General features: G+C 61.7%; 49 protein-coding genes, 2 tRNA genes and 3 pseudogenes (2 of these 54 cut by a window edge). 27 read left to right on the forward strand and 27 right to left on the reverse strand.

What is annotated here, in order from left to right; all coding sequences use genetic code 11:
- Both J4P02_RS10035 and gltX read right to left on the reverse strand, forming a co-directional pair.
- A tRNA-Ala gene (locus J4P02_RS10035) sits at positions 1–14 on the reverse strand (it extends 62 nt beyond the left edge of the window).
- Positions 15–289: 275 nt separating this feature from the next.
- Entirely contained in the window at positions 290–1,771 is a 1,482-nt protein-coding gene (gene gltX / locus J4P02_RS10040) for a glutamate--tRNA ligase (RefSeq protein ID WP_426189635.1), read from the reverse strand.
- Between the two features lie 229 nt (positions 1,772–2,000).
- Between gltX and J4P02_RS10045 the strand changes: the two genes are divergently transcribed.
- Positions 2,001–3,047, forward strand: a complete 1,047-nt coding sequence (locus tag J4P02_RS10045) for an HlyD family secretion protein (RefSeq protein ID WP_426189637.1) — start codon at positions 2,001–2,003, stop codon at positions 3,045–3,047.
- 49 nt (positions 3,048–3,096) lie between these two features.
- Positions 3,097–4,587 carry an MDR family MFS transporter gene (locus tag J4P02_RS10050; protein ID WP_426189982.1) on the forward strand — a complete coding sequence of 497 codons (1,491 nt, stop codon included), beginning with the start codon at positions 3,097–3,099 and terminating at the stop codon, positions 4,585–4,587.
- A gap of 124 nt (positions 4,588–4,711) precedes the next feature.
- Here J4P02_RS10050 and uvrB read toward each other — a convergent pair whose 3' ends face one another.
- On the reverse strand, positions 4,712–6,727 hold the full coding sequence (gene uvrB, locus J4P02_RS10055; protein ID WP_426189639.1) for an excinuclease ABC subunit UvrB: 2,016 nt from the start codon (positions 6,725–6,727) through the stop codon (positions 4,712–4,714).
- Between the two features lie 336 nt (positions 6,728–7,063).
- On the opposite strand from uvrB, the gene J4P02_RS10060 reads away from it, so the two are divergent.
- The 5 genes from J4P02_RS10060 to J4P02_RS10080 all read left to right on the forward strand — a co-directional run bounded on the left by J4P02_RS10060 (position 7,064) and on the right by J4P02_RS10080 (position 11,128).
- Positions 7,064–8,260, forward strand: coding sequence for an amino acid aminotransferase (locus tag J4P02_RS10060; RefSeq protein ID WP_426189641.1), 1,197 nt, complete (start codon positions 7,064–7,066; stop codon positions 8,258–8,260).
- A gap of 123 nt (positions 8,261–8,383) precedes the next feature.
- The gene (locus J4P02_RS10065; RefSeq protein ID WP_426189643.1) at positions 8,384–8,578 is read left to right on the forward strand and encodes a hypothetical protein; all 195 of its coding nucleotides are present in this window, start codon (positions 8,384–8,386) and stop codon (positions 8,576–8,578) included.
- Between the two features lie 87 nt (positions 8,579–8,665).
- Positions 8,666–8,741 (forward strand) — tRNA-Asn (locus J4P02_RS10070).
- A 554-nt stretch (positions 8,742–9,295) separates the two neighbouring features.
- Positions 9,296–10,456 (forward strand): MFS transporter, encoded by a 1,161-nt coding sequence (locus tag J4P02_RS10075; RefSeq protein WP_426189984.1) that lies wholly within the window; start codon positions 9,296–9,298, stop codon positions 10,454–10,456.
- Between the two features lie 93 nt (positions 10,457–10,549).
- Positions 10,550–11,128, forward strand: coding sequence for an SH3 domain-containing protein (locus J4P02_RS10080; protein ID WP_426189645.1), 579 nt, complete (start codon positions 10,550–10,552; stop codon positions 11,126–11,128).
- A gap of 61 nt (positions 11,129–11,189) precedes the next feature.
- On the opposite strand, the gene J4P02_RS10085 is transcribed toward J4P02_RS10080, so the two are convergent.
- The 3 genes from J4P02_RS10085 to J4P02_RS10095 form a co-directional block, all read right to left on the reverse strand.
- Complete coding sequence (locus J4P02_RS10085) at positions 11,190–12,728, reverse strand: nucleobase:cation symporter-2 family protein (RefSeq protein WP_426189647.1); 1,539 nt, start codon at positions 12,726–12,728, stop codon at positions 11,190–11,192.
- Positions 12,729–13,036: 308 nt separating this feature from the next.
- On the reverse strand, positions 13,037–13,858 hold the full coding sequence (locus J4P02_RS10090) for a hypothetical protein (RefSeq protein ID WP_426189649.1): 822 nt from the start codon (positions 13,856–13,858) through the stop codon (positions 13,037–13,039).
- A gap of 99 nt (positions 13,859–13,957) precedes the next feature.
- Positions 13,958–14,782, reverse strand: a complete 825-nt coding sequence (locus J4P02_RS10095; RefSeq protein ID WP_426189651.1) for an arylamine N-acetyltransferase family protein — start codon at positions 14,780–14,782, stop codon at positions 13,958–13,960.
- Positions 14,783–15,040: 258 nt separating this feature from the next.
- Between J4P02_RS10095 and J4P02_RS10100 the strand changes: the two are divergent.
- A pseudogene (locus J4P02_RS10100) lies at positions 15,041–15,202 on the forward strand (GNAT family N-acetyltransferase); the annotation flags it as partial.
- A 30-nt stretch (positions 15,203–15,232) separates the two neighbouring features.
- Complete coding sequence (locus J4P02_RS10105; protein ID WP_426189653.1) at positions 15,233–15,754, forward strand: GNAT family N-acetyltransferase; 522 nt, start codon at positions 15,233–15,235, stop codon at positions 15,752–15,754.
- A gap of 3 nt (positions 15,755–15,757) precedes the next feature.
- Here the strand turns inward: J4P02_RS10105 and J4P02_RS10110 are convergent, their stop codons facing one another.
- The gene (locus J4P02_RS10110; protein ID WP_426189655.1) at positions 15,758–17,323 is read right to left on the reverse strand and encodes a sensor domain-containing diguanylate cyclase; all 1,566 of its coding nucleotides are present in this window, start codon (positions 17,321–17,323) and stop codon (positions 15,758–15,760) included.
- A 180-nt stretch (positions 17,324–17,503) separates the two neighbouring features.
- Positions 17,504–18,364: a LysR substrate-binding domain-containing protein gene (locus J4P02_RS10115; protein ID WP_426189657.1), complete on the reverse strand. Its 861-nt coding sequence runs from the start codon at positions 18,362–18,364 to the stop codon at positions 17,504–17,506.
- Positions 18,365–18,463: 99 nt separating this feature from the next.
- Here J4P02_RS10115 and J4P02_RS10120 point away from each other — a divergent pair, with 99 nt between their 5' ends.
- From J4P02_RS10120 to J4P02_RS10130, 3 genes are all read left to right on the forward strand, one after another.
- Positions 18,464–19,108: an FMN-dependent NADH-azoreductase gene (locus tag J4P02_RS10120; protein ID WP_426189659.1), complete on the forward strand. Its 645-nt coding sequence runs from the start codon at positions 18,464–18,466 to the stop codon at positions 19,106–19,108.
- A 194-nt stretch (positions 19,109–19,302) separates the two neighbouring features.
- On the forward strand, positions 19,303–19,890 hold the full coding sequence (locus J4P02_RS10125) for an SPOR domain-containing protein (RefSeq protein ID WP_426189661.1): 588 nt from the start codon (positions 19,303–19,305) through the stop codon (positions 19,888–19,890).
- Between the two features lie 1,477 nt (positions 19,891–21,367).
- Positions 21,368–22,174, forward strand: a complete 807-nt coding sequence (locus J4P02_RS10130) for a S1 family peptidase (protein WP_426189663.1) — start codon at positions 21,368–21,370, stop codon at positions 22,172–22,174.
- A 458-nt stretch (positions 22,175–22,632) separates the two neighbouring features.
- Here J4P02_RS10130 and J4P02_RS10135 read toward each other — a convergent pair.
- Together J4P02_RS10135 and J4P02_RS10140 are read right to left on the reverse strand one after the other, a co-directional pair.
- Positions 22,633–22,938 (reverse strand): annotated as a pseudogene (locus J4P02_RS10135) (phage portal protein); the annotation flags it as partial.
- Positions 22,937–23,062, reverse strand: a pseudogene (locus tag J4P02_RS10140) (site-specific integrase); the annotation flags it as partial. The pseudogenes J4P02_RS10135 and J4P02_RS10140, both read right to left, overlap by 2 nt.
- A gap of 103 nt (positions 23,063–23,165) precedes the next feature.
- On the opposite strand from J4P02_RS10140, the gene dusA reads away from it, so the two are divergent.
- Both dusA and tal read left to right on the forward strand, forming a co-directional pair.
- Complete coding sequence (gene dusA, locus J4P02_RS10145) at positions 23,166–24,176, forward strand: tRNA dihydrouridine(20/20a) synthase DusA (RefSeq protein WP_426189665.1); 1,011 nt, start codon at positions 23,166–23,168, stop codon at positions 24,174–24,176.
- 177 nt (positions 24,177–24,353) lie between these two features.
- The gene (gene tal, locus J4P02_RS10150) at positions 24,354–25,280 is read left to right on the forward strand and encodes a transaldolase (protein ID WP_426189667.1); all 927 of its coding nucleotides are present in this window, start codon (positions 24,354–24,356) and stop codon (positions 25,278–25,280) included.
- Between the two features lie 71 nt (positions 25,281–25,351).
- Here tal and rssC read toward each other — a convergent pair whose 3' ends face one another.
- Together rssC and rssB are read right to left on the reverse strand one after the other, a co-directional pair.
- Positions 25,352–25,834, reverse strand: a complete 483-nt coding sequence (rssC, locus tag J4P02_RS10155) for an anti-sigma factor antagonist RssC (RefSeq protein WP_426189669.1) — start codon at positions 25,832–25,834, stop codon at positions 25,352–25,354.
- Entirely contained in the window at positions 25,831–27,015 is a 1,185-nt protein-coding gene (gene rssB / locus J4P02_RS10160; RefSeq protein WP_426189986.1) for a two-component system response regulator RssB, read from the reverse strand. The genes rssC and rssB overlap by 4 nt, the downstream gene beginning before the upstream one ends.
- 276 nt (positions 27,016–27,291) lie before the next feature.
- On the opposite strand from rssB, the gene J4P02_RS10165 reads away from it, so the two are divergent.
- On the forward strand, positions 27,292–27,591 hold the full coding sequence (locus tag J4P02_RS10165) for a PilZ domain-containing protein (RefSeq protein WP_426189671.1): 300 nt from the start codon (positions 27,292–27,294) through the stop codon (positions 27,589–27,591).
- Positions 27,592–27,657: 66 nt separating this feature from the next.
- Here J4P02_RS10165 and J4P02_RS10170 read toward each other — a convergent pair whose 3' ends face one another.
- The gene (locus tag J4P02_RS10170) at positions 27,658–28,311 is read right to left on the reverse strand and encodes an MlaA family lipoprotein (protein WP_426189673.1); all 654 of its coding nucleotides are present in this window, start codon (positions 28,309–28,311) and stop codon (positions 27,658–27,660) included.
- A gap of 237 nt (positions 28,312–28,548) precedes the next feature.
- Here J4P02_RS10170 and J4P02_RS10175 point away from each other — a divergent pair, with 237 nt between their 5' ends.
- Both J4P02_RS10175 and J4P02_RS10180 read left to right on the forward strand, forming a co-directional pair.
- Positions 28,549–29,169 carry an HAD family phosphatase gene (locus tag J4P02_RS10175; protein ID WP_426189675.1) on the forward strand — a complete coding sequence of 207 codons (621 nt, stop codon included), beginning with the start codon at positions 28,549–28,551 and terminating at the stop codon, positions 29,167–29,169.
- A gap of 122 nt (positions 29,170–29,291) precedes the next feature.
- Positions 29,292–29,555, forward strand: coding sequence for a DUF4404 family protein (locus J4P02_RS10180; RefSeq protein ID WP_426189677.1), 264 nt, complete (start codon positions 29,292–29,294; stop codon positions 29,553–29,555).
- A gap of 60 nt (positions 29,556–29,615) precedes the next feature.
- On the opposite strand, the gene queF is transcribed toward J4P02_RS10180, so the two are convergent.
- Together queF and J4P02_RS10190 are read right to left on the reverse strand one after the other, a co-directional pair.
- Entirely contained in the window at positions 29,616–30,446 is an 831-nt protein-coding gene (gene queF / locus J4P02_RS10185) for an NADPH-dependent 7-cyano-7-deazaguanine reductase QueF (protein WP_426189679.1), read from the reverse strand.
- Between the two features lie 67 nt (positions 30,447–30,513).
- Entirely contained in the window at positions 30,514–31,080 is a 567-nt protein-coding gene (locus tag J4P02_RS10190) for a cupredoxin domain-containing protein (RefSeq protein ID WP_426189681.1), read from the reverse strand.
- Between the two features lie 157 nt (positions 31,081–31,237).
- On the opposite strand from J4P02_RS10190, the gene J4P02_RS10195 reads away from it, so the two are divergent.
- Positions 31,238–31,918, forward strand: a complete 681-nt coding sequence (locus J4P02_RS10195) for a heavy metal response regulator transcription factor (RefSeq protein WP_426189683.1) — start codon at positions 31,238–31,240, stop codon at positions 31,916–31,918.
- The gene (locus J4P02_RS10200) at positions 31,918–33,279 is read left to right on the forward strand and encodes a heavy metal sensor histidine kinase (protein ID WP_426189685.1); all 1,362 of its coding nucleotides are present in this window, start codon (positions 31,918–31,920) and stop codon (positions 33,277–33,279) included. The genes J4P02_RS10195 and J4P02_RS10200 overlap by 1 nt, the downstream gene beginning before the upstream one ends.
- Before the next feature lie 70 nt (positions 33,280–33,349).
- Here J4P02_RS10200 and J4P02_RS10205 read toward each other — a convergent pair whose 3' ends face one another.
- The 3 genes from J4P02_RS10205 to J4P02_RS10215 form a co-directional block, all read right to left on the reverse strand.
- Positions 33,350–34,594 (reverse strand): lipoprotein-releasing ABC transporter permease subunit, encoded by a 1,245-nt coding sequence (locus J4P02_RS10205; protein ID WP_426189687.1) that lies wholly within the window; start codon positions 34,592–34,594, stop codon positions 33,350–33,352.
- Between the two features lie 70 nt (positions 34,595–34,664).
- Positions 34,665–35,348: a lipoprotein-releasing ABC transporter ATP-binding protein LolD gene (lolD, locus tag J4P02_RS10210; RefSeq protein WP_426189689.1), complete on the reverse strand. Its 684-nt coding sequence runs from the start codon at positions 35,346–35,348 to the stop codon at positions 34,665–34,667.
- A 7-nt stretch (positions 35,349–35,355) separates the two neighbouring features.
- Complete coding sequence (locus J4P02_RS10215; RefSeq protein ID WP_426189691.1) at positions 35,356–36,606, reverse strand: lipoprotein-releasing ABC transporter permease subunit; 1,251 nt, start codon at positions 36,604–36,606, stop codon at positions 35,356–35,358.
- Between the two features lie 94 nt (positions 36,607–36,700).
- Here J4P02_RS10215 and J4P02_RS10220 point away from each other — a divergent pair, with 94 nt between their 5' ends.
- Both J4P02_RS10220 and J4P02_RS10225 read left to right on the forward strand, forming a co-directional pair.
- Positions 36,701–37,288 carry a PilZ domain-containing protein gene (locus tag J4P02_RS10220; protein WP_426189693.1) on the forward strand — a complete coding sequence of 196 codons (588 nt, stop codon included), beginning with the start codon at positions 36,701–36,703 and terminating at the stop codon, positions 37,286–37,288.
- A gap of 50 nt (positions 37,289–37,338) precedes the next feature.
- Positions 37,339–38,061, forward strand: a complete 723-nt coding sequence (locus J4P02_RS10225; protein ID WP_426189695.1) for a glycerophosphodiester phosphodiesterase — start codon at positions 37,339–37,341, stop codon at positions 38,059–38,061.
- A 42-nt stretch (positions 38,062–38,103) separates the two neighbouring features.
- On the opposite strand, the gene sthA is transcribed toward J4P02_RS10225, so the two are convergent.
- On the reverse strand, positions 38,104–39,498 hold the full coding sequence (gene sthA, locus J4P02_RS10230) for a Si-specific NAD(P)(+) transhydrogenase (protein WP_426189697.1): 1,395 nt from the start codon (positions 39,496–39,498) through the stop codon (positions 38,104–38,106).
- 199 nt (positions 39,499–39,697) lie between these two features.
- The gene (locus J4P02_RS10235; RefSeq protein WP_426189988.1) at positions 39,698–40,618 is read right to left on the reverse strand and encodes an FAD:protein FMN transferase; all 921 of its coding nucleotides are present in this window, start codon (positions 40,616–40,618) and stop codon (positions 39,698–39,700) included.
- 382 nt (positions 40,619–41,000) lie between these two features.
- Between J4P02_RS10235 and J4P02_RS10240 the strand changes: the two genes are divergently transcribed.
- On the forward strand, positions 41,001–42,293 hold the full coding sequence (locus J4P02_RS10240; protein ID WP_426189699.1) for an MFS transporter: 1,293 nt from the start codon (positions 41,001–41,003) through the stop codon (positions 42,291–42,293).
- Positions 42,294–42,381: 88 nt separating this feature from the next.
- On the opposite strand, the gene J4P02_RS10245 is transcribed toward J4P02_RS10240, so the two are convergent.
- Positions 42,382–43,845, reverse strand: coding sequence for a glyceraldehyde-3-phosphate dehydrogenase (locus J4P02_RS10245; RefSeq protein ID WP_426189701.1), 1,464 nt, complete (start codon positions 43,843–43,845; stop codon positions 42,382–42,384).
- A 353-nt stretch (positions 43,846–44,198) separates the two neighbouring features.
- Between J4P02_RS10245 and mfd the strand changes: the two genes are divergently transcribed.
- The 3 genes from mfd to J4P02_RS10260 are packed head-to-tail and all read left to right on the forward strand — an operon-like array spanning position 44,199 to position 50,927.
- Positions 44,199–47,648, forward strand: coding sequence for a transcription-repair coupling factor (mfd, locus tag J4P02_RS10250; RefSeq protein WP_426189703.1), 3,450 nt, complete (start codon positions 44,199–44,201; stop codon positions 47,646–47,648).
- Between the two features lie 10 nt (positions 47,649–47,658).
- The gene (locus tag J4P02_RS10255) at positions 47,659–48,225 is read left to right on the forward strand and encodes a CsiV family protein (protein WP_426189705.1); all 567 of its coding nucleotides are present in this window, start codon (positions 47,659–47,661) and stop codon (positions 48,223–48,225) included.
- Positions 48,226–48,236: 11 nt separating this feature from the next.
- Positions 48,237–50,927, forward strand: coding sequence for an SNF2-related protein (locus J4P02_RS10260; RefSeq protein ID WP_426189707.1), 2,691 nt, complete (start codon positions 48,237–48,239; stop codon positions 50,925–50,927).
- Positions 50,928–50,960: 33 nt separating this feature from the next.
- Here the strand turns inward: J4P02_RS10260 and nagZ are convergent, their stop codons facing one another.
- Together nagZ and J4P02_RS10270 are read right to left on the reverse strand one after the other, a co-directional pair.
- A complete protein-coding gene (gene nagZ, locus J4P02_RS10265) occupies positions 50,961–51,959 on the reverse strand; it encodes a beta-N-acetylhexosaminidase (protein ID WP_426189990.1) in 999 nt (332 codons plus the stop codon).
- A gap of 198 nt (positions 51,960–52,157) precedes the next feature.
- Complete coding sequence (locus tag J4P02_RS10270; protein WP_426189709.1) at positions 52,158–52,865, reverse strand: TetR/AcrR family transcriptional regulator; 708 nt, start codon at positions 52,863–52,865, stop codon at positions 52,158–52,160.
- A 250-nt stretch (positions 52,866–53,115) separates the two neighbouring features.
- On the opposite strand from J4P02_RS10270, the gene lexA reads away from it, so the two are divergent.
- Positions 53,116–53,721 (forward strand): transcriptional repressor LexA, encoded by a 606-nt coding sequence (gene lexA / locus J4P02_RS10275; RefSeq protein WP_426189711.1) that lies wholly within the window; start codon positions 53,116–53,118, stop codon positions 53,719–53,721.
- A 10-nt stretch (positions 53,722–53,731) separates the two neighbouring features.
- A complete protein-coding gene (gene sulA / locus J4P02_RS10280; RefSeq protein ID WP_426189713.1) occupies positions 53,732–54,205 on the forward strand; it encodes an SOS-induced cell division inhibitor SulA in 474 nt (157 codons plus the stop codon).
- A 107-nt stretch (positions 54,206–54,312) separates the two neighbouring features.
- On the opposite strand, the gene J4P02_RS10285 is transcribed toward sulA, so the two are convergent.
- The 4 genes from J4P02_RS10285 to topA form a co-directional block, all read right to left on the reverse strand.
- On the reverse strand, positions 54,313–54,546 hold the full coding sequence (locus J4P02_RS10285; RefSeq protein ID WP_426189715.1) for a hypothetical protein: 234 nt from the start codon (positions 54,544–54,546) through the stop codon (positions 54,313–54,315).
- 139 nt (positions 54,547–54,685) lie between these two features.
- Positions 54,686–55,699, reverse strand: coding sequence for a hypothetical protein (locus J4P02_RS10290; protein WP_426189717.1), 1,014 nt, complete (start codon positions 55,697–55,699; stop codon positions 54,686–54,688).
- Positions 55,700–55,748: 49 nt separating this feature from the next.
- Positions 55,749–56,273, reverse strand: a complete 525-nt coding sequence (locus J4P02_RS10295; protein WP_426189719.1) for a DUF6586 family protein — start codon at positions 56,271–56,273, stop codon at positions 55,749–55,751.
- 164 nt (positions 56,274–56,437) lie between these two features.
- Positions 56,438–56,792, reverse strand: the 3' end of a protein-coding gene (gene topA / locus J4P02_RS10300; protein ID WP_426189721.1) for a type I DNA topoisomerase. It continues 2,258 nt past the right edge of the window; only the last 355 of its 2,613 coding nucleotides appear in the window; its start codon lies beyond the right edge, outside the window — the gene reads right to left on this strand; it ends in the stop codon at positions 56,438–56,440.

The following is a 56,792-nucleotide window of genomic DNA, read 5'->3' on the forward strand; positions in this document are numbered from 1 at the left end:
TGAGCTATAGCCCCTCGTCGGTGAGGACGGGGCGAATCTTAAGGAAGGTTCTGAAGGCTGTCAATTTTTTTTCCGCATTTTGGAAAAAAATTTGCCGGGATAACAATCACTTACCGCCCCACCCCGGAAAACCGTGGCTTTGCGCCCTTCCCGGCCCGTGTCGAACCTCGCAAAAAGCTCGCTGCGGGCCGTGAACAAGCGCCTCGGCCAGAGAAAAAACACCCAGTGCCGAAGCTCAAGCCTAGTCGAAAAGCTCAAGCTGACGGCGCTAGAAATACCAAACCGCCTGTTAGGCGATGGCACCCAGGAGTTTCTCCCACTCCTTGTTCTCTTTCTTCGACACACCGCCCAGCAGGTCGATGGCCTGGCGCAGACGGAAACGGGTCAGGTCCGGACCGAGGATCTCCATGGCATCGAGCACCGATACCGAACTGGCCTGGCCAGTGATGGCGGCGAACATCAGCGGCATGGCGTCACGCAGCTTCAGCTCCAGGGACTCGACCACCGCCTGGATGGTCGCGGTGATGCTGTCCTTCTCCCACTGGCGCAGGCTCTCGAGCTTCCACAGGATCAATTGCATCAGCTGACGCACCTGATCAGCGGACAGCTTCTTCGACTCGAACAACTTGGCATCCGGGTTCACCCCGCCGGCGAAGAAGAAGCCGGCCAGCGGCGCGATCTGGCTGAAGGTCTCGACCCGGCCTTGCACGTGCGGCGCGATCCGCATCAGGTACTCGGGGTTCAGCGCCCAGGTCTGCACTCGGCTGGCGAACTCTGCCACCGGCAGGTCCCGCAGCCACTGGCCGTTGAGCCAGGAAAGCTTCTCGATATCGAAGATCGGCCCGCCCAGGGAGACCCGCGACAGGTCGAAGTTATCGACCATTTCCTGCAGCGAGAACTTCTCGCGCTCGTCCGGCATCGACCAGCCCATGCGCCCCAGGTAGTTGAGCATGGCTTCCGGCATAAAGCCCATACGCTCGTAGAAGGTCACCGAGGTGGGGTTCTTGCGCTTGGACAGTTTGCTCTTGTCGGGGTTGCGCAGCAGCGGCATGTAGCACAGCTGCGGCTGCTCCCAGCCGAAGTACTCGTACAGCAGGATCAGCTTCGGCGCCGATGGCAGCCACTCTTCGCCGCGCAGCACATGGGTGATACCCATCAGGTGGTCATCCACCACGTTGGCCAGGAAGTAGGTCGGCAGGCCGTCGGTCTTCATCAGCACCTGCATGTCCATGCGGTCCCACGGAATCTCGACATCGCCACGCAGCATGTCCGGCACCACGCAGACGCCCTCGGTGGGCACCTTCATGCGGATCACGTGGGGCTCGCCGGCCGCCAGGCGCTGGGCCACTTCTTCCTTGGACAGCAGCAAGGCGCGACCGTCGTAGCGTGGAGTTTCGCCGCGCGCCATCTGCTCGGCGCGCATCTGGTCCAGTTCCTCGGCAGTGCAGAAGCACGGGAAGGCATGGCCCAGGTCGACCAGTTGCTGGGCGTATTTCTGGTAGATGTCGCCACGCTCGCTCTGGCGATACGGGCCATGAGGGCCGCCGACATCCGGGCCTTCGCTCCAGTTGATGCCCAGCCAGCGCAGGGCATCGAAGATCTGCTGCTCGGATTCGCGCGTGGAACGCAGTTGGTCGGTGTCCTCGATACGCAGGATGAACTCACCGCCATGCTGCTTGGCGAAGCAGTAGTTGAACAAAGCGATATAAGCGGTACCTACGTGGGGGTCCCCGGTAGGCGATGGCGCGATGCGCGTGCGGACGGTGGTCATGGCATGTCTCGAAAAATAAAAAAGCGAAGAACAAACAGGGGGCGAATGGTAGCAGGCGACACTGGCCCGGCTCCAGTCAGCAGGGCATTTAAGCCAAGGTTGCGACTCCAGGCCGCTGTCGGCCCCATGAATGGCCAATAATCAACAAGCGGCATTTACCCTCCGCTGGCTATATGCCAGATTCGCCCACTGATAAATTTCCTTACACTTTTTCGACTACAGCCTGCCCATGCCTGCCCAACTCAAGCGTCGCCTGTTCATCTTCCTGTCCCTGGTCCTGCTGGTGGCCCTCGGTTTCCTGGCCCATTGGTGGTTCCACGGACGCTTCTACGAGACCACCGACAACGCTTATGTCCAGGGCGAAATCACCCGGGTCTCCAGCCAGTTGAGTGCGCGCATCGAAGAGGTGCTGGTGCAGGACAACCAGCACGTGGAACAGGGCCAGTTGCTGGTGCGCCTGGAGGGCGCCGACTTCCAGCTGGCGGTGGAACGGGCCCAGGCCGCCCTGGCCACTCGCGAGGCCGAGCGCCTGCAAGCCCAGAGCAAGCTGACCCAGCAAGCCAGCCTGATTGCTGCCGGCCAGGCCCAGGTGGCGTCGAGCCAGGCCAGCCTCGGCCGCACGCAGATCGACCTGTCCCGAGCCCAGACCCTGCGCAAGCCCGGCTATGTCTCCGAGGAGCGGGTCACCACCCTCTCCGCCGACAACCATATCGCCCGCTCCCAGGTGGCCAAGGCCGAAGCCGACCTGCAGGGCCAGCGCCAGCAGGTCAATGCCCTGAGCGCCGAGATCAAGCGCCTGGATGCGCAAATCGCCAATGCCCGGGCCGACCTGGCCCAGGCCCAGCTGAACCTGACCCGCAGCGAAATCCATGCCCCCATCAGCGGCATCATCGGCCAGCGCGCCGCACGCAACGGCCAGGTGGTGCAGGCCGGCGCCTACCTGCTGTCGATAGTTCCGGACCAGGACATCTGGGTCCAGGCCAACTTCAAGGAAACCCAGATCGGCCATATGCAACCCGGGCAAAAGGCCGAACTGACCTTCGATGCCTACGGCGACACGCCGATCCAGGCCCGGGTCGACAGCCTGTTCGCCGCCTCGGGCGCTCAGTTCAGCCTGCTGCCGCCGGATAACGCCACCGGCAACTTCACCAAGGTGGTACAGCGGATTCCGGTCAAACTGACCTTCGCCGCCGATAACCCCTTACAGGGCAAGATCCGCCCGGGCATGTCGGTCACTGTCAAAGTCAATGTCAAAGACCCTGTCGATGGCCGGTGATCAACTGCTGCGTCCAGCGGGCGAACCCACTCGACGCGACTGGATCGCAGTGATGAGCGCCATGCTCGGCGCCTTTATGGCGGTGCTCGACATCCAGATCACCAACTCCTCGCTGAAGGATATCCAGGGCGCGCTGTCCGCCACCCTGGAGGAAGGCTCGTGGATCTCCACCTCCTACCTGGTGGCGGAAATCATCATGATCCCCCTCACCGCCTGGCTGGTGCAGTTGCTCTCCGCACGGCGGCTGGCGGTCTGGGTATCGGCGGGCTTCCTGGTTGCCTCGCTGCTCTGCTCCATGGCCTGGAGCCTGGAGAGCATGATCCTGTTCCGCGCCCTGCAAGGCTTTACCGGCGGCGCGCTGATTCCCCTGGCCTTCACCCTGACCCTGATCAAGCTCCCCGAACATCACCGGGCCAAGGGCATGGCGATGTTCGCCATGACCGCCACCTTCGCCCCCTCCATCGGCCCGACCCTGGGCGGCTGGCTGACGGAAAACTGGGGCTGGGAATACATCTTCTATATCAACGTGCCGCCAGGCCTGCTGATGATCGCCGGCCTGCTCTACGGCCTGGAGAAGAAAGAGGCCCACTGGGAGCTGCTGAAAAGCACCGACTACCTGGGCATCTTCACCCTGGGCCTGGGCCTGGGCTGCCTGCAGGTGTTCCTCGAGGAAGGCCATCGCAAGGACTGGCTGGAATCGAGCCTGATCGTCACCCTGGGCAGCATTGCCCTGGTCAGCCTGATCAGTTTTGTCATCGTGCAGTTCTCCCGCCCCAACCCGTTGATCAACCTGGGCATCCTGGGCAATCGCAACTTCGGCCTGGCGAGCATCTCCAGCCTGGGCATGGGGGTCGGGCTCTACGGTTCGATCTACCTGCTGCCGCTGTACCTGGCGCAGATCCAGAACTACAACGCCCTGCAGATCGGCGAGGTGATCATGTGGATGGGGGTGCCACAGCTGTTCCTGATTCCCCTGGTGCCGCGGCTGATGCGCTATGTCTCGCCGAAATGGCTGTGCACCCTGGGCTTCGGCCTGTTCGGCCTGGCGAGTTTCTCTTCGGGGGTGCTCAACCCGGATTTCGCCGGACCGCAGTTCAACCAGATCCAGATCATCCGCGCCCTCGGCCAGCCGCTGATCATGGTCACCATCTCGCTGATTGCCACGGCTTATATACAGCCTCAGGACGCGGGCTCGGCCTCCAGCCTGTTCAACATCCTGCGCAACCTCGGCGGCGCCATTGGCATCGCCCTGCTGGCGACCCTGCTGGACGCCCGCACCAAGACCTATTTCGACTACCTGCGCGAAGCCCTGGTGCCGAGCAACCCCCAGGTGGCGGAGCGCCTGGCCCTGCTTGCCGAGAAATTCGGCAGCGACAGCGCGGCCCTGGGCAAGCTCAGCGAGCTGACCCACCAGCAGGCGCAGATCATGGCCTACAACGACGCCTTCCATTTTGTCGGCATCGCCCTGGGCATCAGCATGCTGGCGATTCTTCTGACCAAGGCGCTGCCCAAGGGCCTCAAGGCCGGCGAAGCCCACTGAGCCGAAACCCGCTTGATGCAGGCGTGTTGTAGGAGCTGGCTTGCCAGCGAAGAGGCCCCCAACCCTTGCACAGGATTTGCGTGCCTCTTCGCCGGCAAGCCGGCTCCTACGCTATGGCGGTGAATCAGACGTTCAGCAGGCGCTCGCGCAGCTTGCCGATTTCGTCGCGGGTCTGCGCCGCGGCCTCGAACTCCAGGTCGCGGGCCAGCTGGTACATCTTCTCTTCGAGCTGGCGGATGCGCTTGGTGATCTCGCTGGGCGAGCGCAGTTCGTTTTCGTAGCGCGCGCTTTCCTCGGCGGCCTTGGCCATGCCCTTGCGCTTCTTGCTGCGCGAACCCGGCACGCTGGCGCCTTCCATGATGTCGGCGACGTCCTTGACCACGCCCTTGGGGGTGATGCCATTGGCCAGGTTGAAGGCGATCTGCTTGTCGCGCCGGCGCTCGGTCTCGCCAATCGCCCGCTCCATCGAGCCGGTGATGCGGTCGGCATAGAGAATCGCCCGGCCATTGAGGTTACGCGCCGCCCGGCCGATGGTCTGGATCAGCGAGCGCTCGGAACGCAGGAAACCTTCCTTGTCGGCATCGAGAATTGCCACCAGGGACACTTCCGGCATGTCCAGGCCCTCGCGCAGCAGGTTGATCCCCACCAGCACATCGAAGGTGCCCAGGCGCAGGTCGCGGATGATTTCCACCCGCTCCACGGTGTCGATGTCCGAGTGCAGGTAGCGCACCCGCACGCCGTGGTCGGCGAGGTAATCGGTAAGGTCCTCGGCCATGCGCTTGGTCAGGGTGGTCACCAGCACCCGCTCCTCCACGGCCACACGCTTGGTGATTTCCGAGAGCAGGTCGTCGACCTGGGTCAGGGCCGGACGCACTTCCACCTGCGGGTCCACCAGACCGGTGGGCCGCACCACTTGCTCCACCACGCGCCCGGCATGCTCGGCTTCATAGTTGCCCGGCGTGGCGGAAACGAAGATGGTTTGCGGGCTGACCCCTTCCCACTCGTCGAAACGCATGGGCCGGTTATCCAGCGCCGATGGCAGGCGGAAGCCGTACTCCACCAGGGTTTCCTTGCGCGAACGGTCGCCTTTGTACATGGCGCCGACCTGGGGCACGCTGACGTGGGACTCGTCGATCACCAGCAAGGCGTCCGCCGGCAGGTAGTCGTACAAGGTGGGCGGTGCTGCACCGGCAGGACGCCCCGAGAGGTAGCGCGAGTAGTTCTCGATGCCGTTGCAGTAGCCCAGTTCGAGGATCATCTCCAGGTCGAAACGGGTGCGCTGCTCCAGGCGCTGGGCCTCCACCAGCTTGTTGTTGGAACGCAGGTATTCCAGGCGCTCCTGCAACTCGACCTTGATCCCTTCGATGGCGTCCAGCAGGGTTTCCCGCGGGGTCACATAGTGGCTCTTGGGGTAGAAGGTGAAGCGCGGCAGTTTGCGGATCACCTCGCCGGTCAGCGGATCGAAGGCGCTGATGCTTTCCACCTCGTCATCGAACAGCTCGATGCGGATCGCTTCCAGGTCGGATTCCGCGGGGTAGATGTCGATCACATCGCCGCGCACACGGAAGGTGGCACGGGCGAAATCCATGTCGTTGCGGGTGTATTGCAAGTCCGCCAGGCGGCGCAGCAGGGCGCGCTGGTCGAGCTTGTCGCCGCGGTCCACGTGCAGGACCATCTTCAGGTAGGTTTCCGGGCTGCCCAGGCCATAGATGCACGACACCGTGGTGACGATGATCGCGTCCTTGCGCTCCAGCAGGGCCTTGGTCGCGGACAGGCGCATCTGCTCGATATGATCGTTGATCGAAGCGTCCTTCTCGATAAAGGTGTCCGAGGACGGCACATAGGCTTCGGGCTGGTAGTAGTCGTAGTAGGAAACGAAGTACTCCACCGCATTGTTCGGGAAAAAGGCCTTGAACTCGCCATACAGTTGCGCCGCCAGGGTCTTGTTCGGCGCCAGCACCAGGGTCGGACGCTGCACCTGGGCGATTACATTGGCAATGCTGAAGGTCTTGCCCGAACCGGTCACACCGAGCAGGGTCTGGTGCGCCAGGCCAGCCTCGATGCCCTCGACCATCAGGCGGATGGCCTCCGGCTGGTCGCCGGCTGGCTGGAAGCGAGTGACGAGCTGGAATTCGGACATAACCTACCTCTGGGATCATGGGTGCGCGGCAAGGGTGAACAGGAACACGGAAGACCGCATAAGGCCCATGTCGCCGAGGAAAAGAGCGCAATGTTGCTGATGTGGAGCCAAATACCACAGCTTTCAAGGTAACGGTCCTACATCCGCTAACAGACTGAATGTTGCAATAAGACTAACGGTCGAAAAATAAAGCGAAAAACTTGGCGCAAAAGGTCAATAGCCTGTCGCCCCCCGCGATGATGGCCTCTATACTAGCTCCCCGTTTGTGCACCGCTCTAGTGCATTCGGCTGGAGCGCGACACGTCCCTCCACACTCCATTCAGAGCCGCCGTAAAAATGAGCCTGTTCTCCGCTGTCGAAATGGCACCACGCGATCCAATCCTGGGCCTCAACGAAGCATTCAACGCCGACACCCGCACCAATAAGGTCAACCTTGGGGTGGGCGTGTACTGCAACGAGGAGGGACGCATTCCACTGCTGCGCGCCGTTGTCGAAGCCGAGACGATCCGCGCCGCTCAACACGCCTCCCGTGGCTACTTGCCGATCGACGGTATCGCCGCCTATGACCAGGCCGTGCAGAAGCTGCTGTTCGGCAACGACTCGCCGCTGCTGGCCGCTGGCCGTGTCGTCACCACCCAGGCCGTTGGCGGTACTGGCGCCCTGAAGATCGGTGCCGACTTCCTCAAGCAACTGCTGCCCAATGCCGTTGTGGCCATCAGTGATCCAAGCTGGGAAAACCACCGCGCACTGTTCGAAACCGCCGGTTTCAACGTACAGAACTACCGCTACTACGACGCCGCCACCCACGACGTGAACCGCGCCGGTCTGCTGGAAGACCTCAACGCCCTGCCGGCCCAGTCGATCGTGGTGCTGCACGCCTGCTGCCACAACCCCACCGGCGTCGACCTGAGCCCGCAAGACTGGAAAAACGTCCTGGAAGTGGTCAAGGCGAAAAACCTGGTGCCGTTCCTCGACATGGCCTATCAGGGCTTTGGCGATGGCATCGACGAAGACGCCGCTGCCGTGCGCCTGTTCGCCGAATCGGGCCTGACTTTCTTCGTCTCCAGCTCGTTCTCCAAGTCGTTCTCGCTGTACGGCGAGCGCGTGGGCGCCCTGTCCATCGTCAGCAGCTCCAAGGAAGAAAGCGCTCGGGTGCTGTCCCAGGTCAAGCGCGTGATCCGCACCAACTACTCCAACCCGCCGACCCATGGCGCGACCATCGTTGCCGCGGTGTTGAACAGCCCGGAACTGCGCGCCCAGTGGGAGCAGGAACTGGCCGAGATGCGCCTGCGGATTCGCGGCATGCGCACCCAGATGGTCGACCTGTTGGCCAAGGGTGCTCCAGAGCACGATTTCAGCTTTGTCGGTCGTCAGTGCGGCATGTTCTCCTACTCCGGCCTCACCGTTGAGCAAGTCACTCGCCTGCGCAACGAGTTCGGTATCTACGCCCTGGACACCGGCCGCATCTGCGTGGCCGCGCTGAACCAGAACAATATCGACGTGGTGACCAAGGCCATCCTGCAGGTGATCTAACCTGCAGTAGCTGCCTGAACCAAGAGGGGAAGCCAAGCGGCTTCCCTTTTTTATGCGCCGCTGCCCAGCGCTGCTTGCGCCCTCTAGACTGTGAACCTGTTCCCCCTGCTGATCGAGAAGCCCATGAACAACGATGACCTGCGGGCCGACCGCGACGAACTGGAGCATTACCCACGCTCGCGCAAACGCGAAAAGAGCCTGGTGCTGCAAATTGCCCTCGGCGTCTTCCTTGGTGGACTGGCCCTGTGGCTGGTGCAACTGGCCGCCACCGCACTGGCGGCAAAACTCATGCTCGGCACCCTGACCTTCGGTGGCTGAAGGCCGCTGCAGGCAACTCCGGATAAATCGGTTTTTTTAGCCAGGGGCGCTTGACTTCCCTTTTTGAATCAGTAAGATACGGCGCATTCCGCGATAGCTCAGTTGGTAGAGCAAGTGACTGTTAATCACTGGGTCCCTGGTTCGAGTCCAGGTCGTGGAGCCATCTTCCTACACTGATCTGCCCCGCTTCATACAAGAGCGCCCTGCTCTTGCGGCACATCAGATCAAGCAGCAACCCCCATTCCCGATACCCGATCCGCAAGCCAGCCAGGCATGCGGACAAAGCTCAGCCCCCTGAAAATCACTTCAGATCCGTCTTGTTGCCTTGGCCCAGAGCCCTGGCGTAGGCTGTGCGCCTCTTTGTCCAACCAGTCAGATCAAGATGTTTCTGCCAGCACCGTCACCGTGCCTTTCCCCTTCCTTGAGCCCTGCGGCTGCCCAGGCGGTTGCCCAGCATGACTGTGCGATCAATCGCCGACGCCGCAGCGTCCTGTTTGCCTTCACCTTCTCCCCGCCCCGCGTCTCTCGCTGAACACAAAGCCCCCGGGCCGTGCCCTGCTGTAGCCCCGCGAAGACACCCTGAACACCACTCGATGGTGTCTTTTTCGGCTCCGGCACCTATGGCATGGGCCCGGCATTGGCCTGCACCTACGCCTGCGCCCCTGTGCAGCGGGCGCACCACCTTTTTTGCCGCCTGATCTTCAGGCGCGAGTCGCGATCATGAATAAAGCCCTGTTAGCCGCCCTGATCCTGGGCATTTCCATTGTCGGCCTGAGCATCGGCTCCACCGTGCCGATCCTTGCCCTGCGCCTGTACCAGGCGGGCGCATCCAACAACCTGATCGGCGTGATGTCGGCATTGCCAGCCGCCGGCATGATGCTCTCGGCGTTCCTGGTCAACGCCCTGTGCCAGCGCCTGAGCCGACGGCAGATCTACCTGCTGTGCTTTTGCCTCTGCGCCCTGAGCGTGGCCGCCCTGGAGCTGCCCGGCGCCAGCCTCTACAGCCTGGCCCTGGCGCGGGTGGTGATGGGCCTGGGCGCGGGGCTGATCATCATTCTCGGGGAAACCTGGGTCAATGAAATGGCCGAGGATGCCACCCGCGGGCGGCTGGTAGCGGTCTACACCACCTGTTTCACCTTCTTCCAACTGCTGGGCCCCGGCCTGGTTTCGCTGCTGGGCACCGAGGGGCCGGCAGTCCTGGCCATCGTCAGCCTTGGCTACGCGGTGGCGATCGCCACTATCTGGCTGTGCCTGCCCCGGGAAGAGGCACCCAGCCCTCACGCCGAAAGCCGCAACTTCTCGGTGCTGGGCTTTATCCGCGTCGCTCCGGCGCTGTGCGTAGGCATCCTGTTCTTCGCCTTTTTCGACACCGTGGTGCTGTCGCTGTTTCCGGTGTATGCCGCCAGTCATGGCTACAGCATCAAGCTTGCGGCCTTGATGGTGACCATCATTCTGCTGGGCGACACCGCCTTCCAGTTTCCCCTGGGCTGGCTCTCGGACAAGCTCGGACGCCCCGGTATCTACCTGGGCTGCGGCATCATCGCCCTGTCGATCGGCCTCTGCCTGCCAGTGCTGATGGGCAGCCCCGCGCTGCTCTGGCCGAGCCTGGTGATCCTCGGCGCGGCAGCCGGTGGCATCTACACCCTGGCGATAGTGCTGATCGGCCAATCCTTCAGCGGCGCCGACCTGGTGACGGCCAACGCCAGCGCGGGCCTGCTCTGGGGCATCGGCAGCCTGCTGGGACCATTGCTCAGCGGCGCGGCCATGAGCAGTGGTAGCTACGGCCTGCCGCTGACCCTCTCGGCAGCGGCGGCCATGGTGGTGCTGTTCGCCTTGTCCCTGGTGCGCCAGGGCCAGCTCAGCAAGGCCGCGCAATAGCCCCCGAACACCCTCAAGGCACGGCCCGGAACGATTCCCAGGCCGCGCCTTTGTGATTACCATCGCGCCATTGCCCCTTATGGATAATTTCCGATGGACCGCCTACGCCTGCTGCCGCTGTGCGCCCTGCTGCCTCTGTTCTTCCAGCCTGCCCTGGCCGCGCCAGCGGTGGATTGCGCCGCCCTCAATGACAAGGCCTCCCAGGAGGCCGGTGCCTATCGCCCGCCCCTGGAGGCCAAAGTCATAGGTGAAGGACGCCTGCATTTTCACAGCGCGCCGAATGCCGCCTGCCTCAACAAGCAGCTGTTCGTGGTTCCCAGCGATGGCCTGACGCTCTACGCCTCCACTGAGGACGGCTGGGCCCAGGTCATGTACATCGCCAAGGACGGTGAGGACTACAGCGGCTGGGTCGAGGAAAAGCGCCTGCAACAAGGTGAACACTATGGCGGCGCGCAATTGCCGACGGAGATCACCGCCTTTATCCAGCGTCATGAGGAGTGCGAGCACTTTGCCGGTGAGGAAGCCTACGACGAAGAGCGCCGGGCTGAACTAGAAAAGGCCGTCAACGAGACCTGTGTCGGTCATGACCAGCAACTGGCCGCCTTGCGCGAACAGTACAAGGACCACCCCGAAGCGCTAAAGGCCCTGACGGCGTTGGACAACCTGGAGTAACCCGCCCATAAAAACCGGCGCCCTTGAGGCGCCGGTTTTCATGGGCAGGACAGCATCGAATTCAATGGGTGGTTTCGGTGCTGACACGGGCATGGCTGGGGGCTGCGCCATCACCCCGTGAACCGACCTGGCCCCCGGCTTCAGGTACCAGAGGCACTTCATTGCCATCGGCATCGTGCAGCTTGCCACCGCTGAAGTAGTCGCCTTCACGCAGCACGGCGATGTCCTGGAAACGCAGGCTGCGTTCGGTACCAGCGACAAACACCGACTGCTGGTCGGAGTTGCCGGCGGTGAAATGGTTGAACGCCAGGTTCAGCACAATGGCCATGATCGCCGAGGAGCTGATACCCGAATGGAAGATGGTCGCGAACCAGCTGGGGAAGTGATCGTAGAAGCTCGGCGCGGCAATCGGGATCATGCCGAAACCAATGGAGGTGGCGACGATGATCAGGTTCATGTTGTTGCGGTAGTCGACCTTGGACAGGGTGCGGATGCCACTGGCCGCCACGGTACCGAACAGCACGATCCCGGCACCGCCCAGCACCGAGGTCGGCACCGCGGCAATCACCCGCCCCATAAAGGGCAGCAGGCCGAGTATCACCAGGAACAGCCCGCCGGTGGCCACCACGAAGCGGCTCTTGATTCCGGTCACCGCCACCAGCCCGACGTTCTGGGCAAAGGCGCTTTGGGTGAAGGAGCCAAAGATCGGCGCCAGCATGCTCGACAGCATGTCGGCGCGCAGGCCGTCTCCCAGGCGCTTGGAGTCGACCTTGGTGTGGATGATTTCACCCACCGCGAGGATGTCCGCCGAGGTTTCCACCAGGGTCACCATGACCACGATGCACATCGACAGGATGGCCGCGATATGGAAGGTCGGCATGCCGAAATGAAACGGCGTGGGCAGGCCGAACATCGGCCCCTGGGCCACCCCGGAGAAGTCCGCCATGCCGAGGAACAGCGCGATCACCGTACCGATGATCATCGCCAGGAGAATCGACAGCCGGGAAATCGCCGCGCTGCCAATCTTGCTCAGCAACAGCACCAGCGCCAGGGTGATGGCCGCCAGGCCGATGTTCGACATGCTGCCGAAATCCGCCGCGCGGCTGTTGCCGCCCATGGCCCAACGCGCCGCTACTGGCATCAGCGTCAGGCCGATGGTGGTAATGACGATGCCGGTGACCAAGGGGGGGAAGAATTTGGTAATCCGGGAGAACACCGGAGTGATCAGCAGGCCGATCAGCGAGGCCGCGATCACCGCCCCGAGAATCGACTGGAAGCCGCCTTCGCCGGAACTGGTGACGATCGCCACCATGGTCGATACGCCCGCAAAGGACACCCCCTGCACCAGTGGCAGCTTGCAGCCGAAGAAGGGCACGCCGAGGGTTTGCAGCAAGGTTGCCAGCCCCCCTGCGAACAACGAGGCGGCGATCAGCAGGCCGATCTCCGAAGGCGACAGACCGGCGGCCTGGCCGACGATCAGTGGCACGGCAACGATGCCGCCGTACATGGTCAGTACGTGCTGCAGGCCGTAAGCCATGTTCGCGGCTACACCCAAATTCTCGTCTTCGGGCCGCTGCTGTGAAACCTGAGGCGTATTCATAGTGTGGGGTTCCCTGTTGTTGTTATGGGGCACACTGTATGCAAGATCAAAGACAACTGTCCATAGAATTGTATACAGTTTATCCGCCATCTATCCGGCGTATTCCTCCCACCCGCACAGCACGAAACTCCGCGGAAAAACGCTCGAATAGCCCACTCATCCCAGGTAGAAACACGCGATAGAAACCTTGTCGAAAACCTCCCTCGCCCCCTCACGGGCTTGCATGCCCGAACGCTCACCTGGAAACAATCCCCGAAAAAAAGCCGATTCAGCGAATGAATCGGCCCTTGCCGCATATATGCCGAGGCTCAATGGCCCGGCACACGAATCCTGTACACATTCGGCGCCACCCGCACCCACTGGTCGCTCACCAGCGGATAGACCCGGGTGCGTGTCGACAGGCGCAACAACTGCGAGTTGATGGTGGACAGGGTCTTCACGTTGCCGTCACGCTGGTAGCTCAGCATGTTGTCGCGCAGATTGACGATGGTGTTCCAGGTGTCCTTGTTGTTGACGATGTATTGGGCATTGGTTTCGAACCCTTCGCCCGGGTCGTCATCACGGCCGTTGGGCCCAAGGAACAGGTTCCAGGGCATCCAGGTGTAGAACTCATGGAAGGTATCCCAGCCCAGGGGCCGCGGTGGAACGCCAGCATTGGCCCGGACCACCCCCCGACCGATTTCCTCCAGCAAGGTCTTGCCCTGGTCGTAGCCGGCCGCCACCGGCGGCGTGACATTGACCCCATTGTCCTGCCCGTAGCTGAGGAAGCGCCCGCCGAAGCCATCCCAGAAGCCCTTGAGGGACGTCAGGTGGCCATTACCCACCACCGCCGTGTAGAAATCCCGCAGCTGGTTATAGGGAATGATGTGGTGCCGGCTCACCGCCACCGTGTAGGCCGGACCCACGCCCGAACTCTTGAGGTCGGCGCTGTAGTTGGGGGAAGGTGGATAGGGCGAGTTGGCCCGAGCGGCCATGCTCAGGTTGTAGCTACCGGGGGGATTGGGCGCCGCGAAACTGCTGACGGCGCTCAGGCCGAGCACCGCCAGCAGCACGCCGCAAAGCCCCTGGCGCAAGCGCCGCCAAGGGCTCGCACAGCTGTCGGCACGGTTTGATCGATAGGTCTTGTGCATGATTCTCTCCATAGAAAATGACCGGATTGCCGACGGATTCTATGGAGCGCTGCAACACCGGCTTAAGCAGGAAAGCCTTCCGTGCCCTGGCGCCGTTCTTCAGGACTGCAGCAATTGCTCCAGTACCTGGCGCAACTCGGGATGCGGTGGCAGGCGCAGGGCGAACGTATTCTTCAGCAAGTGCATCAGCTCGTCGGCATCGGCGATCTCACGGCGCTCACTGAGCTGGCCCATGCGGTGCAAGGCGTAGCTGCCATTGTTCAGGGTATGGCGCAGGCCAAGGCCAATGCGCGCCACTTTCAACTGGCCGAGAAAGGGCGAATCCGGGTGGGTCGAGACGTACCAGTTGCCCATGTCGTAATCCACATCACCCTGCACTTGCAGATCGAACACATACATCGCCCGCCATTCCTCAGCGACCTTGGCCCGCAGGGTGTAGCTGTCGCCGCGCCGGGTAATGCGGTAAGGCTCGTGCGGCGTGACCTGCTCCTCCTCGGTGTCCAGCAGCAGCGGCGCCGTGGGCACCATGCCGCCGAAGCCGACATCCACCGTGTAGCGCTGGCCACCCAGCTGAACCAGGGTCAGGCGGTGGCTGCGGGCGGTATGCGCATCCTCCGGGCCGCCCATCACCACCCGCCCGGTAATGCCGCGCACCTCGTAGCCCAGGTGCTGCAGCAGCGCCATAAAGCTCTGGTTGAGTTCGTAGCAGTAGCCGCCGCGCCCTTCATGCAGGATCTTGCGCTCCACCGATGGTAGGTCGATGGGCACCGGCAGGCGCAACAAGGTGGAAAGGCTCTCGAAGGCGAACTCGCAGACATGCCGCAATTGCAGCTCGCGCAGGGTTTCCAGGGTCGCGGCGGGCGTGCTGTGGAAACCCAGGCGACGCAGGTAGAGGTCGAAGTTCATCAGGTGCGGCTGGCTCATGCACAAATCCTTGAAATGAGTGTCGCGCAGGGCCGCTGCAGTCCGCATGCCGATCCATTCGAGCAACGCCAGGCCCTGACTTGTCGGCGCTATGTATAAGCCAGAACCGTCCGTTTGCGACAATCAATTCGGCTGATATTTTTTATCCGATTGGCCCTGGATTGGCCCTTGCCAAGCAGCACCGGCACCCTGTAATGGCGCCACAGCCCATACCCTTGGAGCGTCTCATACATGCAGCCACTGGAAGGCCCGCGCATCATCCTGCGCCTGGGCGCACAGCAGGAAGGTATAGTGCGCCACGAACGCATCATGCCCCATGGCCGCAAGCGCAACGCCGTGCGTTTCAGCATCATCGACGATGAGTGGCCCGCCGTGCGCCAGCGCCTGCTGCAACGGCTCGATCAAGCTGAATTGAATTGAACTGAACACCCCCTCGACAAGGATCCCGTCATGCTTGCCCCCCTGTCCTTTCGCCAGGCCGGTCTCGACGATGCGCTGTGCATCAGCGGCCTGGCCACCCAGGTATTTCTCGATACCTACGCCAACCACGGCATGCGCCCAGACCTCGCTGAAGAGGCCCTGAACGTCTACGCCCCCAAGGAATTTCGTCAACGCTTGGCCGAGCCCGACAGGGTCCTGCTGCTGGCCGAGCAGAACGGTCATCTGCAAGGGTTTGCGGAAATCCGCCCAAGCTCCGAGGCACCTCTGGCGCAACTGGTCCAGGGCTATGAACTGGTGCGTCTGTATGTGCAGCGTCACGCCCAGCGCCAAGGCATAGGCCAGGCGCTGCTGGAGCATGCCGAACACCTGACCCGGGACCGCGGGGCTTCCTGCCTGTGGCTCAGCGCTTGGGCGGAGAATCACTCCGCCCTGGCCTTCTACCAGACCCAGGGATACGCCGTCGTCGGCAACAGAACCTACGAGTTCGGCGGCAATGCCTATGCCAATCAGCTTCTGAGCAAGGCCTGCTAGGGCTCAGCGGTCGGAGCGTTGCAGCAGGTGCTCGGCGCTGTCCAGCGTCGCCACCCGGTTGCGACCGCTGGCCTTGGCCTGATACAGCGCCGTGTCGGCCTGCTGGATAAACACCTCGATGCTGTCGTGACCACTGGGCACGAATGAGTAACAGCCCAGGCTGATGGTCACGCAGCCTTCCGGCGAGCCGGAATGACTGATAGTGCGCTGCATGACGCTGTGGCGGATCTGCTCGGCCATGGCCAACGCACCGTGAATATCGGTGTCGGGCAGCAACACCGCAAACTCCTCGCCGCCGTAGCGCACCACCAGGTCCGACTTGCGCTGGCAGCAGGCCGTGAGCGCCTGCGCCACTTGCGCCAGGCAGTGATCGCCCGCCACATGGCCGTAGGTGTCGTTGTAGCGCTTGAAGTAATCGATATCGGCCATGATCAGGCCCAGTGGGTTGCCCTGCCGCGCACCGCGCGCAAACTCGACCTCCAGGGAACGCTCGAACAGGCGCCGATTGGCCAGGCCGGTCAGGGCGTCATGGGTGGCGATCACTTCCAGGGTTTCCTGAGCCTTGCGCAGGTCCGCCTCGATCCGCTCGTTGTTGCGCGCCTGATGCACGAACACCCAGCCGAACAAGCCCACCCCCAGCAGCACCAGGGCGACGATGGCGGTGGATTGATAGGCCGCGGCATACCAGCCCTTGAGAATCGAATCCCTGGAGTTCGCCGCCGCCACCACCAGCGGGTAGGCCTGCAACTGGCGGTAGCCGTACAGGCGCGTCACGCCATCCACCACCGAGGTGATCATGGCGTTGCCGGCATTGGCCTCGGGCAGGTACTTGCTGAAGATCTCGCCACGGGCCAGCGAAGCGCCTACCTGGCGCTCCTCGAATGGCCGGCGCGCCAGCAGGGTGCCATCGGACATGGCCAGGAACATCGAGCCTTGCTCATCGATATTGAAACTTTTGAAGAACTGATCGAAGTAGGCCAGCTTGATGCCCGCCATCAGCACTCCCTGGAAATTCCCCTCCTCATCATTGATTCGCCGGGAAATGGGGATGATCCATTCGTCATTGGCGCGACTGCGGATCGCCGGGCTGATATGCACCAGCAACGAAGCATTCTGCTGATGGAAGCGGAAGTAATCGCGGTCGGCGACATCCTTGCCGTGGGGCGCCTCATTGAAGGAACTGACCACCCACTGGCCATGCTTGTCGTAGAGGAATACCCCGCTGAGTTGGTTCAGTGCCTGCACCCGCCGGGCAAAAGTCTGCTGCAGGCGCTGGCGCTGCCGGGGTCCATCGCCCAGGGCCTGAATCCACTCCGAGAGGCTCATGAGCACCAGGTCGGCCTCCATGAAGGTGTCCTCGGCCTGCTGGGCGATGGCCCGGGTCAGGTTGGTGGAGTTGGCCTCGGCCTGCATCAGGTCGTGACGCCAGGACTGCTCCAGCTGCAGATACAGCAGGCCGCACAGGCACAGGAACACCATGCCGACGAAGGCGATTGCGGCCTTGAGCAAGGGCAAGCGCTTCAGCGGGCCACCCGGGCCGTGATGAGGATCGTAGATAGGGACAGGCAAAAGGGTCGTCCTGAGGGGAGAGACCTGCTGACAGGGCCTCCCTTGTTGTTTTCGCGACTGGCTGATCGGCCAGCACCCTGCACAGCATCGGCACCAGGGCGTTCGAACGCGGAGCGCAAACCGCTGCCACGGCGAACGACCCTGTCCCACTCAAGGGTTATCGGCCGCAGCGGGCAGAGGCTAAAGAGCGGATCGTCGGTTGGAGCAGTATTCGATCATGATCCGCGACAACGCCGCCACTATTACCGGTTCCGCCTCGGCTGCGCTGAAGAGACGAAACTGCACCTCGGGCAACTCCGGCAGGCCATGTTCCGCCCCCAAGGCCTCAAGCCCTGGCCCCAACTGGCTGAGCGCCATGGGCGCCACGGCAAAACCCGCGAGCACCGCGGCCCGCAGTGCCCGACTGCTGCTGCACAGCATGGCCGTGCGTTGGCGGATACCGGCCTTGGCCAAGCGGCTCAGGGCTGCTGCGCGATAGGGACAGGGCTCGGCAAACAGAGCCAGCGGCAGCGGCTCGGCCAGAGGAGCTGCCGGCTGCGGCAAACCGGCCCACACCAGCGGCTCGGACCAGAGCAGGCGTCCCGCCCCTGCCGACTCGCACATAGACCCCACCACCAGTTGCAGGCTGCCCTGGTCCAGCATCTGCAACAGGGTGCCGGGAATATTCACTTGTACTTCCAGCTGCAGGCCCGGGTACTGCCCGGCAAATTCCTGCAAGGCTCGCAGCAGGCGCGGTTCGGCGAAGTCCTCGGACAGGCCGATCGCCACCCGCCCCTGGTAGGGCTGGCGGGTCAGGTCGCTCCAGGCATCGCGGTGCAACGCCAGGATCGTCCGGGCATGGTCCAGCAAGCGCTCGCCTTCACCCGTCAATTGTTGCGAGCGGGTGGTGCGCAGCAGCAGCGGCTTGCCAACCTGCTGCTCCAGACGCCGCAGGTGGCCACTGACCGCCGACTGGGTCAGGTGCAGCTTGAGGGCGGCGCGGCTGAACCCCTGCTCTTCCACCACAGTGACAAAGGTGCGCAGCAACAGAGCATCGAACATATTTCAAATCACGATCAATTATGTGTTTATTCACAATTTATATTCAGAAACAAGCTATGTTGCAATGCCGGTCATCCCTGTCCCACACGAGACTTGCCCATGACCCGCCTCCTGCATATCCAATGCTCGCCCCGCCGGCAGCGCTCCGCTTCCCTGGAACTCGCCCAGCGCTTCATCCAGCACTATCAGCATCAGCTAGCAGAGACCCAGGTCGAGACCCTGGACCTGTGGAGCCTGGAACTGCCGGAACTGGAACAGTCAGCGATGGACGCCAAATACGCCCTGCTGAGCGGAGCGACGCTGACCGCAGCGCAACAGGCAACCTGGGATCGGCTCCAGGCCCTGGCCGCGCCGCTGCATAGGGCCGACCTGCTGGTGCTTTCCGTGCCCCTGTGGAACTTCGGCATTCCCTACAAGCTCAAGCACTTCATCGATCTGGTGTCGCACCAGGGAATTCTCTTCAGCTTCGACCCCGAACACGGGCTGCAAGGCCTGTTGCGCAAAAAGACAGCAGTAATGGCCTATGCCAGGGGCCTGGATTTTTCCGCCCAATCGGACACCCCGGCATCACGCTTCGACTTCCAGAAACCCTATATCGAGGCCTGGCTGAATTTCATCGGCATCAGCGACCAGCATTCCCTGCTGGTGGAAAAGACCATCCTGGGCAGCGATATCGACCAGGCTTCGCGGCAGGCAGCGGCGCAGCAGGCGCAGGCATTGGCCGAACGCTTGGCTGGCCGCTAGAGCAGAGGCCCGCCGCACGCTGAACGGTCGATCTCCCCTGCTTGCGCCACCCACTCTTGCAGGGAGATCGACTCAACACCTCGGGCGACCAGGCATTTTCTGTGTCGTGCAAATTGGCTGTAGCAAAGGTAGGATCCGCCCCCCAACACAGTACCCAGCCCATAACATCGCGCAGACGGCAGTGGACTTGATCGATGCCGATCAACCGCTGGCACCTGAATGCCCTGCTCAGCGCTGGAGTCACCAGCGTCAAACAAGGACGGCAAATGAACACCCTGCTGCTTCTCGGACTCATTCTCACGGGCATGACCGCTTACACGGCCAGCAAACGGGGACGCTCAGGCCCGAGATGGCTGGCCATCGGGTTGTTCTTCCCCGGTATCGCCCTGATTGCACTCTGGCTGATGCCGCGGCTGGCGAAAACCGGCATCGACGCCCTGGTGCATGAAGATCTGCGCCCCTGCCCCGCCTGCAACCAGGCCATCAACGCCGCAGCTAATCGCTGCAAGCACTGCGCGGCCACAGTGGAACCCATTGCCCTGAAGGATCGCTGCGGTTGGGTGGCACGCCTGAGCGCCTCCAGTGATGAAGAATTTGAACGATTGGCCGCCCAACTGGCCTTGATCGACATCCCCACCATCCTTGACCAGGCGCCCCATTTGTTCGTTGGCCCATTCGAAGAAAAGGCCGAGGCACAGAACATGCTCAAGTACCTGAAAGCCAGCCATGGCCTGGACGGACTGCTGACCTGGCGGTCGGTGCACAGAGCCAAGAACACCTGACCTGTGCGCCAGCCGGCGTATCGGACTCCGCTTGCAGGAGTCATCTATTTTCGGGCGTGGCCCTGCCTGTCTTGGTAAACTTGTTCACCGTCACTTGGTACAACGGCAACAGTGATGGGTACGTTGTACCAACACCCCTCGGAAACGCCGCCTTTATCCCTCAGAACACGCACTGAACACGTAGAGCGAAATGATTCAGAATTCAGCCTCAAACCCAGTAAATCCAAGCCCTACGCTGTCCCGGCGGTTTAGTGTTGCACCGATGATGGATTGGACCTAGTATCTCTTAAGCTATTATTTTTAAAGACTAAAAGAGCATACATAAAAATCTCGTACCACTTTTGTACCACCTCCATAAAATTTGCTTTTGAATTTCTCTTCCCGAGAGGGACCGATAGATGGCACTCTGCCGCACCGATTCAAGCGAACATTTATTACAGCTTTCTTCGACACAAGGATGAATAATGTCAGTGGGCACAGGTATTTTTCTATCAACACTGTTACTTTCCGTAGTGATTCTATTTTCCGTAACAAAAGATCGCTGGAACTGGAAACGAACCCTTAAATTCGGACTACTTCTTCCAATTACTTCCGCAGTAGCATTAGGCATCGGCTTATACATTTATGACTGGCAATCAAACCGCCCAGCCCCAAATACAATTTAATAACACACCAATAACTGCAACACCGGCAGACGTTAAATTTTTAAAAGGTGAACCGACATCTAAAGATGAGAGACGATCGCTGGGTATATAATGCAAATTATGAACCGGAAGCATTCAATCAACCCAAGTACATAATTAAATTTAAAAAAACCAGACCCATTACATCATGTACTTTTCAGGAGAGTCAATTCACCAACACCCTTATTTGCTGGACTTTAGCGAAAGATCCTCATATGAAAACGTGCAAACCGAACTAGGCAAACCCTCTCATGTCTCACAATCAGATGATGAGTTAAATCGAATCATTAGCTATGACAGGCTTAATGTATTCTTCTCCTTCCGAGAAGGGCGTGTTTATGCATATGGTATATATCAACCAAAATTCGGCCCTTTAAAGTTCCAATCGAAATTTCAGCGTGAGAATGAATAAATACTGGACAGGCCGCCCATAGACGGTGGGTGTAAAACGATCTCCACAATCGGCTACTTTATTTTTTAAGCATTCTCGGCATAAGCCTCAAATGGTGCCTATCACGAGCGAAAAACATCAGCCTTTTCGATGATGGAAATGCATCCTAGTATTTGCCCTAAACTTGCACTAAAAATCCAAAAGCATTGCACAATTAGCGTGCGCACCTCGCTACCTCACTGACAACATCAGTCACCGTTAATCCATCTGCGACTATAGTCTCTCCCTGTCTACCCCCACACCTCAAGAGCTTCATGCATCAGCGGACCACCCGATTGTTGACACCGCTTAAAAAAAGCGCTATTACGCGATCCATTACAATACAGGAAATTACGCAATGCACATGAACGAGTTCATTACAAAATCAACTGCCCGAATAGACTCATACAATGGCGAACAACATATAGGAAGCGGAACGGGATTTTTCTGTATTCTAGCTCAGAAAGGCGAAAAACAAGTCATAGGGTTAGTCACTAACAAACATGTAATAGCAGGCACAGACAACATAAAAGTTTTGTTGACTGTTAAAAAAGGCGAAATCATTCAACATCAGACAATCGGGATAAAACTGAATAACCCAGGAACAATCTTTCACTCCAATAGAGATATTGACGCATGTGCGATCAACATCAGCCATATTTTCACCATTTTCCAAACGCAAGGCTTTGGGTTGCAGCACGCAGTGATTACCCATGAAATCATAGCCAACGAAGAACTGTTCAACCAAATACTACCACTTGAAGAAATAACGATGATTGGTTACCCCATCGGCCTTATGGATACTTATAATAATGGCGCTGTAGCTCGCAGAGGTGTCATCGCTTCGAATCCAGCTCACAACTATGAAAACAGGCCAGAGTTCTTGATTGATATGGCATGTATGCCAGGTTCAAGTGGAAGTCCTGTGTTTCTCGCAAACACCGGTAGTTACTCGACAAAAAACAATACTGTAATCATGGGTACCAGACTTCATCTGCTCGGATTTTTGTGGGGCGGCCCCGAGCGCAAAGTAACAGGTGAAATTGTGGCAATTCCTGCTCCGATGAATACGAAACCAATCGCTGTTACACACATCCCTATTAATCTTGGATTTGTTATTAAAGCAACCCAGCTAAAAGATATCTTTGATCAAGCGAGCAGATCTATTTGATTACCAAAACTTGGGAGTCATACGCTCCAGGCATCTCAAGGCATCCTGCGATATTTGCACATAAAATCAATGATTTAGGGTCATTTCTGGGGCCTGTGGTGTGAATACATGCGCAAACAGCAGCGAAACCTCAGCCAGCACCGCCCTCTAGGTGCCTTCGGCGTTTCATGTTGACCCATCGGAAAAAGGTTAGGACGGTTAGTTTTTCACTAACACCACTGAAAGCCTTGCTGTATGCGGCCTGCGGCGGATCAGCCAAAGTTAGTTTTTGGTCAGTTCTAGGTTATTTCCTAACCTTTTGAGATGTTAATTTGAAGGTTTATAAATTCCTTTAAATTCAAAAAGTTAAAAAATCCTAACCTTTGACCTAACCTAAACTAACCCTTGAAAGTTAGGTCGGAAGCCCAGTAAAACCGGGCCTTTCCCCCCATCCCGACGTGCTCAGAAAAAAACTAACCCTTTTCCCGCGGCGGGACCAGGCCCAGGGTGTTGCGCTTCTCCAGGTAGCAGTTACCGCACCAGAGCCAGTCCAGGGCGAACTGCTCGAAGGCCTGGCGGCTGAGCAGCTTGTGGGGGATAAAGGTGCGGGCCAGCATGTTGCGCTTGAAGTTCAGGCCCTATTGCAGGTGCACGCTGGCCCGGGTGGTCTTGGCCAGGCCATCCATGGACATGGGCGTTTCGTACCAGCGGCCGTTGAGCCAGCACTGCAGGTAGTCGAGGATTTCGCGACCATCAAGGACCGGGGTTGAGTCGCCGAAGGTGGGCGGCCTGTTTTCGGGCGAAGGTCTGGCTCTCTTGGTAAACTTGCACTCCGTCGCGCTTGATGCGGATCTGAGCCGTGTAGCTCACACTCCCATCTGCCAGTTTTCTTGCCCTGATAGTCGCCATATGGAAAGTGGTACGCGTCAGTTTTTGGGTGGTACATCGTACCACCGAGCCTTAAAAAACGCCTGAAAACGCCCCAAAACAGGCCTTAAACACGTAGAGCAAAATGGTCCAGAATTCAGCTACAACCCCAGTAAATCCAAGCCCTGCGCTGTCCCGGCGTTTTAGTGTTGCACCGATGATGGATTGGACCGACCGCCATTGCCGCTACTTCCTGCGCCTGCTGTCCAAGCACACCCTGCTCTACACCGAAATGGTCACTACTGGCGCGTTGCTCAATGGCGATCATCAGCGTTTCCTGCGTTATGACCCGTCCGAACACCCCCTGGCGCTGCAGTTGGGTGGCAGTACTCCGGTGGATCTGGCGGCCTGTGCGCGCATGGCCGAGGAACATGGCTATGACGAGGTCAACCTGAATGTCGGCTGCCCAAGCGACAGGGTGCAGAACAATATGATCGGCGCCTGCCTGATGGGGCACCCGGGGCTGGTGGCCGATTGCGTGAAGGCGATGCGGGATGCGGTGTCGATTCCGGTGACGGTCAAGCACCGAATCGGCATCAACGGCCGTGACAGTTATGCCCAGCTGTGCGATTTCGTTGGTCAGGTGCATGAGGCCGGCTGCACCAGCTTTACCGTGCATGCGCGAATCGCGATTCTCGAGGGCCTGTCACCCAAGGAGAACCGGGATATCCCGCCATTGCGCTATGAGGTGGCCGCGCAATTGAAGGCGGATTTCCCGCAGTTGGAGATCATCCTCAATGGCGGCATCAAGACCCTGGAAGCCTGCCATGAACACCTGCAGACCTTCGACGGAGTGATGCTGGGCCGTGAGGCCTATCACAACCCCTATCTGCTGGCCCAGGTGGACCAGCAGCTGTTCGGCAGCAGCGCGCCGGTGATTTCCCGGGCCGAGGCCCTGGCCCAACTGCGCCCTTATATAGCTGAGCATCTGGCTAGCGGTGGCGCCATGCACCACATCACCCGGCATGTGCTGGGGTTGGGCACGGGTTTTCCCGGAGCACGCAAGTTCCGCCAGCTGTTGTCCGTGGATATTCACAAGACCCAGGACCCGCTGGCCCTGCTGGACCAGGCCGGACAACTGCTTGAGGGCCGTTGAGCGCCTGCCGGGTTGAACCCGGCAGGCCTTTCGGCGTCTCATACAGCGGATCACGCCCCCACCTTCAAACGCCTGTTTTCAGGTCGTGGCCTTGGGGGCCGTAACACGCATTTCGCGCCCTTGAGCGCCTGCCAGCGCTCGGGTAATGTCGTCAGACCCACAGGACAGAGCACGATCATGACTTCCAAGCTGGAACAACTGAAGAAAATCACCACCGTGGTGGCCGATACCGGCGACTTCGACGCCATCGCCCGGGTCAAGCCGGTGGACGCCACCACCAACCCTTCGCTGCTGCTCAAGGCCGCCGCCATCCCTGGCTATGCCGATCTGCTGAACGCTTGCGTCAGCGACTGCAAGGGCGATGTCGGCCTGGCCAGCGACCGCTTCGGGGTTGCCGTCGGTCAGGAAATCCTCAAGGTCATTCCCGGGCGCATTTCCACCGAGGTGGACGCCCGCCTGTCATTCGACACCAACGCCATGCTCAAGCGCGCCCATCGCCTGGTCGAGCTGTATGAAAAAGCCGGCATCGGTCGTGACCGGGTGCTGATCAAGATCGCCTCCACCTGGGAGGGCATTCGTGCCGCCGAGAAACTCGAGCGCGAAGGCATCCAGACCAACCTGACCCTGCTGTTCTCCTTCGCCCAGGCCGTGGCCTGCGCCGAAGCCGGGGTGTTCCTGATCTCGCCGTTCGTAGGCCGCATCTACGACTGGTACAAGAAGGCCAATGGCAGCGACTACACCGGCGCCGATGATCCAGGCGTGCAGTCGGTGACCCGCATCTACAACTACTACAAGGCCAATGACTACAAGACCGTGGTCATGGGCGCCAGCTTCCGCAACCTGAACCAGATCGAGCAACTGGCCGGCTGTGATCGCCTGACCATCAGCCCGGACCTGATCGAGAAACTGGCAGCCGACACCGGCAAGCTGGAACGCAAGCTGAACCCGGGCAAGACCGGTGAAGCGCGCCAGAGCCTGAACGAAGCGCAGTTCCGCTGGGCGTCCAACGAAGATGCCATGGCCACCGAGAAGCTTGCCGAGGGCATTCGTCAATTCGCCCGCGATCAGGAAAAGCTCGAGGCCCTGCTGGCCGCCAAGCTCTGATAGATCGGCAGCAACGCAAAAAGGGCGAACCCTCTCGGGTTCGCCCTTTTTTGTACCTGGGTTTCAGTCGATCAGTGACGTTCCAGGGCGCTTACCAGATCGTGGAATGCTTCACGATTGGAGTCGTTGAGACCCATGAGGATCTTGTGCGCTTCCAGGACCTTGATCCGTACCACTTCCTCCGACTGATCCTGGGATGGCAGGTCGGTCAGGCATTCCGGGCAGGGAATAGGACGATCGACGATATTGAACACCTGATCGAAGCCCATGGACTGCAACAGCCGGGTGATGTCTTCGTGGGTGGTGACGACGGTGGGCAACAGCCCGACCTTCTGCCGCGAGAGGATCGACAACTTGGCCAGCAGGCCCAGGGTGGTGCTGTCGATGCTGCGGGTTTCAGTCAGATCGATGACGATCGCCGAGAAGTTCAGGGCGGTGAAAATCCGCTCAATAGTCGCATCCAGCGCCGAACACAGGGTCAGGCGCACTTCACCGATGAACTTCAGGACGAAGGTTCCGTCCTGCTCGGCGAACTGGATTCTACCAGTACTCATTGAAGGTTCCTGCTCAACACTAACAGGGCGATATCATCCGGCATCTCCCCTAGCGTGGCCAATCCAAAAACTTGCCGCAGGCCATCCAGGCTGCCGCCCGCCGCTCTTACCCGTTCGGGCAAGGCCGCTTCTTTTTCTTTGAGTGTAGGCTCGGACAAAAGATCCAGGATACCGTCGGACATCAGCGTCAGGCTGAACACCGGCGGCAGCTCCAGAATGTGATCTTCGTAGGCGGCCTCGTTGAACAGGCCCACCGGCAAGCCACGCCCTTCCAGATAACGCACACTGTCCGGGGTGTACAACACCGGCAAGGGTAAATGCCCGCCAATGCTATAAGTCAACAAACCGGTCTCCTCGTCGATGACTCCACCGACCATTGTGACGTGCTTGCCCAGCTTACAACTGATCAGGCCACGGTTGATATGGCCCAGCACTTCCGAAGGCTTGAACTCCGGCAAGGTGCCATTGCGCTTGGACTCGAACAGCAGGCGCGTGGTCATGAACTTCAACAGCACGGTGACGAAGGCTGAAGATGCACCATGGCCGGACACATCAGCCAGGTAGAACGCGACCCGACGCTCGTCCACGCGGAAATAGTCGACAAAATCTCCCGACAGGTACAGCGACGGGATGATCTGGTGGGCAAAGTTGAATCCATCGATCGACCAGGGGCTGCTGGGCAGCATGTTCATCTGCACCTGGCGTCCGGCGTTCTGGTCTTCCTGCAGCAGGTTGAGGCTGGCTTCAAGCTCACGGTTGGCGGCTTCGAGCTTTTCCCGGTAGCGCTGGTTCTCCAGGAGCAGTCGCGCACGGTCCAGGGCCCGGCGCACCGAGTGCTCGAGCACGGCCAGGTCTTCCAATGGCTTGATCAGGTAGTCCGCCGCACCCAGGCGCAGGGCCTCGACCGCGTCGTTCATCACGCCCGCACCCGAAACCACGATCACCGGTGTTTGCGGGGAACGTTCAGTGACTTGACGGATAAGCTCGAGACCGCCCATCTGCGGCATGCGCAGATCGCAGATCACCAGATCGGGATTGTGGTGCTCGAATACCTGAAGACCCTGCTGGCCATTGGCGGCCTGCAGTACGCTGAAGCCACTGTCTTCCAAATAGGCCGCGAGACTCGCGCGTACTACTTCGTCGTCATCGATTATCAGCAGCGTGGCACTGGTTTTCTGCATGTGGGCAAACGGCGCCAGAATTAGGTTGGCGTAGGTGCTGTGGCCACAGGCCCGGTGCACGCTACTGGATTCGCTTTCTAGCCACTCTGCAAGTGCAGCCAGGACGTTGAGTCCTGCACGCCCGCCCATCAGAGGTGCCCTTCTAAGGCGCAGACGGTACTCCCATCCGCGGGGCGTTTCAAGCTCATGCCGATGGTCGCCTGAGGTCTTTACACCGCAAATCACCGGGAGTTATAAAAACTGCCAAAACCGCAACTCAATCGCAGGATGGAACCCATGAGCCAGAACCAGCGTGACTACAGTGAAAAGCGCGATTACATCCGTATGCGGGTGGATGCCGAGGTCACGCTGATCCATCAGGGGCAAGTGGTTGAAGCCGTCTGCATCGACCTTTCCAGCAGTGGCATGCAGGTGCAGGCGCCCCGCTCTTTCCAGGTCGGAGACCAACTGAGCGTGCGCATCGATTCCGAGCATGCAGCCTTGCGCGGCCTGGAAGCGGAGACCGAAGTGGTCTGGATCAACCCTCTGGAAGGGGGCGGTCAGAAACTTGGGCTTACAATCCTTAAGATGAAGTGAATCCCGAGCCCATGAAAAAGGCGGCCTCAAGGCCGCCTTTTCAATTTCAGCAAGACAGTCGCGTGATCAGAAGTCGTCTTCGACGTGGCCATCCTTGACCTTGAATTCGCGATTCTGCAGATAAGCATTGCGAATGAAGGTGTATCTGTCGCCACGGATCAGCTTGTCCGCCGCCAGCAGGCTGGCGCGGGTATCGACGATATTCACGCCCATGGTGATGTTGCGCGCAGGAATATCGTTCATGTAGCGGTACGGCGTGGTGTAGCTGTCGACGTACTTGGCCGGTGCATCACGCAGCGTGCTCGGGCCCAGCAAAGGCAGCATCACGTAAGGACCGCTGCCCACGCCCCAGTAGCCAAGGGTCTGGCCGAAGTCTTCGTCGTTGCGCTGCAGGCCCATCTTGGTGCCGACATCGAAAAAGCCGGCCAGGCCCAGGGTGGTGTTCATCAGCAGGCGCGCGGTATCGACGCCAGCGGCACGCGGCTTGGCCTGGAGCACATCGTTGGCCAGGTTGCCGATATCGCCGATATTGCGAAACATGTTGTGGATGCCGTCTTCCAGGAACTGCGGGGTTACGGCCTGGTAGCCTTGGGCCAGAGGCTTCAGGGCATAGGTATCGAGGGTGTCGTTGAAGGTGAAGATCGGGCGGTTGATGCTTTCCCACGGGTCTTCTTCAGCCGCCTGGGCAGCGAAGGGAGCCAGCGTCACACCGGCAGTCATACAAAGCGGAACTAGATAACGGCTCCAGCGCATAGCAGGAAACTCCTTGGATTGATCGCTCGTGGGGCTATGCCCTGAGGTTAGGCCCGGAAGTATAAAACGGATAAGCCAGTTTAGGCAGCTTCCCTGGAAGCAGCCTTCAACCATTTGCCGATCCTGGGCCCTGGCGTTCACCTCTTTGTCACCTGCATGTCATCTTGCCCGGCTAGCCTCGCCTGGTACCTCAAGGATGTTGCCATGCACCACGCCGATGCCTCAGCCCAGACAGCCCTTTCACTGACCGCGATACTCTTCGGCCTCAGTGGCTGCCTGGTGGATTTCGGCGCCCGCAGCCGCCTGCGTGGCAGCGATCAGCCTGGCCCGGAGCAGACTCAAGCCACCCCCGGCGCCCTGGATACCTTGCGCCAGTTGCAACAACAGGGCATCCCCTGTGCCTGGCTGGAACAGTTGCCGGCGACCAGCAGCCGCCAGCTGGCCAGTAACCTGCCGGATTGGGTCAGACCCACCCCCTCCACCCCTGCCCCCTGGCCGGCACCCGACGCCTGCTGGCAAGCACTGATGACCCTCGAAGTCTCGCGCCTGGACGGTTGCGTGTTGGTCAGCGGTGAACCCCAACTCCTGCAATCCGGGCTCAATGCCGGGCTCTGGACCATCGGCCTGGCTTCCTGCGGCTCGCTCTGTGGCATGGCCCCCAGCGAATGGCAGGCACTGAGCCAACAGGAACGCGAGCTCAAGCGCGGCAAGGCCACCCTGCAGCTGTTCGGCCTGGGCGTGCACTCGGTCATCGATCATCTGGGCGAACTCGGCACCTGCCTGGCCGACATCGAACTGCGTCGACTCAAGGGTGAAAAACCCTGACATAAGCCTGTTGATCAGGATCATGCACGGCATTCGCGAGTGGATTACTCTAAGTCGTGGGCATGGACCTTTGCCGCAAGCGCGCGGTCCATCCCTGTGCCTATCAATGAAGGGAGAACGCCATGCCCGCCCGCGAACTGCAAGAACAACTCGATACCCTGCGCGAGCAACTGGAGCAGAACCCTCCGCTTTCGCAAGCCGAGCGCGCCAACCTGCAAGAACTGATGCAGCAGATCGAGTTGCAACTCAAGCTGGAGACCAGCACCCAAGATGCCAGCCTCGCCGATGGGGTCAACCTGGCGGTGGAACGCTTCGAACTGGAACACCCGGCCATTGCCGCAACCCTGCGCAATATCGTCCAGACCCTAGGCAACATCGGTATCTGATCACGATCCCGGCGTCGCCACCCGCAAAGAAAAGCCCCGCAACCAGTGCGGGGCTTTTGCTTACTGGCGAACCAGGCGCTGATTGGCGAACTCCGCCGTTTCGGTGCTGCGGTAGGGATTGATATCCAGCCCGCCACGACGCACGTAGCGCGCATAGACGGTGAGTTTCTCCGGCTTGAGCAGACGCTGCAGGTCGAGAAAGATCCGCTCCACGCATTGCTCGTGGAAATCCGAGTGCTGGCGGAAGCTCACCAGGTAGGCCAGCAGGCTGGCGTGATCCAGCGCCGCGCCACGGTACTGCACCACCACGCTGCCCCAGTCCGGCTGGCTGGTCACCGGGCAATTGGACTTGAGCAGATGGCTGTGCACGCTCTCCTCCACCACCCGCGACGCATCGCAACGCAAGAGTTCCGGACGCGGATGCTCGTAGCTGTCGACACTGATATCCAGCTCGTCGATGCAGGTTCCCGGCAACGCCACCACGCCCTCGGCCTCGACCTCCGCCAGGCTGCGGATTCGTACGCCCACCGGCTTGCCCGCCGCAGCAGACAAATCCTCGCGCAAGGTTGCCTGCAGCGCTGCGCGGTCAGCGAACGGCGTCTGGTTCAGCGAGTTGAGGTACAGCTTGAAGGATTTGGACTCGATGATATTCGGCGAGTCCGCAGGAATGCTGAACTCGCCGATGGCCACCACTGGCTTGCCCGAAGGCAGCAGCCAGGACAGCTCGAAGCAGTTCCAGAAATCCACCCCCTTGTAAGGCAGGGTTTCGGCACTAAGGCCCAGCTCGGCCCATTTCGCCGCCCGCGGAATCGGGAACAGCAAGGACGGGGTGTAGGTAGAAACGTATTCACTGGACTTGCCCAGCGGCGAATGTTCGGCTGCGGGATGCATGGCGGAAACCTGACTGAAGAATCAGCGGATTCTACCAGCCTTTGCTCGCGCCTTTGAGCCCCGGCGCTTATGGACTGACCGTCAGCTTGCCCACCATCCCGGCCTGGTAATGCCCGGGAATGTTGCAGGCGAACTCCAGGCTGCCACTCTTGCTGAAGGTCCAGGTCAGCTCGGCCTGCTTGCCCGGCTCCACCAGCACGCTATTGGGATCGTCGTGGCGCATGCCGTGATCCATGCCTGCCATCGAACCCTGGCCCATGGAACCGTGGTCCATGGAGCCGTGATCCATGCCCTGCATGCCGGTTGGCGTGAGCATCCCGCTCTGCTGCATCTTGAGCATTTCCTGCTGGTGCGCGGCATGCATCGCCGGGTTGCCCAGGTTGAATTCATGCAGCAACTGGCCCTTGTTGATCAGCACGAAGCGCACGGTTTCACCGGCCTTGATCTCCAGGGCCTTGGGGTTGAAGGACATGTCACCCATTACCACCTCGACGCTGCGGGTGGCCTTGGCCGCCGGCGCCGGCTGGCCGAAATCGTAGGACCCGGCCGGCGAAGCCCAGAGCGACGCACTCAACAGCATCAGGCAGCCGCCCAGCAAGGCGCGGCTTGGCAACAGCAGGTTTGGCAAATTCATCTTCAGGCTCCAACAGGGTCGGGTTCAGGCATATGGCAAACTCTAGCGAGCCACCGCTGCCAGCCAGCTGACAGCTAGATTACAACTTTGTCAGCTTGACCGGCCCGAGCCGCCGGCCAGGTATAAAGCCCGGATTGCCTAACCCAAGAGTTGCGCCATGAAACTGCTGATCGTCGAAGACCAACCGAAAACCGGCCACTACCTGCGCCAGGGCCTGAGCGAGGCCGGCTTCAATGTCGAGCTGGTGGCGGACGGCAGCAGCGGCCAGCACCTGGCCCTGAGCGGCGACTACGCCCTGCTGATTCTCGACGTGATGCTCCCCGGGCGCGACGGCTGGCAGATTCTCCAGGCCGTGCGCAGCGCCGGGCTGGATACCCCGGTACTGTTCCTTACCGCCCGCGACGCCGTGGCAGACCGGGTACACGGCCTGGAACTGGGGGCCGACGACTACCTGGTCAAGCCCTTCGCCTTCTCCGAGCTGCTGGCCCGGGTACGCAGCCTGCTGCGCCGGGGCAGCGCCACGCCCCAGGAAACCAGCCTGCAACTGGCAGACCTGCGCCTGGACCTGATCCGCCGCCGAGTGGAGCGCAGCGGCCAGCGCATCGACCTCACCGCCAAGGAATTCGCCCTGCTGGAAATGCTGCTGCGGCGCCAGGGCGAAGTGCTGCCCAAGTCGCTGATCGCTTCCCAGGTCTGGGACATGAACTTCGACAGCGACACCAACGTCATCGAAGTGGCGATCCGCCGCCTGCGCCTGAAGATCGATGATGAGTTTCCCAACAAGCTGATCCACACCGTGCGCGGCATGGGCTATGTACTTGAAGAGCGCCCGGCCTGATGCGCCGCCTGTCCTTGAGTGGCCGCCTGGCCCTGCTGTTCGCCGCTTGCACTGCGGTGGTCTCGCTGTTTGCCGGGGTGTTGTTCAGCCGCGCCAGCGAGGCGCACTTCGTCGAGCTGGACCAGCAACTGCTGGACAGCAAGCTGATCGCCTTGCGCAGCGCCCTGCAGGACCTCAACCAGGCCGCCGATTTTCCCCGGCACCAGGCCAGGTTGCAGGACGAGTTGAGCCACCAGCCGGACCTGGCGCTGCGGCTCAGCGGCGCCGACGGCCAGACCTGGTTCGACAGCACCCCCGCCCTGCCCGCCACGCTGCCCATGACACCGGGCCTGCACAGCCTGAACCAGGACGGCAACGCCTACCGCGTCTACCGCGCGCCGCTACAGCCAGGCCAGGCCGACTCGGCGCAACTGACCCTGCTGCTGGACATCACCCACCACCAGCACTTTCTGCAACGCATGCAGCACCTGATCTGGCTCACGGTCGGTCTTTCGGCCCTGGCCACCGCGCTGCTCGGTGCCTGGGCCGCACGCAGCGGCCTGCGCCCCTTGCGGCGCATGAGCGCAGTGGCCGCCGGGGTGTCTGCCAGCTCCCTGACCCAGCGCCTGCCCCAGGAACAGATGCCCGCCGAGCTGGCAGAACTGGCCAGCAGCTTCAATGCCATGCTGGGCCGCCTGGAAGAGTCGTTCCAGCGCCTCTCGGCCTTTTCCGCCGACATTGCCCATGAGTTGCGCACGCCGCTGTCGAACCTGCTGACCCACACCCAGGTCACCCTGACCCGCCCCAGGCCCATCGAGGACTACCGCGAAGCCCTGCACAGCAACCTCGAGGAACTGCAATGGATGGCCCAGCTGGTCAACGACATGCTCTACCTGGCCAAGGCCGATCACGGCCTGCTAGTGCCCAAGCGCGAAGCGCTGGAACTGGCCGAGGAAACCGACATGCTGCTGGAGTTCTATGCGCCCCTGGCCGAGGACGCGCAGATCGAACTGGCCCGTGAAGGCCAGGCCCGTTTTGTCGGGGACCGCAGCATGCTGCGACGGGCACTGTCCAATCTGCTGGACAACGCCCTGCGCTTCACCTCTGCCGGGGGCTCGGTCAAGGTGCGAATCAACCACAGCGCACGGCACTTGCGCCTGAGTGTCGAAAACACCGGCGTGGGCATTGCCAAGGAGGTACTGCCGCGACTGTTCGACCGCTTCTACCGGGCCGACCCGGCGCGGCGCGAAGGCAGCAGTGAGCATGCAGGATTGGGGCTGGCGATTACCCAGTCGATCATTCGTGCCCATGGCGGGCAGATTCATTGCGAATCGGAAGCGGGCCGGACCCGCTTCGTGATCGAATTGCCAAGACAGGAATGACCACCTGTTCGCCGGCAAGCCGGCTCCTACATGGACGGGGTAGGAGCGGCCTTGCCAGCGCAAGCGGGTGTCAGGAGTAACGCAACGCCTGCGCCGGCTCGACCTTGGACGCACGCCAGGCCGGATACACAGTTGCCAGGAAGCTCAGGACGAACCCGGCACCGCAGATCAGGGCCACGTCCCCACCCTGCAGCTCGGAAGGCAGGTTACTGACGAAGTACACGTCGGAGCTGAAGATCTGCTGGCCGCTGATGCGTTCCAGCCAGCCCACCAACTCACTCACGTTCAACGCCGCGATCACTCCCAGCACGCCACCGATCAAGGTGCCGACTATGCCGATCACCGTGCCCTGGACCATGAAGATCGCCATCACCTGGCGCGGTGTGGCGCCGATGGTGCGCAGGATCGCGATGTCCGCGCCCTTGTCGTTCACCACCATGATCAGGGTGGCGATGATATTGAACGCCGCCACCGCCACGATCATCAGCAGCAACAGGCCGATCATGGTCTTTTCCATCTTCATCGCACTGAACAGGCTGCCCTGGGTGTGGGTCCAGTCGTCCGCGCGGAAGTCCGTGCCCAGGCCCTTGGCGATAGCCGCGGAAACCTGAGGCGCGGCATACAGGTCCTTGACCGCCAGGCGCACGCTCTGCACCTGGTTGGGCTGCCAGTGCTGCATCTCGGCGGCATCGGCGACATGGATCAGGCCCATGGAGCCGTCCAGCTCGGCGCCGACCTTGAACACCCCCACCACATTCAGACGCTGCATGCGCGGGGTGATGCCCCCTGGTGCAGTGCTGACCTCGGGCACGATCAGGGTCAGCTTGTCGCCGACATTCAGGCGAAAACGCCGGGCGGTGATCTCACCGATCACCACGCCGAACTCGCCAGGTTTCAGGTCCTGCAGGCGGCCCTGGACAATATGCTGGGCCACGATCGAGACCTTGCCCTCCTGGGCCGGGTCGATGCCGCTGATCTGGATCGGTTGCATCGCGCCCTTGTAGGAGAGCATGCCTTCCATCTCGGTGAAGGGCACTGCCGCGGTAACTTCCGGGTTCTTCAGGGCCGCAGCGGCCACCGGCTGCCAGTCGTCGATGGGCTTGACCCCGACGATAGTGGCATGGGGCACCATGCCGAGGATGCGCGAGCTCATTTCCCGCTGGAAGCCGTTCATCACCGACAGCACCACGATCATCGCCAGCACGCCCAGGGCAAGGCCGATCATCGAGGTCATGGAAATAAACGAGACAAAGCGGTTGCGCCGCTTGGCCCGGGTGTAGCGCGTGCCGATAAAGATCGATAAGGGTCGGAACATGGGCAAGGCACCCTGGAAAAATTAATGACCCGGCGCCGGCGAACCTTCGCCAGCGCCGCGTGCGGTCGCCTCAGATGGCGACCAGGTGACCTTCTTGCAGGTGCAGTACGCGGTCCATTTGCCGGGCCAGGTGCATGTCGTGGGTCACCACCAGGAACGCCGTGCGCATCGAGGTGCTGAGCTCCAGCATCAGGTCCTGGATCCCCTGGGCGGTGTGCGAGTCGAGGTTGCCGGTGGGCTCGTCGAGCATCACCAGCCCCGGCTGGTTCACCAGGGCCCGGGCAATGGCCACCCGCTGGCGCTCGCCGCCGGACAATTCAGCCGGCTTGTGCTCCAGGCGATGACCGAGGCCGACGCGCTGCAACAGCGCAGTGGCCCGCTGACGGGCCTCCGGGATCGGCGTGCGGCCGATCAGCAGCGGCATGCAGACGTTCTCCAGGGCAGTGAACTCCGGCAGCAAATGGTGGAACTGGTAGACGAAGCCCAGGGCGCGGTTGCGCAACTGGCCGCGGGCCTTCTCGCCCAGCGCCGAGAGCTCCTCGCCGGCCAGCCAGACACTGCCCTTGGACGGTGTATCGAGGCCGCCCAGCAGGTTGAGCAAGGTGCTCTTGCCCGAACCGGAGGTGCCGACAATGGCCACCCGCTCGCCCGGGTGCAGCTCCAGTTGCAGGCCGGACAGCACCACCACGGATTCCGGGCCTTCCTCGTAGGATTTGCCCAGGTCGCGGCAGCTCAGGATTGCTTTATCACTCATGCCCAACTCACTCATAACGTAGCGCCTCCGCAGGCTGGGTGCGCGCCGCGCGCCAGGCCGGATACAGGGTGGCGAGGAAACTCAGGACCAACGCCGCGCCGCAGACCATCAACACGTCCTCGGCCATCAGTTGCGAAGGCAGGTAGTCGATGAAGTACACGTCGGCATTGAGGAACTTGTGGCCGATCAGGCCTTCGAGGGCAGAGATCGCGGCGCTGACATTCAGCGCGGCGAGCATCCCCAGTACGGCACCGATCAGGGTGCCGACCACGCCGATCACCGTGCCCTGGACCATGAAGATCGCCATGATGGTGCCCGGCGTGGCGCCCAGGGTGCGGAGGATGGCGATATCGCCTTTCTTGTCGTTCACCACCATCACCAGGGTCGAGATGATATTGAACGCGGCCACCGCGACGATCAGCAGCAGCAACAGGCCGATCATGGCTTTTTCCATGCGGATGGCCTGGTACAGGTTGCCGTGGGTACGGGTCCAGTCGCGGGCGTAGAAGTGGTTCTCGCCCAGCTGCTGGGCAATTTCCCAGGCGGTGCGCGGGGCCTGGAACAGGTCATCGAATTTCAGCCGCAGGCCTTGTACCTGGTCAGGCTTCCAGCGATGCAGGCGGCCCAGGTCCTGAAGATTGGTCAGCCCCAGGTAGCCGTCGATCTCGCCGGCACCGACATGGAAGATGCCGACCACGGTAAAGCGCTTCATCCGCGGGAACATGCCGGCCGGGGTCACCGTGACTTCCGGGGCGACGAAGGTCAGCTTGTCCCCCAGGCCGACGCCCAGCTTGGCAGCCGCCTTGTCGCCGATGACGATGCCGAAGCTGCCGGGCGCCAGGGCATCCAGCTGACCTTGCTGCATGAAGTGATCGATGATCGACACCTGCCGCTCCTGCGCCGGGTCGATGGCATTGAGCAGCACCTTCTGCACCTGGCCGTTGTTGGTCAACAGGCCCTGCATCTGGGTGAAGGGCGCCACCGCCAGCACTTTCGGGTTCTGCTTGACCTTGTCGGCCAGGCCTTGCCAGTCGCTGATGGGTTCGCCGGATTCGAGGGTGGCGTGGGGCACCATGCCCAGCACGCGAGTGCGCATCTCATGATCGAAGCCGTTCATCACCGACAGCACCACGATCATCACGATCACGCCAAGGGCGAGACCGATCATCGAGGTCAGGGAAATGAATGACACAAAATGATTGCGACGCTTTGCACGGGTGTAACGCGTGCCGATAAAAGCAAACAGAGGTCTGAACATGTCGGGGCTTGTGCAGAGGAAAAGAAGACGTCCTTGTGGCGGGGCCTGGTAAGCAGCTTTACACTCAGACCACTGCCTCTACCATGGGTTCGCCATGTCGACATTAGATGAAGAAGATCGCCGCGAATACTACCGTATCGAGGACGCGATCGCACTGGAAATTAGCCCCTTGTCCGCCCATGACGCGGCGCACAGGGAAGTGTTGCTGGATGATTCCCCGCTGTTCAATCTGCTCAGCGAATTGCACCTGAGTGAGTTCGAATCCCAGCACCTGTTGCGCCAGGTCAGCGAGCGTGATCGCACCCTGGCCAGCTACCTCAAGGCCATGAACAAGCGCATCGACCTGCTCAGCCAGGTGGTGGCCCAGACCGTGTATGGCCAGTTCGGCGAGCCACAACGGGTGATTCTCTCCGAAGGCGGCATCGAGTTCAGCCATCACCAGAGCTACCCCAGCGGCAGCCACCTGGCGGTGAAACTGCTGCTGATGCCCCAGGCCCTGGGCCTGCTGCTGCGCGCCCGGGTCACCCACTGCGAACCCCAGGGCTTCGGCAACTTCGAGATCGGCACCGAGTTCGAAGCCTTGACCGACGCCCAGCGTCAGCTGCTGGCGCGCTATATCCTGCAAAAACAGGCTCAGCAACGACGCCTGGCTCGAGAGCAGGACGACCCCGCCGCCAGCTAGGCAGCACGCCCGACCCTCTCTTAAGGAACGACATCCGTGAAGGAGCAATTGTGACCCTGATCTACGGCCATCGCGGCGCCAAAGGCGAAGCACCGGAAAATACCCTGACCAGCTTCCAGCAGTGCCTCAAGCACGGCGTACGCCGTTGCGAACTGGACCTGCACCTGTCCATGGACGGCGAGCTGATGGTGATTCACGACCCGACCCTCAAGCGCACCACGGACCGGCGCGGCAAGGTGGTGGAGCACAGCGCCGCCGAGCTGGTGACCTACGACGCGCGCAAGGGCGGCCCGGGCTGGGTCAACCCCTGCCCCATCCCGCGCCTGGAAGAACTGTTCGAGCAATGCGCCTTCGAGCACTGGCAGCTGGAGGTCAAGAGCGCCTCGCGCACTCGCGCCGCCACCACGGTGCTGGCGATCCGCGAACTGGCCCAGCGTTTCGGCCTGCTGGACAAGGTCACCGTGACCTCAAGCTCGCGGGAAGTGCTCAAGGCCGCGGTCGAACTGACCCCGGACCTGTCCCGCGGGTTGGTAGCCGAATACGCCTGGCTCGACCCCTTGAAGGTCGCCCAGAGCTATGGCTGCGAGATGCTGGCGTTGAACTGGACCCTGTGCACCCCAGAGCGCCTGCAACGGGCGCAGCGCCAGGGCTTGCATGTGTCGGTGTGGACAGTCAACGAACCCGCGCTGATGCGCAGGCTCGCCGACTTCGGCGTAGATAGCCTGATTACAGACTTTCCCGGTTTGGCCAGCACCACCCTCGAGAATTACTGAAATCGGTCTCCCCGGCCGGCTCAGGCCACCGGCCGGAGCCGCTCAAAAAAGCCGGTTGAGGCCGTCGTACGCCGCTACCCGATAGGCTTCGGCCATGGTCGGGTAGTTGAAGGTGGTGTTGACGAAGTACTTCAGGGTATTGAACTCGCCAGGCTGGTTCATGATCGCCTGACCGATGTGGACAATCTCCGAAGCCTGGTAACCGAAGCAGTGCACGCCGAGCACTTCCAGGGTTTCACGGTGGAACAGGATCTTCAGCATGCCTTGCGGCTCACCGGCGATCTGCGCCCGGGCCATGCCCTTGAAGAACGCCTTGCCCACTTCGTAGGGCACCTTGGCCTGGGTCAGTTCCTGCTCGTTCTTACCGATGGAGCTGATCTCGGGAATGGTGTAGATCCCGGTCGGCACATCGTTGACGAAGCGCCAGCTGCCGTTGTCGACAATGCTGCCAGCGGCGGAGCGTCCCTGGTCGTGGGCGGCACTGGCCAGGCTTGGCCAGCCGATCACGTCACCGGCACCGTAGATGTTCGGCACGCAGGTGCGATAGTTCTCGTCCACCTCGATCTGGCCACGGCTGTTGACCTTGATGCCGATGTTCTCCATGCCCAGCTTGTCGGTGTTGCCGGTACGGCCGTTGCACCAGAGCAAGGCGTCGGCCTTGATCTTCTTGCCCGACTTGAGGTGCAGGATCACGCCGTTGTCGAGGCCTTCGACCCGCTCGTAGTCCTCGTTGTGGCGCACGGTAATGTTGTTGTTGCTGAAGTGGTAGCTCAGGGCCTGGGAGATTTCCGAATCGAGGAAGCTCAGCAGTTGGCCACGGTTGTCCACCAGTTCCACCAGCACCCCGAGGCCGCTGAAGATCGATGCGTATTCGCAACCGATGACCCCGGCGCCGTAGACGATGAGTTTGCGCGGGGTATGACCGAGGCTGAGAATGGTGTCGCTATCGTAGATACGCGGGTGGTTGAAATCGATGTCCGCCGGGCGATAGGGCCGCGAGCCGGTGGCGATGATGATGTGCTTGGCCACCAGTTTTTCCACCACGCCATTGGCGCACACCACTTCCACGGTCTGCTCGTCGGCGAAGCTGCCGGTGCCGAAGAACACATCGACCCGATTGCGCGCGTAGTAGCCGGTGCGCGAAGCCACCTGCTTGGCGATGACCTTCTCGGCGCTCTTGAGCACGTCCGGGAAGGAGAACCAGCGCGGCTCGCCGATGGCCCGGAACATCGGGTTGGTGTTGAACTGCATGATCTGCCGGACCGAGTGACGCAGGGCCTTGGACGGGATGGTCCCCAGGTGAGTGCAGTTACCGCCGACCTGGCGACGGCTATCGACCATCGCCACCTTGCGTCCTGCTTTCGCGGCGTTCATTGCCGCACCTTCTCCAGCGGGGCCTGAACCCAGCACCACTACGTCGTAGTTGTAGACAGCCATGCGTACTCCTCAGAACAGGCCGCGATGCGCTTCTGGCATCGACGGCTAAATCACGCCGCGGCCAGCGGCATGAAGGATCAATTTGGCTCGGTGACGAACCCGGGCACAGTCTATAGAAGCGTCAACGCCGCGCACATTAACCCTTGGTCGCGTCGTAGGCTACTTTTGCCTGCACTACCGCGTTCGCCAGCGCGCCCGCTTATTGTTTTGGCCCGGCCAACAGTGCATCGAACGCCGGAGTGCTGCGTGTGACGAAACCTGTATCGGCATGCATCACAAAAAATCCGGCGATGGCGTGTTTTTCCGCGTAATCCCACCCCACTTCAGGGCCGAGAATCAGCAACAGCGTCGATAAGCCATCGGCCATCAGCGTCGAAGGATGAATCACCGTCACTGCGGCCAGCTTGTGGGTGATAGGCCTGCCGGTGCGGGCATCGAAGGTGTGGGAATAGCGCTGGCCGTCCTGTTCGAAATAGTTACGGTAGTCGCCGGAAGTGGAAACGCCATAGCCGTCCAGGGCGATCACCCGCTCTGCTACTTGCCGATCGTCCCGGGGCTCCTCCAGGGCAATGCGCCAGGGCGAGCCATCGGGCTTGCGCCCCACTGCCTTGAGCTCACCGGTGGCCTCGGCGAGAAAACTCCTCACCCCAAGCTGGGTGAGCCTCTCGGCGATGCGCTCCACGGCGTAACCGGCGGCGATGCTGTTGAAGTCCACCTCCACCGCGGCGTCCTTGCACAGTTCTACACCCTCGATGCGCAGGTGCTGGTAGCCAACCCGCTGCCGCACCTCGGCCAGGGCGGTAGCACTCGGCACCTGCTCCGTGCGCCCCTGCGGACCGAAGCCCCAGAGATCCAGCAGCGGTTCCACCGTCAGGTCGAAGGCACCATCGCTGTCCCGGGACAACTGCTCGCCGACCCGCACCAGTTGCAGCACCGGCTCGGGCATGGGCTGGCAACTGTTGCCCGGCAGGGCATTGAAGCGCTCGATAGCCGAATCGCTGCGATAGGTGGACATCTGCACATCGACTTCGGCCAGGATGCCCTCGACCTCGGCCTTGACCTGCTCCACCGCCGGCCCCTTGGCCGCACGCACGTACTGCACGGAATAGCGGCTGCCCATGGTCGGCCCGGAAAAGCTCTCCAGGCGATCACCACCACAGCCGCTCAACAGCCAGCCGATTCCACACCACAGGCACCAGCGCCAGCGTTCATTGCGCAACAAGCTGCTCTCCCCGGATCAGGCTCTGCACAGGGCCGACGGGCCGAGCGCGCGCCATTATGCGACAGACGGACAATGCCGCGCGCCCTCCTCCTCTCTCTTGCCAGCCACCAAACCGCGAGCTAGAGCCATGGCGGCCACATCAAGAGTTTTAGTTGCCTGATCACTCACACACACATATTGTTACAAAACTGCTCAGCGTGCAGCCTCGTGCCCCGCCTTAGCAGTGAGGGACGCATAACGACCAGGGATTGCTAACAAGACAGCCAAAGTGAGTGAAAAAATGTCCACGACCACGGGCAAAGGCAAGGCGATATTTCGCGTTGTCAGCGGCAACTTCCTCGAGATGTTCGACTTCATGGTCTATGGCTTCTACGCCACGGCGATCGCCAAGACCTTCTTTCCTGCCGACAGTGCCTTCGCCTCGCTGATGCTGTCCCTGGCGACCTTCGGCGCCGGTTTCCTGATGCGCCCCCTGGGGGCGATCTTCCTCGGCGCCTACATCGACCGTCACGGCCGTCGCCAGGGTCTGATCATCACCCTGGCGCTGATGGCCGCAGGCACGGTGCTGATTGCCTGCGTACCGGGCTACGCCACCCTGGGCGTTGCCGCGCCACTGCTGGTGCTGGCCGGGCGACTGCTGCAGGGCTTCTCCGCCGGAGTGGAACTGGGCGGCGTATCGGTCTATCTGGCCGAAATATCGACCCCGGGCCGCAAGGGTTTCTTCGTCAGTTGGCAATCGGCCAGCCAGCAGGCCGCGGTGGTTTTCGCCGGGTTGCTGGGGGTGGGCCTGAACCACTGGCTGAGCCCCGAGCAGATGGGCGACTGGGGCTGGCGCGTACCGTTCCTGGTGGGCTGCATGATTGTCCCGGCGATCTTCATCATCCGCCGCTCGCTGGAAGAAACCCCGGAGTTCCAGGCGCGCAAGCACCGTCCTTCGCTGCAGGAAATCGTCCGTTCCATCGGCCAGAACTTCGGCATAGTGATCGCCGGCATGGCCCTGGTGGTGATGACCACCGTGTCTTTCTACCTGATCACCGCCTACACCCCGACCTTCGGCAAAGCCGAGTTACACCTGTCGGACTTCGACTCGCTGCTGGTGACCGTGTGCATCGGCCTGTCGAACTTCTTCTGGCTGCCGGTGATGGGCTCGCTGTCGGACCGCATCGGTCGCAAGCCACTGCTGCTGGGCGCCACCATCCTGGCGATCCTTACCGCTTACCCGGCACTGTCCTGGCTGGTGGCCAACCCGAGTTTCAGCCACCTGCTGATCGTCGAGCTGTGGCTGTCGTTCCTCTATGGCTCGTATAACGGCGCCATGGTGGTGGCCCTGACCGAGATCATGCCGGTGGAAGTGCGCACCACCGGTTTCTCCCTGGCCTACAGCCTGGCCACCGCGACCTTTGGCGGCTTCACCCCGGCGGCCTGCACCTACCTGATCCACATCCTGGGCAACCAGGCGGCGCCAGGCATCTGGCTCAGTGGCGCAGCAGTGCTGGGGCTGATCGCCACCCTGGTGCTGTTCCGCGGCAATCGCCACGAACTGCGCACCGCGCAAGCGGCTGGTGGTATCTGATACAAGGCTTCGCCGGCAGCGACTCCAAGAATGCAGGCCAGCAACAAAAACGCCCCGACAAGTCGGGGCGTTTTTTATTGCGGGTCGCTTAGCGCGGGAAAGCTGGCGGGTTGACCCCGGCCATCTCTTCCATCACCCGCACTACCTGGCAGCTGTAACCGAACTCGTTGTCGTACCAGACGTACAGCACAACGCGGTTATCGTTGCAGATGGTGGCTTCGGCATCGACCACACCGGCGTGGCGGGAACCGACGAAGTCGGTGGACACCACTTCCTGGGAGCTGACGAAGTCGATCTGCTTGTGCAGGTCCGAGTGCATGGCGATCTGGCGCAGGTACTCGTTGATCTCCTCGCGGTTGGTGGCCTTCTCCAGGTTCAGGTTGAGAATGGCCATCGACACGTTCGGCGTCGGCACACGAATGGCGTTGCCGGTCAGCTTGCCCTTGAGCACTGGCAGCGCCTTGGCAGCGGCGGTGGCGGCACCGGTCTCGGTGATCACCATGTTCAGCGGCGCCGAGCGGCCACGACGGCTGCCCTTGTGGAAGTTGTCGATCAGGTTCTGGTCGTTGGTGAACGAGTGAACGGTTTCAACGTGGCCATTGACGATGCCGTACTGGTCATTCACGGCCTTGAGCACCGGCACGATGGCGTTGGTGGTGCAGGAGGCGGCGGAGATGATCTTGTCGTCAGCGGCGATTTCACCGTGGTTGATGCCGTGCACGATGTTCTTCAGCGCGCCCTTGCCAGGTGCGGTCAGAACCACGCGGGCAGCGCCCGGGCAGGCCAGGTGCTGGGCCAGGCCGTCGGCGTCACGCCATACACCGGTATTGTCGACGATCAGCGCATCCTGGATGCCGTACTGGGTGTAGTCGATTTCACTCGGGCTCTTGGCGTAGATCACCTGGATCAGGTTGCCGTTGGCGGTGATGGTGTTGTTGGCTTCATCGATGGTGATGGTGCCGTTGAACGAACCGTGCACCGAGTCGCGACGCAGCAGGCTGGCGCGCTTGGTCAGGTCGTTGTCGGCACCCTTGCGCACCACGATGGCGCGCAGACGCAGGCCGTCGCCACCACCGGTTTTCTCGATCAGGATGCGTGCCAGCAGGCGGCCGATACGACCGAAGCCGTACAGCACCACGTCAGTACCCTTGCGGGCCGAAGTGTTCTGCTGACCCACGACGTCGGCCAGTTCGTCACGCACGAACTGCTCGGCGCTGCGGCCATTGCCCTCGGCCTTGAATTTGCCAGCCAGCTTGCCCAGGTCCACCGAGGCGGCGCCGAGCTTGAGCTCGCTCATGGCTTTGAGCAGTGGGAAAGTTTCATGTACGGACAATTCCGCGTCATCGGACTGACGATGGCGAGCAAAGCGGTGGGCTTTGAGAATCGCGATGACGGACTGGTTGATCAGGCTGCGGCCATAGATCGAGCTCACCACATTGTTATTGCGGTAAAGCTGACCGATAAGCGGAATCATCGCTTCTGCGAGTGCTTCTCGATCGATCCATTCACCAAGACACTGGTCGGGCTTCTGAGTCACGGGAACCTTCCACATGTAGGGACAGAAAAAAGGGGCTACATTATGCCGCCCAGTTTCTGCTCTAGCAATGCGCGCCTGTCGTGCAAAAGCCTAGAAAAAACCCTTGCAAAAAAATATCACCTCGCTGGAAGCCAGTAAAACCGGGGCCTCCAGCACCGTCAATTTTTTGAACAAGACCCGCGACTATCTGTAACCCTCCGTAACACCGGTACAATTTGGCACTACATTTTCACCGCAAAAACGCATTTTGTTGTGATTACCACTACATTTGCCCTAACCAGCGGAATAGACGCATCAGCCACTGACAGTGACTATCGCGCACCGTTACAATTACCGACTTTGTCGCAACGCTTGGAGCTTGACCGTCCGTGCCCGTCCTGCGTCTACCGCTACTCCCCGCCGCCGCCGGTAAACAGCATTGGGGCAACCTGCCCGGTGCCGCCCTGAGCCTGGCCATCGCCGAAGCCGCCAGTGCGGCCAAGCGTTTCACCCTCCTGCTGACCGCCGACAGCCAAAGCGCCGACCGGCTGGAGCAGGAGCTGAGCTTCTTCGCCCCGGATCTGCCGGTGCTGCATTTTCCCGATTGGGAAACCCTGCCCTACGACCTGTTCTCGCCGCACCAGGACATCATTTCCCAGCGCATCGCCAGCCTCTACCGGCTGCCGGAACTGGAGCATGGCGTGCTGGTGGTGCCCATCACCACTGCCCTGCACCGCCTGGCGCCAACCCAGTACCTGCTGGGCAGCAGCCTGGTGCTGGATGTGGGCCAGAAGCTCGATGTGGAGCAGATGCGCACGCGCCTGGAAGCCAGCGGCTATCGCTATGTGGACACGGTCTACGAACACGGCGAGTTCACCGTGCGCGGCGCGCTGATCGACCTGTTCCCCATGGGCAGCAAGCTGCCCTATCGCATCGACTTGTTCGATGACGAAATCGAGACCCTGCGCACCTTCGACCCGGAGAACCAGCGCTCCATCGACAAAGTGGATTCGGTACGCCTGCTGCCGGCCAAGGAATTCCCCCTGCAGAAAGAAGCGGTGACCCGCTTCAAGGCGCGCTTTCGCGAGCGCTTCGACGTGGACTTCCGCCGCTGCCCGATCTTCCAGGACCTGAGCAGCGGCATCACCCCGGCGGGTATCGAGTACTACCTGCCACTGTTCTTCGAAGAAACCTCGAGCCTGTTCGACTACCTGCCCCAGGACACCCAGGTGTTCTCCCTGCCAGGCATCGAGCAGGCCGCGGAAAACTTCTGGAACGATGTGCGCAACCGTTATGAAGAACGCCGCATCGACCCGGCACGGCCCCTGCTGCCTCCGACAGAGCTGTTCCTGCCGGTGGAAGACTGCTTCGCCCGGCTGAAAAGCTGGCCGCGGGTGGTGGCCAGCCAGCAGGACATCGAGACCGGCGTGGGGCGTGAGCGCTTCCCGGCCCAGGCGCTGCCCAACCTGGCCATCGAGGCCAAGGCTAACCAGCCGCTGGCGGCACTCTCGGGCTTTCTCGAGCAGTTCCCCGGGCGAGTGCTGTTCACCGCCGAATCCGCCGGCCGCCGGGAGGTGCTGCTGGAGTTGCTGGAGCGCCTCAAGCTGCGGCCCAAGACCGTCGACAACTGGCCGGATTTCGTCGCCAGCAAGGAACGCCTGGCGATCACCATCGCCCCGCTGGACGACGGCCTGCTGCTGGAAAGCCCAGCCCTGGCCCTGGTGGCCGAAAGCCCGCTGTTCGGCCAGCGCGTGATGCAGCGCCGGCGCCGGGAAAAACGCGCCGACGCCAACAACGATGCGGTGATCAAGAACCTCACCGAACTGCGTGAAGGCGCGCCCGTGGTGCATATCGACCACGGCGTCGGCCGCTACCTGGGCCTGGCCACCCTGGAAATCGACAACCAGGTCGCGGAGTTCCTCACCCTGGCCTACGCCGAGGGTGCCAAGCTCTACGTGCCGGTGGCCAACCTGCACCTGATTGCCCGCTACACCGGCAGCGACGATGCCCTGGCGCCGCTGCACCGATTGGGCTCGGAAACCTGGCAGAAAGCCAAGCGCAAGGCCGCCGAACAGGTGCGCGACGTGGCCGCCGAGCTGTTGGATATCTACGCCCGCCGCGCTGCCCGCGAAGGTTATGCCTTCGCCGACCCCAAGGCCGATTACGCCACCTTCAGCGCCGGCTTCCCTTTCGAGGAAACCCCCGACCAGCAGAGCACCATCGAAGCGGTGCGCGAGGACATGCTCTCGCCCAAGCCCATGGACCGCCTGGTGTGCGGCGACGTCGGCTTCGGCAAGACCGAGGTGGCCATGCGCGCGGCCTTTATCGCCGTGCACGGCGGCCGACAGGTGGCGATCCTGGTGCCCACCACCCTGCTCGCCCAGCAGCACTACAACAGCTTCCGCGATCGCTTCGCCGACTGGCCGGTGACTGTGGAAGTGATGAGCCGCTTCAAGTCGGCCAAGGAAGTCAATGCCGCAGTGGCCGACCTCGCCGAGGGCAAGATCGACATCGTCATCGGCACCCACAAGCTGTTGCAGGACGATGTGAAGATCAAGAACCTGGGCCTGGTGATCATCGATGAAGAGCACCGTTTCGGCGTGCGCCAGAAGGAGCGGCTCAAGGCCCTGCGCAGCGAAGTGGACATCCTCACCCTGACCGCCACGCCGATCCCGCGGACCCTGAACATGGCGGTCTCGGGCATGCGCGACCTGTCGATCATCGCCACCCCGCCGGCGCGGCGCCTGTCGGTGCGCACCTTTGTCATGGAGCAGAACAAGAGTACGGTGAAAGAAGCCCTGCTGCGCGAACTGCTGCGCGGCGGCCAGGTGTACTACCTGCACAACGACGTGAAGACCATCGAGAAATGCGCCGCCGACCTCGCCGAACTGGTGCCGGAAGCACGAATCGGCATCGGCCACGGGCAGATGCGCGAACGCGAACTCGAACAGGTGATGAGCGACTTCTACCACAAGCGCTTCAACGTGCTGATCGCCTCGACCATCATCGAGACCGGGATCGACGTGCCCAGCGCCAACACCATCATCATCGAGCGCGCCGACAAATTCGGCCTGGCCCAGTTGCACCAGCTGCGCGGCCGGGTCGGGCGCAGCCACCACCAGGCCTACGCCTACCTGCTGACGCCACCGCGCCAGCAAGTGACCGCCGATGCCGAGAAGCGCCTGGAAGCCATCGCCAACACCCAGGACCTGGGGGCCGGTTTCGTCCTGGCCACCAACGACCTGGAGATCCGCGGCGCCGGCGAACTGCTGGGCGACGGCCAGAGCGGGCAGATCCAGGCCGTGGGCTTCACCCTTTATATGGAGATGCTCGAACGCGCGGTGAAAGCCATCCGCAAGGGTGAGCAGCCGAACCTCGACCAGCCCCTGGGCGGCGGCCCGGAAATCAACCTGCGCCTGCCGGCACTGATTCCCGAGGATTACCTGCCGGACGTCCACGCCCGGTTGATTCTCTACAAGCGTATTGCCTCGGCCACCGACGAGGACGGCCTCAAGGACCTGCAGGTGGAGATGATCGACCGCTTCGGCCTGCTGCCGGAACCGACCAAGAACCTGGTGCGCTTGACCCTGCTCAAGCTCCAGGCCGAACAGCTGGGGATCAAGAAGATCGACGGTGGCCCGCAAGGCGGTCGCATCGAGTTCGCCGCCGATACTCCGGTGGACCCGCTGGCACTGATCAAGCTGATCCAGGGCCAGCCCAAACGCTACAAGTTCGAAGGCGCGACCCAGTTCAAGTTCATGGTGCCGATGGAGCGGCCGGAAGAGCGCTTTAATACAGTGGAGGCGCTGTTCGAGCGCCTCACCCCGAAATCTGCTTGAAGGACGCCCCATGCGCCTGTTTCGCTCCCTGACCCTGCTTCTGGCCCTGGTCGCGCCAATGGCTCTGGCCGATGACCTGTACCAGGTGGAAATGATCCTGGTTCGGCAGAATGCCGAGCCACCGATCCTCAGTCGCACTGCACCGGAAGACTGGGCCGCCGGCGCCCAGCATCTGCGCCCCGAGAGCCAGCGCACCCCGGCCCTGGGGCCGATCGTGGACAAGCTCGGCGCCAGCGGCAACTACAGCGTGCTGCTGCACCGGGCCTGGCAACAGACCCTGGGTGAAACCCCGGTCAAGGTCGCCCTCAGCGACGGCCCGGAACAGTTTGGCCAGTTCCCCATCGAAGGCACCCTGGCCCTGACCCTCGGCCGCTTCACCGATGTGCAGGCGAACTTCTGGATCAACCAGATCGACGGCAATGGCCTGGTCACCCGCAGCGAGCACCTGCAGCAGCAAAGCCACACCAAGAACGGCCAGCTCAACTACCTGGATAACGGCCACCTGGCACTGCTGATCAAGATCACTTCGCTCACCGCACCGGCGCCGCGCCCAGCGCCTACCGAAGTAGCGGACTGATCGAAGTCCCTATGACCCCGCCCCTGACCAAACCCCTGGCTCCGTCCTGGGTCAACCGCTTCAAGGAACAAGCCTTGGAGCGTGGCCGGCGTTATGCCGCAGAAAAACGCGTGCGCATCGTCAGCGCTGGAGACAGCGCTATCAACGCCAGCTGCGAGGGCTCCGGCGGCAATGTCTACCGGCAGACCATCAGCCTGCGCGAGTCGAGCAAGGGCAACTTGCTGTTGATCGACAGCCACTGCACCTGCCCGGTGCACAGCAACTGCAAGCACATCGCCGCGGTGCTGCTACAGGTGGAAGAAACCCTGGCCTACCCGGCTGCCGCCAAGGACGCCGAGCTGCTGGAGAAACTCTCGGCAGTCCTCGACAGTCGCCGCCCTGCCGCCGCCCCTGTGCAACTGCTGGAAGATGTACAGCCCGTGCCGCGCCTGTGGCTGGCCAGCGTCGAGTTCAGCGCCTTCGAACCGCGCAACGGCAAGATGCAACGCTATATCCAGCACCGCGCCGCGCTGTCGTTCAACTACCTGGGCGACTACGCCAGTGGGCAGAAGAATGCCGACCTGATCATCCGCCAGGATCAGCAGAGCCTGCGGATCAAGCGCCAGACCGAACAGGAACAGGCCTGGCGCGAGCAACTGCGCAACCTGGGCTTCAAGATCGCCACCCGCCAGAGCAAGGCGCTGCCGGAAAGCGCCGGCGAGCTGTTCGAGATGGTCAATGACAGTGCCTGGCTGACCTTCACCCTCAACGAGCTGCCCAAGCTGCGCCAGCAAGGCTGGGAACTGCAGATCGACGAGGGTTTCGGTTTCGACCTGACGACCGTGGACGACTGGTATGCCAGTGTCGACGAGGCCCCCGGGCGCGACTGGTTCGACCTGGAACTGGGAATCATCGTCAATGGCGAGCGCCTGAGCCTGCTGCCGATCTTGCTCAACCTGATGCGCTCGCACACCGAGATCCTCAATCCGGAACGCCTGGCTCGCCGCCGCGACGACGAATTGATCCTGGTGAATATCCCCAACCGCCCCAATTCCCAGTACGGCCCCTTGCAAGTGGCGCTGCCTTACGGCCGGCTGAAACCGGTGCTGGCGACCCTGGGCGAGTTCTATCTGCAGGAAGCAGGCGATATCGCCCTGCGCCTGAGCAGTGCCGACGCCACCCGCCTCAACCCCCTGGAAGAGCTGCCATTGCTCTGGGAGGGCGGCGAGCATATCCGCAGTTTCGCCCAGCGCCTGCGGGATATCCGGGATTACTCGGCACCCGCACCGCAGGGCTTGAATGCCACCCTGCGCCCCTATCAGCTGGAAGGTCTGAGCTGGATGCAGTCCCTGCGCCAACTGGAAGTGGGCGGCGTGCTGGCCGACGACATGGGCCTGGGCAAGACCCTGCAGACCCTGGCGCATATCCTCAGCGAAAAGAACGCCGGCCGCCTGGACCGCCCGTGCATGGTGGTGATGCCCACCAGCCTGATTCCCAACTGGCTGGACGAGGCAGCGCACTTCACCCCGGGGCTCAAGGTCCTGGCCTTGTACGGTGCCGGGCGCAAGAAGCATTTCGCACAACTGGCCGACTACGACCTGCTGCTGACCACCTACGCCCTGCTGCCCAAGGACATCGAGCTGCTGGCCGCGCAGCCCTTGCATGTGCTGATCCTGGATGAGGCGCAGTACATCAAGAATCCGTCGAGCAAGGCCGCCCAGGCCGCGCGCCAGCTCAATGCCCGGCAGCGCCTGTGCCTGTCCGGCACACCGCTGGAGAATCACCTGGGAGAGCTCTGGTCGCTGTTCCACTTCCTGCTGCCCGGCTGGCTCGGCGATGCCAAGAGCTTCAACCGCGACTACCGGGTGCCCATCGAAAAACACGCCAGCGATGTGCGCCTGCAACACCTCAATGGGCGCATCAAGCCCTTTCTGCTGCGTCGCACCAAGGAGCAGGTGGCCACCGAGCTGCCGCCCAAGACCGAGATCATCCACTGGGTCGAGCTCAACGACGCGCAGCGCGATGTCTACGAGACCATGCGCCTGGCCATGGACAAGAAGGTGCGCGACGAGATCACCCGCAAGGGCGTGGCCCGCAGCCAGATCATCATTCTCGAAGCGCTGCTCAAGCTGCGCCAGGTGTGCTGTGACCTGCGCCTGGTCAACGACTCAGCGCCGGCCAAGGGCAGCTCCTCGGGCAAGCTCGACAGCCTGATGGAGATGCTCGAGGAACTGTTCGACGAGGGGCGACGGATTCTGCTGTTCTCGCAATTCACCTCGATGCTGAGCCTGATCGAGGCCGAGCTACAACAACGCAAGATCGCCTACGCCCTGCTCACCGGACAGACCCGGGACCGGCGCACGCCAGTGCGGGATTTCCAGAGCGGCAAGCTGCAAATCTTCCTGATCAGCCTCAAGGCCGGTGGTGTCGGCCTCAACCTGACCGAGGCCGATACGGTGATTCACTACGACCCCTGGTGGAACCCGGCGACCGAGAGCCAGGCCACCGACCGCGCCTACCGTATCGGCCAGGAGAAGCCGGTGTTCGTCTACAAGCTGATTGCCCGGGGCACGGTGGAAGAGAAGATCCAGCACCTGCAGCAGGAGAAGTCGGATCTGGCGGCGGGTGTGCTGGATGGACGCCAGGCCGGAGACTGGAAGTTGCAGAGCGAGGATATCGAGGCGCTGTTCGCGCCGCTGCCGGAAAACCAGACAGGCCGCTGAGGCGGCCTGTCCAAGGTTGGCAAAAGCATCCTATCAGTCGATCAACTGCGCCGCCCGGAGCGCGCCCAGGGCAGCCAGCCAGCGTGGGTCCTGCTTGTATTCCAGGTTGGCGAAGGCCTGGCCACGCATCCGCGCGATCCGTGGCGATGGCTGTACCTTGAGACGCTGCGCTGCGCTCAGGGCCAGCTCGGCGGCAGCCCGGTCGTTGCACACCAGGCCCATGTCGCAACCGGCGCTCAGGGCCGCCTCGATACGGCTCGCCGCATCTCCCACCACATGGGCGCCGGCCATGGACAGGTCATCGCTGAAGATCACACCGTCAAATTGCAGCTCGCCCCGCAAGATCTCCTGCAGCCAGCGCCGGGAGAAACCGGCGGGCTGCGCATCGACCTGCGGGTAGATCACATGGGCCGGCATCACCGCGGCCAACTGCTTGCTCAAGCGGGCGAAGGGCAGCAGGTCCTTGGCGCGGATCTGTTCCAGGCTGCGCTCGTCGTTGGGGATCGCCACATGGGAGTCCGCTTCGGCCCAGCCATGGCCGGGGAAATGCTTGCCGGTGGCGGCCATGCCCGCGCTATTCATCCCGCGGATAAAGGCCCCGGCCAGCAGCGCCGCGCGCTCGGGGTCGCCCTCGAAGGACCGACTGCCCACCACCGCACTGCGCTGGTGATCGAGATCCAGGACGGGGGCGAAGCTCAGGTCCAGACCCACCGCCAGCACTTCGGTGGCCATGACCCAACCACATTGCTCGGCCAGGTACTCGGCATTCGGGTTGTCGGCCAGGGCGCGCATGGCCGGCAGGCGGACAAAGCCCTGGCGCAGGCGCTGCACCCGGCCACCTTCCTGGTCCACGGCCAGCAGCAGGTCCGGGCGTATTGCCCGGATCGCCGCGCAGAGCTCGCGCACCTGCTGCGAATGCTCGATATTGCGAGCGAAGATGATCAGCCCGCCCACCTCAGGTTGACGCAACAGTTGGCGGTCTTCGGCCGTCAGCCAGGTACCGGCGACGTCCACCATCAAGGAGCCTTGCAAGCCAGCGGTCATAGCATTTCCTTAAACAGGGATCCCCGGCCCTTCAACCATGGCAACCCGCAAATGCGGAGCGCGCCGCATCGCCACAAAAGCAGCGGCAACCGGCGGCGTCGACGAGAAAAAGGCACGGAGGAAAAAAACAGAATCGGCATGGGCGGCTAGCTTAGCGGATGTAAGCTGTCGCGCCCACCCGTGAGATCAGGCCTTGGCGACCGCCGGGGCCGACTTGCTGCGAGGCTTGAGCTGGGCGCTGGCCATGGTTTCGTCGGTGACGCCGGTTTCGGCACGCATGCCCGCGGCCAGGAACGGCACCATCAGCCGCATCACCTGCTCGATGGAGGTATTGACCCCGAAATCGGTCTCGGCGATGGCCCGCAGCGCCTTGATCCCGGACATGCTGAACGCCGCCGCACCAAGCATGAAGTGCACGCGCCAGAACAGCTCGATGGGCGGGATACGCGGCGCTGCTTCATTGACCAGCAGCATGTAGCGGCGGAACACCTTGCCGTACATGTCTTCCAGATAACGTCGCAAGTGGCCCTGGCTCTGGCTAAAGGCCAAGCCCAGCAGGCGCATGAAAATCGACAGGTCGTTACCGCTGCGTGGCTGCACCACTAGCGCCTGTTCGACGAGGATTTCCAGCAGTTCCTCCAGGCTCGGCTTGCTCTCCGGCTTGGCTTGGCGCCGCTCCAGCTCGCGATCGAGGCTGATGCAGAACGGCCCGAGGAAGCGCGAGAACACCGCCTGGATCAGGGCTTTCTTGGAGCCGAAATGATAGTTGACCGCCGCCAGGTTGACCCCGGCCTTGCTGGTAATCAGCCGCAACGAGGTTTCGGCAAAACCTTTTTCCGCGAACAACTGCTCGGCAGCATCGAGAATGCGTTCAACGGTTTCCGACTGGGCCATGGCTACTCCGCCTGACAAACACTTGTTTGAAACATACGTTTCAGGCTCCGCAATGTCAAGCCTGCCGGCCTCTGCACAGGCCATCCGGCGCGCTATTTAATCACACCTGCCGGTCTCTGTAGCCTGCCGCCCCAGTGGATTGCGCGTGTCGGGCGAGAACCCTTCGCTCACCCGGGATAAAACGAGGATTGCCAAGCGACGTTCACTGTATATAATTCCAGTCACTGTATAAAAAGACAGAGCGATCGACATGCTAAAACTGACGCCACGCCAAGCTGAGATTCTGGCTTTTATCAAACGTTGCCTTGAAGACAACGGCTACCCGCCCACCCGCGCCGAAATCGCCCAGGAGCTGGGCTTCAAGTCGCCCAACGCCGCCGAAGAACACCTCAAGGCCCTGGCCCGCAAGGGCGCCATCGAGATGACCCCCGGCGCCTCCCGCGGCATCCGCATCCCCGGCTTCGAAGCCAAGAACGACGACACCCTGCCGATCATCGGCCGCGTAGCTGCCGGCGCGCCGATCCTGGCCCAGCAGCACATCGAGGAGTCCTGCAACATCAACCCTGCCTTCTTCCACCCGCGCGCCGACTACCTGCTGCGGGTGAACGGCATGAGCATGAAGGACATCGGCATCTTCGACGGCGACCTGTTGGCGGTACATACCACTCGCGAGGCCCGCAACGGCCAGGTAGTGGTTGCGCGCATTGGCGACGAAGTCACGGTCAAGCGCTTCAAGCGCGAAGGCAGCAAGGTCTGGCTGATCGCCGAAAACCCCGAGTTCGCCCCTATCGAAGTCAACCTGAAAGATCAGGAGCTGGTGATCGAAGGCTTGAGCGTTGGCGTCATTCGCCGCTAAAGGAGGCTCCATGCAGTTCCCCCACACCCCACAGCAAGCACAACTGCCACTGTTCGAGGCATTCCTGGCCCAGCCATTGGCGCCAGCCCTCAAGGAAGTGGTCGAGTCGCCCTGGAACAAAGCGCCAGAAGCGTTCAGCGAACTGTCGCTACGCGGTGCCACCGGGAACTGCCTGAACCTTCTGGCGCCCATCCTCAGGGAGCTGAGCCAGGATCAGGACGCCCGCTGGCTGACCCTGATCGCGCCGCCTTCCAGCCTGACCCAAAGCTGGCTGCGGGACGCCGGCCTGAACCGCGAACGCATCCTGCTGCTGCACCCCCGCGGCAACCAGAGCCCGCAGCAACTGACCTGCGAAGCCTTGCGCCTGGGTCGCAGCCATACCGTGGTCAGCTGGTTGAGCCCATTGAGCAGTAGTGCCCGGCAACAGCTGATCAGCGCCGCACGTACGGGCGATGCGCAAAGCTTGAATATTCGCCTGGGATAAACACCGGGAGTTGACTGGAAATACGCGACTGATGACTCAAGGCTTCTCCAGGATTGAGAAGCCGATACAAATACGACGAATGACCGGAAGAAACCCGATAGACGGACTCAGTGAAGAACCCGTGGGCCGTCTTCCTTGTCAATTTCACCCTCAACCAGGCGGCCGGCCATCTGCACACCGACGCTCAACATGGCCTTGGCCACTTCCACATGCTGACCTTGCAGGAAGATCTTGGCGTCCTCGGAAAAATCCAAAGTCACCAGAGAACCCTCGTCCTCAGCTCTGCGCAGCTCGATACGGCCGTCTGGCAATTCGACAATTTCTAGAAAGGACGTTGGCATAAAGGTCTGGTCTCCACGAAAGGCGAGGGATTATATCAGCCATCGCCAACCCCTGGCTTGAGATCTTCAGCCAGATCCGCAGAGCAACCCGCCCGCTCTCCACTCCAAAACACCTCGAAAACCCATCCCGACACGATGGTCAAGACGCCGCCTGTTGCACCTCTTTCGAATCGATACGGCCGCCCTGCAACTCCGCCAGTCGGTGCATCAGCTCCAGCACCGGATACAGCCCTGGCAACGCGATCCCCGCCTTGATCTGCTCGCGAAATGCCGGCAAATCGCTGAGCGGCCCCGGGTCGGCATGGGCCATAACATGCGCATTGTCGAAGCTCAGGCACAGGTGCCCCTGGCTGGAGAACTCCAGGTTCACCTTGTCCAGGTGCCGCAGCAGCACCATCAGGAAAACCAGGGTCTCAGGCGTGGCGAAGCCTTCGCAATTGGCTTGATCAACACCGCGCAGCACAAAGGTTCGATTGAAATCGTCCCAATTGGTCTGCAAACGCTCACCGGCAAGGGGTATTTCCAGGGGATTGGATTGCACCGAGATCCCTTTTACCCAGGGAAAGTCCAACACCAGACTGTAACGATCGAAGGTGTCATACACCGTCCTGTTGGTTCCGCCTGCGCCCCTCACAATTCGGGAATTGACGTACTGCAGGTGGTAATACTCGAACGCCAGGGGGTACTGCACACCCTGGTAGACACCCCGGACCGAATCAACGATATAACGCCGCTCATTACCGCGACCATAATCGGCGAACTCAGTGCTCAACCTCTTCAAGCACCAGTCGGCGTCGCTGTCTGCCTCGCTCAGATCATTGCTGAACATCGCGCACTTGCGAGCAATGCTCTGCGCCAGATCGGTCAAATTGCCAGAGAGCCCCTTCCTGAAGTGGTAGCTGAAATAGCCGCAACCCAAGGCCACCCAGACCATCCAGCCCATGTCATCAAGCAGCCAGGCCGCCAGCAGCGAAGCGCCAGCCAGTACCAGCAGCAGGATCGACTGCACCTGATCGAACTTCAGCCCGCCTGGAAAGACTTCCAGCCTGTCGAGCACCTCAAGCAGATCCGCATTGGACCGGGCGCGACTGACCCGCGCCCGGCTATCATTCAACAGGCGCACCAGCGCCTGATCACGCAAGAAGAACAGCATCACTCATCCTTGATCAAATCGTCGACACCGGCCTAGCCGGCGCCGGTACTTAGCACTCGTTCAAGCCGTCACGAAAGCGAATGGCCAGGGCCTTGAGGTTCTGCCGCCAGCTTTCCAGCTCTTCCCGACTCAACTCCTCCGCCACCTCTTCCTCATCCAGATTGAGCGCCACTATCAGCGGCTGGGTCACATCGCCCTTGGGCTTGTGTGGTGCCCGTGGCGGCTGGAACAGCGCACCGTAAGCCGTCAGCAGCTGCGCCAGCCAGCTCTGTGGGCTGTACGCCAGCTCTACCAGTTCCGCCAGCTCGGGGATGGCGATGCTATCCAGCACTTCACGATTGAGTATCTGCTCGACCCGGGAAGCACTGGCCTGGGGCAAGCGATAGAACCCGGCAATCTCGTGACAGAGCCCGAGCAAGGCGCCATACAGGTGAAACAACACCGATTCGCGCCCGGCCTGGACCTGCGCCTGGGCATTCATCGCCCGGCCCTCTTCAGCACGCGCCAGTACCTCCAGCGACAAACCGGCAAAATAGATCTTCTGGTTGGTACGGGTATAGAGCTCGTGAGCCATGTAGGCAGCCTCCACTGCAAGTAGAAAACCGGATGCGGACGGCACAGTTTCACGGATCGCCGCGGCCGGCCGCAAGGCAAAAGAAAGGCCGCATGACTCCCTAAGGTGTCATGCGGCCTAATTCGTCGCTGCGCTGAAGGACAGCCCCTCAGCCCGACAGGCGCTTAGCGCTTGTCTTCGACCTTCCAACTACCGCCATCGTAGAAGGCGCGCCAGCCAGTGGGCTTGCCATCGACCTCGGTCTGCACGTACTGCTCCTTGGTCTTGCGGCTGTAGCGCACCACCGCCGGACGGCCGTCCGGGTCCTTCTGCGGCGCTTCGCAGAGGAAGTGATACTTCGGATCGATCTCATCCTTGTGCGGAATCAGCTCCAGCACCAGCGGTGCCCGGGTTTCGCGGTTTTTCGGGAACTGGCTGGCGGCCAGGAACAGGCCCGAAGCACCGTCGCGCAGAATGTAGGTGTCGTTGACCTTCTCGCACTTGAGCTCGGGCATCTTCACCGGGTCCATCTTCGGCGGC

It is taken from the genome of Pseudomonas sp. NFXW11, from assembly GCF_049887815.1.
Classification (GTDB): domain Bacteria; phylum Pseudomonadota; class Gammaproteobacteria; order Pseudomonadales; family Pseudomonadaceae; genus Aquipseudomonas.

What these genes read in the sequence shown, in the direction of transcription:
- J4P02_RS10245 (WP_426189701.1), bottom strand. Translation starts at nt 43,845, where the DNA reads ATGTGGAAGGTTCCCGTGACTCAGAAGCCCGACCAGTGTCTTGGTGAA.
- J4P02_RS10295 (WP_426189719.1), bottom strand. Translation starts at nt 56,273, where the DNA reads ATGGCTCACGAGCTCTATACCCGTACCAACCAGAAGATCTATTTTGCC.
- J4P02_RS10130 (WP_426189663.1), top strand. Translation starts at nt 21,368, where the DNA reads ATGAACGAGTTCATTACAAAATCAACTGCCCGAATAGACTCATACAAT.
- dusA (WP_426189665.1), top strand. Translation starts at nt 23,166, where the DNA reads ATGGTCCAGAATTCAGCTACAACCCCAGTAAATCCAAGCCCTGCGCTG.
- J4P02_RS10175 (WP_426189675.1), top strand. Translation starts at nt 28,549, where the DNA reads ATGCACCACGCCGATGCCTCAGCCCAGACAGCCCTTTCACTGACCGCG.
- rssB (WP_426189986.1), bottom strand. Translation starts at nt 27,015, where the DNA reads ATGCAGAAAACCAGTGCCACGCTGCTGATAATCGATGACGACGAAGTA.
- uvrB (WP_426189639.1), bottom strand. Translation starts at nt 6,727, where the DNA reads ATGTCCGAATTCCAGCTCGTCACTCGCTTCCAGCCAGCCGGCGACCAG.
- J4P02_RS10285 (WP_426189715.1), bottom strand. Translation starts at nt 54,546, where the DNA reads ATGCCAACGTCCTTTCTAGAAATTGTCGAATTGCCAGACGGCCGTATC.
- J4P02_RS10180 (WP_426189677.1), top strand. Translation starts at nt 29,292, where the DNA reads ATGCCCGCCCGCGAACTGCAAGAACAACTCGATACCCTGCGCGAGCAA.
- lolD (WP_426189689.1), bottom strand. Translation starts at nt 35,348, where the DNA reads ATGAGTGATAAAGCAATCCTGAGCTGCCGCGACCTGGGCAAATCCTAC.
- J4P02_RS10195 (WP_426189683.1), top strand. Translation starts at nt 31,238, where the DNA reads ATGAAACTGCTGATCGTCGAAGACCAACCGAAAACCGGCCACTACCTG.
- queF (WP_426189679.1), bottom strand. Translation starts at nt 30,446, where the DNA reads ATGCATCCCGCAGCCGAACATTCGCCGCTGGGCAAGTCCAGTGAATAC.
- J4P02_RS10260 (WP_426189707.1), top strand. Translation starts at nt 48,237, where the DNA reads ATGACCCCGCCCCTGACCAAACCCCTGGCTCCGTCCTGGGTCAACCGC.
- rssC (WP_426189669.1), bottom strand. Translation starts at nt 25,834, where the DNA reads ATGAGTACTGGTAGAATCCAGTTCGCCGAGCAGGACGGAACCTTCGTC.
- J4P02_RS10190 (WP_426189681.1), bottom strand. Translation starts at nt 31,080, where the DNA reads ATGAATTTGCCAAACCTGCTGTTGCCAAGCCGCGCCTTGCTGGGCGGC.
- J4P02_RS10215 (WP_426189691.1), bottom strand. Translation starts at nt 36,606, where the DNA reads ATGTTCAGACCTCTGTTTGCTTTTATCGGCACGCGTTACACCCGTGCA.
- sthA (WP_426189697.1), bottom strand. Translation starts at nt 39,498, where the DNA reads ATGGCTGTCTACAACTACGACGTAGTGGTGCTGGGTTCAGGCCCCGCT.
- J4P02_RS10240 (WP_426189699.1), top strand. Translation starts at nt 41,001, where the DNA reads ATGTCCACGACCACGGGCAAAGGCAAGGCGATATTTCGCGTTGTCAGC.
- lexA (WP_426189711.1), top strand. Translation starts at nt 53,116, where the DNA reads ATGCTAAAACTGACGCCACGCCAAGCTGAGATTCTGGCTTTTATCAAA.
- J4P02_RS10045 (WP_426189637.1), top strand. Translation starts at nt 2,001, where the DNA reads ATGCCTGCCCAACTCAAGCGTCGCCTGTTCATCTTCCTGTCCCTGGTC.
- J4P02_RS10165 (WP_426189671.1), top strand. Translation starts at nt 27,292, where the DNA reads ATGAGCCAGAACCAGCGTGACTACAGTGAAAAGCGCGATTACATCCGT.
- J4P02_RS10205 (WP_426189687.1), bottom strand. Translation starts at nt 34,594, where the DNA reads ATGTTCCGACCCTTATCGATCTTTATCGGCACGCGCTACACCCGGGCC.
- J4P02_RS10060 (WP_426189641.1), top strand. Translation starts at nt 7,064, where the DNA reads ATGAGCCTGTTCTCCGCTGTCGAAATGGCACCACGCGATCCAATCCTG.
- J4P02_RS10095 (WP_426189651.1), bottom strand. Translation starts at nt 14,782, where the DNA reads ATGAGCCAGCCGCACCTGATGAACTTCGACCTCTACCTGCGTCGCCTG.
- J4P02_RS10290 (WP_426189717.1), bottom strand. Translation starts at nt 55,699, where the DNA reads ATGCTGTTCTTCTTGCGTGATCAGGCGCTGGTGCGCCTGTTGAATGAT.
- J4P02_RS10125 (WP_426189661.1), top strand. Translation starts at nt 19,303, where the DNA reads ATGCCGATCAACCGCTGGCACCTGAATGCCCTGCTCAGCGCTGGAGTC.
- J4P02_RS10090 (WP_426189649.1), bottom strand. Translation starts at nt 13,858, where the DNA reads ATGCACAAGACCTATCGATCAAACCGTGCCGACAGCTGTGCGAGCCCT.
- J4P02_RS10235 (WP_426189988.1), bottom strand. Translation starts at nt 40,618, where the DNA reads ATGGGCAGCCGCTATTCCGTGCAGTACGTGCGTGCGGCCAAGGGGCCG.
- sulA (WP_426189713.1), top strand. Translation starts at nt 53,732, where the DNA reads ATGCAGTTCCCCCACACCCCACAGCAAGCACAACTGCCACTGTTCGAG.
- J4P02_RS10200 (WP_426189685.1), top strand. Translation starts at nt 31,918, where the DNA reads ATGCGCCGCCTGTCCTTGAGTGGCCGCCTGGCCCTGCTGTTCGCCGCT.
- J4P02_RS10105 (WP_426189653.1), top strand. Translation starts at nt 15,233, where the DNA reads ATGCTTGCCCCCCTGTCCTTTCGCCAGGCCGGTCTCGACGATGCGCTG.
- J4P02_RS10170 (WP_426189673.1), bottom strand. Translation starts at nt 28,311, where the DNA reads ATGACTGCCGGTGTGACGCTGGCTCCCTTCGCTGCCCAGGCGGCTGAA.
- J4P02_RS10065 (WP_426189643.1), top strand. Translation starts at nt 8,384, where the DNA reads ATGAACAACGATGACCTGCGGGCCGACCGCGACGAACTGGAGCATTAC.
- J4P02_RS10080 (WP_426189645.1), top strand. Translation starts at nt 10,550, where the DNA reads ATGGACCGCCTACGCCTGCTGCCGCTGTGCGCCCTGCTGCCTCTGTTC.
- J4P02_RS10115 (WP_426189657.1), bottom strand. Translation starts at nt 18,364, where the DNA reads ATGTTCGATGCTCTGTTGCTGCGCACCTTTGTCACTGTGGTGGAAGAG.
- J4P02_RS10120 (WP_426189659.1), top strand. Translation starts at nt 18,464, where the DNA reads ATGACCCGCCTCCTGCATATCCAATGCTCGCCCCGCCGGCAGCGCTCC.
- J4P02_RS10085 (WP_426189647.1), bottom strand. Translation starts at nt 12,728, where the DNA reads ATGAATACGCCTCAGGTTTCACAGCAGCGGCCCGAAGACGAGAATTTG.
- gltX (WP_426189635.1), bottom strand. Translation starts at nt 1,771, where the DNA reads ATGACCACCGTCCGCACGCGCATCGCGCCATCGCCTACCGGGGACCCC.
- tal (WP_426189667.1), top strand. Translation starts at nt 24,354, where the DNA reads ATGACTTCCAAGCTGGAACAACTGAAGAAAATCACCACCGTGGTGGCC.
- J4P02_RS10220 (WP_426189693.1), top strand. Translation starts at nt 36,701, where the DNA reads ATGTCGACATTAGATGAAGAAGATCGCCGCGAATACTACCGTATCGAG.
- J4P02_RS10270 (WP_426189709.1), bottom strand. Translation starts at nt 52,865, where the DNA reads ATGGCCCAGTCGGAAACCGTTGAACGCATTCTCGATGCTGCCGAGCAG.
- J4P02_RS10255 (WP_426189705.1), top strand. Translation starts at nt 47,659, where the DNA reads ATGCGCCTGTTTCGCTCCCTGACCCTGCTTCTGGCCCTGGTCGCGCCA.